This window comes from Turicimonas sp. TL08 (assembly GCF_054660695.1).
Map to the genome: position 1 here is coordinate 1 of NZ_BAAGDP010000008.1, position 57,671 is coordinate 57,671.

At 46.2% G+C, this 57,671-nt stretch carries 50 protein-coding genes and 1 tRNA gene (1 of these 51 running past the window's edge); 20 read left to right on the forward strand and 31 right to left on the reverse strand.

The window, feature by feature from the left end:
* The coding region (locus ACYQ4O_RS05375; RefSeq protein ID WP_460174986.1) for an RNA-guided endonuclease InsQ/TnpB family protein at positions 1–480 on the reverse strand (480 nt) is incomplete at its 3' end.
* 81 nt (positions 481–561) lie between these two features.
* Here ACYQ4O_RS05375 and tnpA point away from each other — a divergent pair.
* Positions 562–936 carry an IS200/IS605 family transposase gene (gene tnpA / locus ACYQ4O_RS05380; RefSeq protein WP_460174987.1) on the forward strand — a complete coding sequence of 125 codons (375 nt, stop codon included), beginning with the start codon at positions 562–564 and terminating at the stop codon, positions 934–936.
* 125 nt (positions 937–1,061) lie between these two features.
* On the opposite strand, the gene ACYQ4O_RS05385 is transcribed toward tnpA, so the two are convergent.
* Complete coding sequence (locus ACYQ4O_RS05385) at positions 1,062–2,828, reverse strand: flavocytochrome c (protein WP_460174988.1); 1,767 nt, start codon at positions 2,826–2,828, stop codon at positions 1,062–1,064.
* A 275-nt stretch (positions 2,829–3,103) separates the two neighbouring features.
* On the opposite strand from ACYQ4O_RS05385, the gene ACYQ4O_RS05390 reads away from it, so the two are divergent.
* Positions 3,104–4,744, forward strand: coding sequence for an HAL/PAL/TAL family ammonia-lyase (locus ACYQ4O_RS05390; RefSeq protein ID WP_460174989.1), 1,641 nt, complete (start codon positions 3,104–3,106; stop codon positions 4,742–4,744).
* Positions 4,745–4,950: 206 nt separating this feature from the next.
* On the opposite strand, the gene ACYQ4O_RS05395 is transcribed toward ACYQ4O_RS05390, so the two are convergent.
* From ACYQ4O_RS05395 to ACYQ4O_RS05420, 6 genes are all read right to left on the reverse strand, one after another.
* A tRNA-Met gene (locus ACYQ4O_RS05395) sits at positions 4,951–5,027 on the reverse strand.
* 91 nt (positions 5,028–5,118) lie between these two features.
* A complete protein-coding gene (gene thiD / locus ACYQ4O_RS05400; RefSeq protein ID WP_308514014.1) occupies positions 5,119–5,940 on the reverse strand; it encodes a bifunctional hydroxymethylpyrimidine kinase/phosphomethylpyrimidine kinase in 822 nt (273 codons plus the stop codon).
* Positions 5,930–7,249: a 3-deoxy-D-manno-octulosonic acid transferase gene (locus ACYQ4O_RS05405; protein WP_308514015.1), complete on the reverse strand. Its 1,320-nt coding sequence runs from the start codon at positions 7,247–7,249 to the stop codon at positions 5,930–5,932. Before ACYQ4O_RS05405 ends, thiD begins: the two co-directional genes overlap by 11 nt.
* The gene (waaC, locus tag ACYQ4O_RS05410; RefSeq protein WP_308514016.1) at positions 7,246–8,193 is read right to left on the reverse strand and encodes a lipopolysaccharide heptosyltransferase I; all 948 of its coding nucleotides are present in this window, start codon (positions 8,191–8,193) and stop codon (positions 7,246–7,248) included. The genes ACYQ4O_RS05405 and waaC overlap by 4 nt, the downstream gene beginning before the upstream one ends.
* Positions 8,194–8,258: 65 nt before the next feature.
* On the reverse strand, positions 8,259–9,722 hold the full coding sequence (pgi, locus tag ACYQ4O_RS05415; protein ID WP_460174990.1) for a glucose-6-phosphate isomerase: 1,464 nt from the start codon (positions 9,720–9,722) through the stop codon (positions 8,259–8,261).
* Positions 9,703–11,085, reverse strand: a complete 1,383-nt coding sequence (locus ACYQ4O_RS05420; protein ID WP_460174991.1) for a phosphomannomutase/phosphoglucomutase — start codon at positions 11,083–11,085, stop codon at positions 9,703–9,705. The genes pgi and ACYQ4O_RS05420 overlap by 20 nt, the downstream gene beginning before the upstream one ends.
* 217 nt (positions 11,086–11,302) lie before the next feature.
* Between ACYQ4O_RS05420 and rfaE1 the strand changes: the two genes are divergently transcribed.
* From rfaE1 to rfaE2, 4 genes are read left to right on the forward strand one after another with little or no spacing between them, the layout of a single operon-like run.
* Positions 11,303–12,247: a D-glycero-beta-D-manno-heptose-7-phosphate kinase gene (rfaE1, locus tag ACYQ4O_RS05425; protein WP_460174992.1), complete on the forward strand. Its 945-nt coding sequence runs from the start codon at positions 11,303–11,305 to the stop codon at positions 12,245–12,247.
* A 19-nt stretch (positions 12,248–12,266) separates the two neighbouring features.
* Positions 12,267–13,262, forward strand: a complete 996-nt coding sequence (gene rfaD / locus ACYQ4O_RS05430) for an ADP-glyceromanno-heptose 6-epimerase (protein WP_308514019.1) — start codon at positions 12,267–12,269, stop codon at positions 13,260–13,262.
* Between the two features lie 7 nt (positions 13,263–13,269).
* Complete coding sequence (gmhB, locus tag ACYQ4O_RS05435) at positions 13,270–13,851, forward strand: D-glycero-beta-D-manno-heptose 1,7-bisphosphate 7-phosphatase (protein WP_460174993.1); 582 nt, start codon at positions 13,270–13,272, stop codon at positions 13,849–13,851.
* A complete protein-coding gene (gene rfaE2 / locus ACYQ4O_RS05440; RefSeq protein WP_308514021.1) occupies positions 13,848–14,357 on the forward strand; it encodes a D-glycero-beta-D-manno-heptose 1-phosphate adenylyltransferase in 510 nt (169 codons plus the stop codon). The genes gmhB and rfaE2 overlap by 4 nt, the downstream gene beginning before the upstream one ends.
* 98 nt (positions 14,358–14,455) lie before the next feature.
* On the opposite strand, the gene galU is transcribed toward rfaE2, so the two are convergent.
* The 4 genes from galU to ACYQ4O_RS05460 form a co-directional block, all read right to left on the reverse strand.
* Entirely contained in the window at positions 14,456–15,292 is an 837-nt protein-coding gene (galU, locus tag ACYQ4O_RS05445; RefSeq protein WP_460174994.1) for a UTP--glucose-1-phosphate uridylyltransferase GalU, read from the reverse strand.
* 76 nt (positions 15,293–15,368) lie between these two features.
* A complete protein-coding gene (locus ACYQ4O_RS05450; RefSeq protein WP_460174995.1) occupies positions 15,369–16,175 on the reverse strand; it encodes a lysophospholipid acyltransferase family protein in 807 nt (268 codons plus the stop codon).
* 33 nt (positions 16,176–16,208) lie between these two features.
* Positions 16,209–16,661 (reverse strand): Holliday junction resolvase RuvX, encoded by a 453-nt coding sequence (gene ruvX, locus ACYQ4O_RS05455; RefSeq protein WP_460174996.1) that lies wholly within the window; start codon positions 16,659–16,661, stop codon positions 16,209–16,211.
* Positions 16,654–17,205: a YqgE/AlgH family protein gene (locus ACYQ4O_RS05460; RefSeq protein WP_084081523.1), complete on the reverse strand. Its 552-nt coding sequence runs from the start codon at positions 17,203–17,205 to the stop codon at positions 16,654–16,656. The genes ruvX and ACYQ4O_RS05460 overlap by 8 nt, the downstream gene beginning before the upstream one ends.
* Before the next feature lie 539 nt (positions 17,206–17,744).
* Between ACYQ4O_RS05460 and ACYQ4O_RS05465 the strand changes: the two genes are divergently transcribed.
* The 4 genes from ACYQ4O_RS05465 to ACYQ4O_RS05480 all read left to right on the forward strand — a co-directional run bounded on the left by ACYQ4O_RS05465 (position 17,745) and on the right by ACYQ4O_RS05480 (position 20,348).
* A complete protein-coding gene (locus ACYQ4O_RS05465) occupies positions 17,745–18,317 on the forward strand; it encodes a hypothetical protein (RefSeq protein ID WP_308514024.1) in 573 nt (190 codons plus the stop codon).
* Between the two features lie 420 nt (positions 18,318–18,737).
* Positions 18,738–19,178, forward strand: a complete 441-nt coding sequence (locus ACYQ4O_RS05470; protein ID WP_066594112.1) for a DUF2721 domain-containing protein — start codon at positions 18,738–18,740, stop codon at positions 19,176–19,178.
* Between the two features lie 10 nt (positions 19,179–19,188).
* On the forward strand, positions 19,189–19,626 hold the full coding sequence (locus tag ACYQ4O_RS05475; protein ID WP_066594117.1) for a DUF2721 domain-containing protein: 438 nt from the start codon (positions 19,189–19,191) through the stop codon (positions 19,624–19,626).
* A 104-nt stretch (positions 19,627–19,730) separates the two neighbouring features.
* Positions 19,731–20,348, forward strand: coding sequence for an HdeD family acid-resistance protein (locus ACYQ4O_RS05480; RefSeq protein ID WP_308514025.1), 618 nt, complete (start codon positions 19,731–19,733; stop codon positions 20,346–20,348).
* 83 nt (positions 20,349–20,431) lie between these two features.
* Here ACYQ4O_RS05480 and ACYQ4O_RS05485 read toward each other — a convergent pair whose 3' ends face one another.
* On the reverse strand, positions 20,432–21,526 hold the full coding sequence (locus ACYQ4O_RS05485) for a hypothetical protein (protein ID WP_460174997.1): 1,095 nt from the start codon (positions 21,524–21,526) through the stop codon (positions 20,432–20,434).
* 200 nt (positions 21,527–21,726) lie between these two features.
* On the opposite strand from ACYQ4O_RS05485, the gene ACYQ4O_RS05490 reads away from it, so the two are divergent.
* Positions 21,727–22,953, forward strand: coding sequence for an L-lactate MFS transporter (locus ACYQ4O_RS05490; RefSeq protein ID WP_308514027.1), 1,227 nt, complete (start codon positions 21,727–21,729; stop codon positions 22,951–22,953).
* Between the two features lie 108 nt (positions 22,954–23,061).
* Here ACYQ4O_RS05490 and ACYQ4O_RS05495 read toward each other — a convergent pair whose 3' ends face one another.
* The 4 genes from ACYQ4O_RS05495 to uvrA form a co-directional block, all read right to left on the reverse strand.
* Complete coding sequence (locus ACYQ4O_RS05495; RefSeq protein WP_308514028.1) at positions 23,062–23,685, reverse strand: LysE family translocator; 624 nt, start codon at positions 23,683–23,685, stop codon at positions 23,062–23,064.
* Positions 23,686–23,696: 11 nt separating this feature from the next.
* Positions 23,697–27,641 (reverse strand): phosphoribosylformylglycinamidine synthase, encoded by a 3,945-nt coding sequence (gene purL / locus ACYQ4O_RS05500; RefSeq protein ID WP_308514029.1) that lies wholly within the window; start codon positions 27,639–27,641, stop codon positions 23,697–23,699.
* Between the two features lie 158 nt (positions 27,642–27,799).
* Positions 27,800–29,053, reverse strand: a complete 1,254-nt coding sequence (locus tag ACYQ4O_RS05505; RefSeq protein WP_201415727.1) for a glycerate kinase type-2 family protein — start codon at positions 29,051–29,053, stop codon at positions 27,800–27,802.
* A gap of 28 nt (positions 29,054–29,081) precedes the next feature.
* Complete coding sequence (gene uvrA, locus ACYQ4O_RS05510) at positions 29,082–31,925, reverse strand: excinuclease ABC subunit UvrA (RefSeq protein ID WP_460174998.1); 2,844 nt, start codon at positions 31,923–31,925, stop codon at positions 29,082–29,084.
* 183 nt (positions 31,926–32,108) lie between these two features.
* On the opposite strand from uvrA, the gene ACYQ4O_RS05515 reads away from it, so the two are divergent.
* On the forward strand, positions 32,109–32,678 hold the full coding sequence (locus tag ACYQ4O_RS05515; protein ID WP_308514031.1) for a single-stranded DNA-binding protein: 570 nt from the start codon (positions 32,109–32,111) through the stop codon (positions 32,676–32,678).
* Positions 32,679–32,697: 19 nt separating this feature from the next.
* Here ACYQ4O_RS05515 and ACYQ4O_RS05520 read toward each other — a convergent pair whose 3' ends face one another.
* Positions 32,698–33,690 (reverse strand): DMT family transporter, encoded by a 993-nt coding sequence (locus ACYQ4O_RS05520; protein WP_308514032.1) that lies wholly within the window; start codon positions 33,688–33,690, stop codon positions 32,698–32,700.
* 236 nt (positions 33,691–33,926) lie between these two features.
* Between ACYQ4O_RS05520 and ACYQ4O_RS05525 the strand changes: the two genes are divergently transcribed.
* The 4 genes from ACYQ4O_RS05525 to ACYQ4O_RS05540 are packed head-to-tail and all read left to right on the forward strand — an operon-like array spanning position 33,927 to position 38,201.
* On the forward strand, positions 33,927–35,417 hold the full coding sequence (locus ACYQ4O_RS05525) for an FAD-dependent oxidoreductase (RefSeq protein ID WP_460174999.1): 1,491 nt from the start codon (positions 33,927–33,929) through the stop codon (positions 35,415–35,417).
* A 53-nt stretch (positions 35,418–35,470) separates the two neighbouring features.
* Complete coding sequence (locus tag ACYQ4O_RS05530) at positions 35,471–35,809, forward strand: cytochrome c3 family protein (RefSeq protein ID WP_308514034.1); 339 nt, start codon at positions 35,471–35,473, stop codon at positions 35,807–35,809.
* 9 nt (positions 35,810–35,818) lie between these two features.
* A complete protein-coding gene (locus ACYQ4O_RS05535) occupies positions 35,819–37,621 on the forward strand; it encodes a sensor histidine kinase (RefSeq protein ID WP_460175000.1) in 1,803 nt (600 codons plus the stop codon).
* Entirely contained in the window at positions 37,584–38,201 is a 618-nt protein-coding gene (locus ACYQ4O_RS05540) for a response regulator transcription factor (protein WP_308514036.1), read from the forward strand. The genes ACYQ4O_RS05535 and ACYQ4O_RS05540 overlap by 38 nt, the downstream gene beginning before the upstream one ends.
* 5 nt (positions 38,202–38,206) lie before the next feature.
* Here the strand turns inward: ACYQ4O_RS05540 and ACYQ4O_RS05545 are convergent, their stop codons facing one another.
* From ACYQ4O_RS05545 to ACYQ4O_RS05565, 5 genes are all read right to left on the reverse strand, one after another.
* Complete coding sequence (locus ACYQ4O_RS05545) at positions 38,207–39,412, reverse strand: ABC transporter permease (RefSeq protein WP_460175001.1); 1,206 nt, start codon at positions 39,410–39,412, stop codon at positions 38,207–38,209.
* On the reverse strand, positions 39,409–40,116 hold the full coding sequence (locus tag ACYQ4O_RS05550) for an ABC transporter ATP-binding protein (protein ID WP_308514041.1): 708 nt from the start codon (positions 40,114–40,116) through the stop codon (positions 39,409–39,411). The genes ACYQ4O_RS05545 and ACYQ4O_RS05550 overlap by 4 nt, the downstream gene beginning before the upstream one ends.
* Complete coding sequence (locus ACYQ4O_RS05555; protein ID WP_308514038.1) at positions 40,116–41,402, reverse strand: efflux RND transporter periplasmic adaptor subunit; 1,287 nt, start codon at positions 41,400–41,402, stop codon at positions 40,116–40,118. Before ACYQ4O_RS05555 ends, ACYQ4O_RS05550 begins: the two co-directional genes overlap by 1 nt.
* A complete protein-coding gene (locus tag ACYQ4O_RS05560; RefSeq protein ID WP_460175002.1) occupies positions 41,389–42,801 on the reverse strand; it encodes an efflux transporter outer membrane subunit in 1,413 nt (470 codons plus the stop codon). Before ACYQ4O_RS05560 ends, ACYQ4O_RS05555 begins: the two co-directional genes overlap by 14 nt.
* 193 nt (positions 42,802–42,994) lie before the next feature.
* Complete coding sequence (locus ACYQ4O_RS05565) at positions 42,995–43,837, reverse strand: inositol monophosphatase family protein (protein WP_460175003.1); 843 nt, start codon at positions 43,835–43,837, stop codon at positions 42,995–42,997.
* Positions 43,838–43,959: 122 nt separating this feature from the next.
* Here ACYQ4O_RS05565 and fusA point away from each other — a divergent pair, with 122 nt between their 5' ends.
* The 3 genes from fusA (at position 43,960) to aspS (ending at position 48,324) form a co-directional block, all read left to right on the forward strand.
* Complete coding sequence (fusA, locus tag ACYQ4O_RS05570; protein WP_460175004.1) at positions 43,960–46,011, forward strand: elongation factor G; 2,052 nt, start codon at positions 43,960–43,962, stop codon at positions 46,009–46,011.
* A 145-nt stretch (positions 46,012–46,156) separates the two neighbouring features.
* Complete coding sequence (locus ACYQ4O_RS05575; RefSeq protein WP_282163485.1) at positions 46,157–46,399, forward strand: FmdB family zinc ribbon protein; 243 nt, start codon at positions 46,157–46,159, stop codon at positions 46,397–46,399.
* 131 nt (positions 46,400–46,530) lie between these two features.
* Positions 46,531–48,324 carry an aspartate--tRNA ligase gene (gene aspS / locus ACYQ4O_RS05580; protein WP_066594155.1) on the forward strand — a complete coding sequence of 598 codons (1,794 nt, stop codon included), beginning with the start codon at positions 46,531–46,533 and terminating at the stop codon, positions 48,322–48,324.
* Positions 48,325–48,392: 68 nt separating this feature from the next.
* Here aspS and ACYQ4O_RS05585 read toward each other — a convergent pair whose 3' ends face one another.
* Genes ACYQ4O_RS05585 through ACYQ4O_RS05595 form a run of 3 tightly spaced genes read right to left on the reverse strand, consistent with a single transcriptional unit; the run spans position 48,393 to position 50,384 of the window.
* Complete coding sequence (locus ACYQ4O_RS05585; RefSeq protein ID WP_308514811.1) at positions 48,393–49,595, reverse strand: sugar transporter; 1,203 nt, start codon at positions 49,593–49,595, stop codon at positions 48,393–48,395.
* 42 nt (positions 49,596–49,637) lie between these two features.
* A complete protein-coding gene (locus ACYQ4O_RS05590) occupies positions 49,638–50,153 on the reverse strand; it encodes a regulator of G-protein signaling domain-containing protein (protein WP_308514813.1) in 516 nt (171 codons plus the stop codon).
* 9 nt (positions 50,154–50,162) lie between these two features.
* Positions 50,163–50,384: a hypothetical protein gene (locus ACYQ4O_RS05595; RefSeq protein ID WP_308514815.1), complete on the reverse strand. Its 222-nt coding sequence runs from the start codon at positions 50,382–50,384 to the stop codon at positions 50,163–50,165.
* Between the two features lie 158 nt (positions 50,385–50,542).
* On the opposite strand from ACYQ4O_RS05595, the gene ACYQ4O_RS05600 reads away from it, so the two are divergent.
* The gene (locus ACYQ4O_RS05600; RefSeq protein ID WP_460175005.1) at positions 50,543–53,230 is read left to right on the forward strand and encodes a bifunctional acetate--CoA ligase family protein/GNAT family N-acetyltransferase; all 2,688 of its coding nucleotides are present in this window, start codon (positions 50,543–50,545) and stop codon (positions 53,228–53,230) included.
* Between the two features lie 63 nt (positions 53,231–53,293).
* On the opposite strand, the gene ACYQ4O_RS05605 is transcribed toward ACYQ4O_RS05600, so the two are convergent.
* The 5 genes from ACYQ4O_RS05605 to ACYQ4O_RS05625 form a co-directional block, all read right to left on the reverse strand.
* Positions 53,294–53,626, reverse strand: a complete 333-nt coding sequence (locus ACYQ4O_RS05605) for a cytochrome c3 family protein (RefSeq protein WP_084081526.1) — start codon at positions 53,624–53,626, stop codon at positions 53,294–53,296.
* A 9-nt stretch (positions 53,627–53,635) separates the two neighbouring features.
* Positions 53,636–55,048, reverse strand: a complete 1,413-nt coding sequence (locus ACYQ4O_RS05610) for an FAD-dependent oxidoreductase (RefSeq protein ID WP_066594165.1) — start codon at positions 55,046–55,048, stop codon at positions 53,636–53,638.
* Positions 55,049–55,154: 106 nt separating this feature from the next.
* Positions 55,155–56,573 (reverse strand): FAD-dependent oxidoreductase, encoded by a 1,419-nt coding sequence (locus ACYQ4O_RS05615; RefSeq protein WP_460175006.1) that lies wholly within the window; start codon positions 56,571–56,573, stop codon positions 55,155–55,157.
* The gene (locus tag ACYQ4O_RS05620) at positions 56,563–57,177 is read right to left on the reverse strand and encodes a response regulator transcription factor (protein ID WP_308514823.1); all 615 of its coding nucleotides are present in this window, start codon (positions 57,175–57,177) and stop codon (positions 56,563–56,565) included. Before ACYQ4O_RS05620 ends, ACYQ4O_RS05615 begins: the two co-directional genes overlap by 11 nt.
* Positions 57,149–57,671, reverse strand: partial view of a sensor histidine kinase gene (locus ACYQ4O_RS05625; RefSeq protein ID WP_460175007.1) — the final stretch only. The gene runs 1,280 nt beyond the window's last position; only the last 523 of its 1,803 coding nucleotides appear in the window; the start codon falls outside the window, past its right edge; it ends in the stop codon at positions 57,149–57,151. Before ACYQ4O_RS05625 ends, ACYQ4O_RS05620 begins: the two co-directional genes overlap by 29 nt.

Consider the following 57,671-nt stretch of genomic DNA (forward strand, 5'->3'; position numbering starts at 1 on the left):
AACAAACCACTTTAGACCTTCTCGAGATACCGTAATGTTCTTTGGTTTGCCAATGATGCTTCTGCTCTTTCTGTAGCCGACTGTCCCTATTTTCGGCAAATAGATCCTTTGTTTATCCTCATCTATTTTGAATCCCTGCGGGAATCGGAATGAATCACGCTGAAATTTCTTTTTGAACCTTGGAAAATTCGATCTCTTGGCAAAAAAATTCTTGTATTCCTTCTCTAAATCTTTCAATGCTTGTTGGAGGACTTGAGAATGACAGTCTTTCAGAAAAGAGAGCTTTTTCTTCCACAGAACGAGACGGTTGGCCCACTCTACATAGTTGAACCGATGTGCTTTATCTTTGCCGTAAAGTGACTTTTCTGTGGCTAAAGTTCTGTTATAGACATAGCGACAGGAACCGGCAAATTGGCTCATCAAACGAGCTTGGGCACCACTAGGGCACAATTCAAATCTAAAAGCTCGTCTTATCTGCATCTTTGTTTCCTGACTTCCTTGGCAAATTAAAATTTGGTCATGGACTTAGATACTAATATCAGATACGACAGGTAATGTCTTTTGAATTTGCATATTCATTTGGTCTTTGCCACTAAGTACACACGATACGTATTTACCAAACAGATATTGGACGCACTGAAAATAATTTTTCCCTCAGTTTGTAATGATTTTGAAGCTGACTTAGTAGAGTTTGATGGCGAAAAATATCACGTTCATTTGTTAATTACTTACCCACCTAAAGTCTCTATATCTCGTTCAGTCAATTCTCTGAAAGGAGTATCAAGCCGTCTTATTCGAAAAAAGAAATATCCTTCCATTCGTAGCCTGTTATGGGGGGATGCTCTCTGGGCTCCTTCTTATTTTGCTGCAAGTTGTGGGGGTGCACCTATTTCTATTATCAAACAGTACATTGAACAACAGAATACGCCTGACTGAAAAAATTATTATATTCGACCCTTATATCACCGTCCTAAAGGACGGTGTTTTACGGGTCGGTCTGATAAAAAAGAGAGAGCGTTAAGCCCTCCCTTTCAGTAAAGATCCTTATTGGAACTTATTTATTACTTGGCTGCCTGGGCTGCTGCTTGACCTGCAATTCGTCCGAAAACGATGATATCGGTATAAGCATTACCGCCTAAACGGTTAGTACCGTGAGTAACACCCGTAACTTCGCCGGCTGCCCAAAGACCAGGTATAACTTTACCGTCAGCTGTCAAAGCCTGGGCCTTTTCATTGATTCGGATTCCGCCCATGGTGTGGTGAGTAGAAGGAACTGCCTTGATAACATAGTACTTACCTTGGCTCATATCCATCAGACCGCTTCTGTGATTGAAGTCCTTATCATTGCCTTTACCTGTCATGGTGTTGACTCTGTCAATTGTCTTAACAAGCTGGTCGTACGGCATCTTTGTAAAGTCAGCGATGCACTTCAAATCTTCACAAGTCTTCATGATGCCTTGTTTTGTAAAGGCTTCATATTCGTTAGTGTGAGTCTTAACAGTATTGGAAATCTTGCCGATGTTGTCGTTCCAGAGAACCCAGCAATAGCCTCCCGGCTGTTTCAGGATAGCATGAGAAAGAACGTCACGGCGGTCAAGTTCTTCAACGAAGCGCTTAGCGTCCTGATTCAGCATCAAAGCACCGTCAAAGCGTGCATCAGCGATCAATTCAATCACACCGGAAATCGGGTCGCAAATAGGATAGGTTTGGATATATCCCATATTGACCAACTGTGCACCGGCTTTTTCGGCCATATAAAGAGCTTCGCCTGTAGATCCCGGAGCATCCGTAGTCTTGAAGCGTTCATCAATCTTCGGATTGTACTTCTTAACCATTTGGGCATTAGCACCGAAGCCGCCGGTAGCTAAGACAACACCACCCTTAGCATTAAATGTGTATTCCTGACCGTTCATCTCAGCCTTAACGCCGACAACTCTGCCTTCTGCGTTTTTGATGAGGTCAACCATCTTCATATTAGTAATTACAGGAATACCGAGTTCTTCTGCCTTGTGCATGAACTTAGAAATGAATTCCGTTCCTGTATGGCCTTCAGGAATCAATGCGCGTTTGCGGCTGTGGCCGCCGAAGAAGAAAAGATTATCAGGCTCGAAATTAACGCCGATGTAGTCCTTACACCACTTAGCGGCATCAAGAGCGTTATGTGTCATGACGTTGATAACCTTCATATCACCCTTCTGATCGCCGCCTTTGAAGGTATCTTGAGCATGAAGCTCAGGAGAGTCGTCATTGATGCCGAGTTTTGGCTGGACCCAGTTCTTAGCCACATTCATTTCAGCACCGGAAATAAGAGAGTTTCCACCGACAGCCGGCATTTTTTCCAAAAGAACTACATTGGCACCTGCGTTCTTAGCGGTAATAGCGGCAGAGAAACCAGCACCGCCTGCACCGACTACCACAACGTCGTAGTTATTAACTTTAGGCAATGCCTTTTCTACTTTCTTGATAGCTTTCTTATCACCTTTAGACAACTTAATACCAGCATTCTTAGCGGCATCTTCAACAGCCTGTTTCAAACCTTTAGAAGAGAAAGTAGCTCCGGAAATGTCATCTAAATCAGTGGAGTTAGAAGCGATGATGTCAGAGCGCAGATCTTTGTAAACCTTCTGAGCAAGAACCGGGTTTTCCTTTTCTTTTAAAACCTTAATGTCTTGGATTTTGCCGTTATCAAAGGTGACGGCAACGGTAACGTCCCCATGTTTACCTACGCCTGTTCCTTCAGTTGTGACCGGGGCGGCAAAAGCTTGGAAAGAAACTGTACCGAATACTAAAGCAGTAGCTGCTGCAAGAATGGTGGATTTGTAGTTCATACGAAGCTCTCAATTTGTGAGTGAATTGTGACAAAACGAATTATATTCAAAAACCGACTATTCGGTATATTTTATTTTTAGCGTAGTAAGTAAAAACACTTATTTTGTATCATAACTAATTTATTATCTTTTTGTTTTTAAATAATTTATTTTACGAACCAGTACTTTTACTAATGGGGATATGTTGCTTAAAAACAAACCGATTAGTTGGTTTTTATTTTATGATTTTCACATCAAATTTTTCCTAAATCCTCATTCACTCAAGGAACAGTACAATGCAACTACGTAAATTGGCTTTTTCTCTTGGTTTGGTTTTTATGTCTTCCGCCTCTCTTGCTGCCGTTACTTTGACAGGTTCTTCTCTTACGCAGGACCAAGCCTGGTCTGTCGCAAATGGAGAAGAGGTCAAAATTGATGCCAAAGCAATGAAACATCTGACTGACTCCTTTAATCTCGTTAATGAAGCGGCCAGACAAGGCGCTGAAATTTACGGCTTAACAGTTGGCGTCGGCCTCAATAAAGACCATCATCTTTTTGACGCTAAAGGCGAACTGACAGAAGAAGCTAAACAAGCCAGCACGGAATTCAACAGAAACATCCTCCGTTCTCACTCCGTCGGTTTCGGCCCTGCCTTAGATCCGAAGCTAGTCAGACTTTCGATGGTTATTCGATTGAATACATTGCTGACAGGCAGAGCCGGTGTTCAGCCGTATGTTGCAGAGCTTTATGCAGCTTTTCTGAACAAAGGCATTACACCGGTAGTTCCGGCGCGCGGTTCCATTGGAGATGCTGACATCACGCTTGCCTCTCACATCGGCGCAACAATGATGGGAGAATGGAAAGTTATTGTCGACGGAAAAGAACTTCCAGCCGCCGACGCATTAAAGAATGCTCAGATCCAACCTTTGGTACCGCAGGGCAAAGACGGTTTAGGCATTCTCTCCAACAATTCCATTGGTATGGCTTTGACTATGAATGCCGTTAAGACATTACGCCAAGTCGTTAAAGTTACACCAACCGTTTTCGGCCTGACATTGGAAGGAATGAACGGCAATGTTGCTCCTTTCCTTGTCCAATCTGTAAACTCCCACCCGTTGCCCGGACTTCAAGAAGCTGCTCAAGATTTCAGAGCCGCTTTAAAAGGTTCTTACCTCTGGGACAAAAACGCCAAGCGCAATTTGCAGGATCCTCTCAGCTTCCGCACTACCGTCTATACCTACTCTGAAGTGCTCAAATCCTTGAAAGAACTCGATGAGCTGATTGATGTTCAGATCAATTCTTCAGATGACAATCCGGGAGTTATTTTGAACGCCTCTCCGGAGGATTCCGAAGCCTCACAAGTCGCACAATATTTTGTGAAAGGAAATGGTCTCAAAGGCGCAATTATTCCTTCTGCAAATTTTGAACCGCTTTCAATTGCAATTGCGGCTCAAAAAAGCGCAATCGCTCTCGGACATCTTGCTCATAACTGCATGCAGAGAACTATTCGTCTTGATGAAGATCGTTTCTCGGGACTCCCGCGCTACTTAACGGCGAAAACCAATCAGAACGGCCATAATTTCGGTGCCACCGAAGACACCATGGTTTCGATCTACGCAGAAAATGTTGATTTAGCCAATCCAGTATCTCTCGATGGAGCTCCGGTTGAAGGCAATATTGAAGACTCGGCCTCTAACCTTCCCAGAGTTGCAGAAAGACTTAACCGATCAGCCGAAAACATGTTGGCACTGTACTCAATGGAACTTCTTCATGCTGCACAAGCTGTTGACTTACGCAAAGAACAGCAAGAAGTTAAGTTGGCTTCGGCCACACAAAAGTTATATGACGCGTATAGAAGCAAAGTTCCTTTCGTAGAAAAGGACAGAATCTTCTCCGGCAATCTGGCTGACGGAATTGAACTTCTCACCAATTATTAATACTTTCGCGAGTCGATAAATTCTCCTTGGTTCCGAGACCGCTTATAAAAGCGGTCTTTTTCATTTCCAAAATTGGTGCCATCAAAAAGAAATTCCGATTCCGGATATCAAGGAAATATTTTGCGTGCTAATTAAATCAGGATTGATATAAACGGCTGGAAAACGAAAAACCCGCAATCCAATATTTTGAACTGCGGGTGGTATCTTGGTGGCGAATCAGGGACTTGAACCCCGGACACAAGGATTATGATTCCTCTGCTCTAACCAACTGAGCTAATTCGCCAGAGACGTGAATATTACAGGAACACTTTTATTTATGCAAGCCTTTTTTGAACTTTCTAATTTCGCAAGTGTAAATTTATGTAACCTTCTACCTATTTCCAGTATTTATAAAAGTGTTTAATCGGACCGTGACCGTGGCCAACTATTAGGTCATCAGAACCTTCAATGGCTTTATCCATAAATTTCTTCGCTTTTTTCATCGCGGTTTTTACCGTCTTCGTCTGAGGAAGAAGAGCCGCAATGGCCGATGACAAAGCACAACCGGTACCATGAGTATTCTTTGTGGCAATCCGTTTAGAAGAAAACTTAGTGAACTTTTTACCGTCAAATAGGAAGTCTTCAGCTGTCTTGGTATTTTCTCGGTGCCCTCCTTTCAAGAAAACATAGCCGTGAGAGCCCTTCAGTTTCCACAATAAGCGGCAGGCTTCTTCCATCTTTTCATCGGAATCTATTTCTCCTTTCCAACCCAACAAAATCTGAGCTTCAGGAAGATTCGGAGTGATGACTGTAGAAATCGGAAGGAGATATTCGCGCAAAGCCGCAATGGCTTCTTGCTGAAGTAAAGGATCTCCGCTCTTAGCAACCATCACCGGATCTAGAACAATGTAACGCGGATTCCATTTTTCTAAGCCTTCGGCTACGGTTTTAATAAGCTCAGAATCGAAAAGCATTCCAATTTTGACGGAATCGATTGCAACATCTTCAAAGAGAGTATCAATCTGTTTTGCAACCATGTCCACCGGAATAGGAAATACCGCCGTTACACCAACTGTGTTTTGTGCTGTCAGAGCCGTGACAACTCCGCAGGCATAAGCATTCTGCGCACTGATAGTTTTAATATCAGCCAAAATTCCTGCACCTCCCGAGGGATCAACTCCTGCAATCGATACTACATTCGGGCACTTATGCTTCATCTTCTTCACCTCCGCCTAAAATTTCGTCAATAACAGCCATCGTTTTCTTAGTAGCGCCTCTTTTCTTTTCTGAGAATAACAGGGCCTGTTTAGACAAAGCCTCTCGTTTTGCCTTGTCTTCTAATAACTCTTCAACAGCCCTCATGGCGTCTTCTTCATCTTTGACCTGAAGAAGTGCACCCTCGTTTTTTCCTTCTTCAATGGCCGTTTGGAAATTAAATATGCTCGGACCCACAATAAGAGGCACCCCAATGCCGCACGGTTCGATAACGCTTTGAGACCCATATGGTCCGAAACTGCCTCCCATTACGGCAACATCGGCCAGTGCATAGTAGAAGTTCATCTCACCCATGCTGTCGCCAAGGATTACTTGCGGACCATTTGCACCGAAAACCGTCCTCCAATCACGGACGTTACTTCGCTTTGCAACCGTCAGTCCATGATCTTCGATTAATTTTCTGACCTGTTCGAATCTCTGAGGATGACGAGGAACAATCAGCCACAACGGTTTAGGCCCTTTTCCTTCTTTTTCCAGCTTCTCAATAAGCTTCACAAACCTTTCCTCTTCCCCTTCCCTGGTACTGGCAAATAAAACCAGCGGCCTTTGCAAAAGCTTACGCAGTTCGATTGCAGTACGAAGCTGAGGAAGGTTAGGCGTGAAATCAAACTTTAAATTGCCGAGAACCACGACAGGATCGCAACCGGCTTCTCTAAGACGCTCAGCATCGGCTTCGGACTGAGCCAACGTAATATCTAAGCGCTGCATGGCGGGCTTTATTAAGGCACGAACCTTCTTTCCCTTTTTCAGCGACCTTTCCGAAAGCCGTGCGTTGGCCAAAATTAAAGGAATGCCTTTTTTCTTCGCATAAAAAGTCAAATTAGGCCAGACTTCGGTCTCTATCATGATGATGAGGGAGGGCCTAACTTGCTGAAGGAATCTTTTCACCGCAAACGGGGTGTCATACGGCAAATAACTTTGAGTGATTCTGTCTCCATAGCGACGGGCAATCTTCTCTCCGACTTCTCGGCCGGTAGGCGTCATGTGCGTATAGATAATATCGACTTGCGGCCATTTCTTTAAAATCGCCTCGACAAGAGTTTCCGTAGCTCTTGTTTCTCCGACCGATACTGCGTGGATCATAATTCTCACACGCGAACTCTTTGGTTTGGGATAAGAAGCCAATCCAAATCTTTCTGACCAATGCAGCTTATATTCGGGCTGTTTTCTGGCCCTCTTAAGAAGATATAACATCGCCAACGGACAGGCAGCGTACAAAAGGCTGCTGTAAATAGGCCTTATCGGATTCATGAGAGAACCTCTTTAACAGCGTCATAGACTTCTTTAACTTCAGGACAGGCGTCCACGCCGCCCAATGCACATTTTTTACCCTCGCCCATCAAAGGCACTAACTCGATCGGGTAGTCTCTGAAAATGCCAACTGTAGGAAGCCCCATTGCGGATCCCAGATGAGTCATTCCGGTATCTACCCCGACCACAAGCTCGCAGGTTGCCGTAAATTTCATTAGCTCTCCGATTTTCATGCGTGCAAGAACGAATGCTTCCTGACCGATTGCATTTTTTATTTTTTCTACGCGTTCTTTTTCTTCGGGACTTGCCCAAGCAAAGAAGACTTTCCATCCCTCATCGGTCAGAAGTCTTCCGAGTTCAATCCAGTAGTTTTCGGGCCAGAGCTTCGTTTTGCGGCTCGTATTCACAAAGAAAATCGCCTGCTTGTTTTCAACCTTCTCCGATGAGAATAAGAAATCGAAAACCGGTGCCGTATCCGGCATGACATAATCAAGGGCTTGAGCAGTTAGCTGCCGGCATCTTTCAACGGCCGAGAGCTTCTTGGAAACCGGGTAAGTCTTGTCGTACATCCAGGAAGCTGCCGCCTCCTTAATCGAGGCTCTATCGTACCCGGCCATCGGCGACTTCGCGAGTTTTCCGACTACCGCACTTTTGATTAAGCCTTGCAGATCAATGACAAGATCATATTTTTTTTCCTGAAGTCTCTTTTTTAAGGCTTGGATTTCTTCTCGAGTTTGTTTGGAGAAAATAGACTTTCTCCATTTCCTCACGTTGCAAATAATGGTCTCATCGACAAGGGGCGTATGACGGACAATATCTGCAAACGGCTCTTCTACAAGCCAATCAATCCTCACTCCGCGGATATTTTTTCGGATATCCGCCAATACGGGAAGAGCATGGACTACGTCTCCCATTGAGGAGGTCTTTACGATCAATATATTCAAGGGACGCCTTTTGTGAAAAAAAATGCACTCCCGCCTTTTTCAACGAGAATGCATCAATATTACGCTTACTGCTCTTCGTTCATGATGTCGCGGGCAAGCCGTTTACCCAACTCGACTCCGGGCTGATCGAACGGGTTGATGCCGAACAAGTTGCCGAGCATCGTAGTCTTGTGTTCGTACATAGCCATTAAAGCTCCTAAGGAGTATGGGCTGATGTCTCTAACTCGAATGACGTTGACCGTGTTCATGGCCAAAGAATCATCGTCTTCGGTCACTAAAACATTGGCCTGAGCCTTGGCATTAGCCAAAAGGAAGTCATGATGAACGGTAAGACTGTGAGCAGGTCTGTCCGCCCAAAGAATGTCGATAGCCGTTCTGGCAACGCCCTGTCTCAGACATTGGAAGAATGTATGCTGGGCATCATTGCCTAAACCGCCCCAAACAATACGGCCTGTAGGGAAAAAGGTCAGTTCGCCGTTCGTTAGACGGCTCTTGCCCAAGCTCTCCATCTGCAGCTGCTGAAGCCATTGAATCATGTGGCGCAGACGATGCTCATAAGGAAGGAAGCATAAAGTCCCGGCATTTAACGCAATAGAGTTCCAGATACTGAGTAAAGCCAAAGTCAAAGGGAGGTTCTTTTCAGGTTCACTTTCAATGGAATGCATATCCATTTGATGCGCCCCGCGAAGGAATTCATCAAAGTGTGTCGGACCTAAAGCAATCATCAGAGGCAGGCCTGTTGCGCTCCAAACAGAGAAGCGTCCGCCGACCCAATCCCAGATAGGGAAACGTCTTGCGCAAGGCACCCCGATTTTTTCTCCGGCTTTTTCATTGGAAGAGACAACCACAAAGTGCTTGCAAAGTTCTTCCCCTTCAATGCCCTGCTGAATAAACCAGTTGCGGATGGTTTCTGCGTTCAGCAAAGTTTCAGCCGTGCCGAAACTCTTACTGGAAACAATAACCAACGTAGTGCTGGCGGACAGCTTAGAGAGAAGATTGACCAACACCCAGCCGTCAACGTTACTCACCCAGTGAACGGCAATTGAGGAAGTGTTCATGTCCTGGCAGGCATCGTAGACAAAGTGAGGACCTGCGAAAGAACCGCCGATACCGACATTAATGACATCGGTAATTCTTTGCCCTGTAGTGCCTCTCCATAAACCTTGACGGATTTCATAAGCAAATTTACGCATCTCATCAAGATTCTTGCGGACAGCTTCAGCCTGCGGCAGAGAAGACTCCGGATCTCTTAAAAGCGTATGCAGTGCGGCACGTTTTTCTGAAGAATTAACTTGCTTACCCTGCATCATATTGCGATGACGCTCAACCAGATGAACGTCTTCCGCAATACGGTATAAATGCTTTAATTCGTCTTCATTTAAGCGCTGCCGGGAAATATCGACCTTTACTCCGCAGGCTTCCAACGTATGGTTGCCGCCGAGAAGCTTCGGAGGATTTTTCTCGTATTCGTCACTGTAAGCTGAAATTTCGGCCAATCCGGCCTGGGTCTTAGAAAGGAATTCTGGCATTCGGTTCTACTCTCAAAATCTCGTCTTTAAATCTCTGCTGGATTCTCTTAAGGGCGTCTTCGCTGTCTGCTTCAAAGCGCAAAACAACGACGGGAGTGGTATTGGAAGGACGGGCTAATGCGAATCCATCATCCCATTCAACTCTGATGCCGTCGATGGTGATGATATCTTTGGCATCCTCAAACTTAGCATTTTGCTTAATTTTTTCGACCAATTCGAAATTTTCTCCTTCAGCTGTCGGAATCTGTAATTCCGGTGTGCTTACAGCATTAGGAAGATTCTTCAGCGGCTCATTTGCATCGGCAAAGCGAGTCAGAATTTCAATCATGCGGGTACCGGCATAGACCCCGTCATCAAATCCGGGCCAGCGATCATGGAAGAAAATATGTCCGCTCATTTCACCGGCGAAATCCGCATTGACCTCTTTCATCTTTGCTTTAATCAAGGAGTGTCCGGTGCGGGACATCACGGCTTTACCGCCTCTGGACTCAACGAACGGCTTGATGTTTCTGGTGCACTTGACGTCGTAAACAATAGTGGCGCCCGGACGCTTGGAAAGAATATCGCCTGCAAAAAGCATTGCCTGGCGATCCGGATAAATAATTTCACCGTCTTTAGTTACCACGCCCAGACGATCGCCGTCGCCGTCAAAAGCCAAACCGACTTCGGAGTCGCCTTCTTTGAGAGCCTTGATCAAATCTTGCAAATTAGCCGGTTTGGAAGGATCCGGATGGTGGTTAGGGAAATTGCCGTCAACATTGGTGTAGAGCTCTTCAACTTCCGCACCTAGTGTTTTGAATAAAGCTGCCGCAGTCGGGCCGGCAATGCCGTTGCCTGCGTCAATGGCTATTTTAATAGGACGGGAAAACTTCACATCATCGGTGATGGACTTCATGTAGGCCGGGAGCACGTCGACTTTTTCGTAGCTTCCTTTTTCTTCTGCTGTATAGAGTTTGTCTGCCACAATAGCCTTGTAGAGATCCTGAATAGTTTCTCCGTACAAAGTTTCGCCGGCTAGCATCATCTTCAGTCCGTTATAGACAGGAGGATTGTGGCTGCCGGTAACAGCAACGCCGCTTCCTGTTTTTAAATAGACCGTACTGAAATAAAGGACGGGTGTAGGAACTGCGCCGATATCATAGACACCAATGCCCGCTTCTCGAATGCCGCGCATCAAAGCACATTGAAGTCTAGGCCCGCTCAAGCGTCCGTCTCTTCCTACGCAAATGTGGCTGACCCCCTTTTCTCTTGCTTTTGTTCCGAGGGCTTGGCCAACTAAAAAACAAACATCTTCAGTTAAAGTTTTATCAACAATGCCTCGAATATCGTAGGCCTTAAATATGGATTGTGAGATCGCTGTCATCAATCCGTCCTCCTAATAGTTACTTCGCGTCATTTTAATGATTTAGAGACAATTTAGAAACATTTAGCTCGAGAAGAGCCCATAGAAGGAGGAGGTTTGCAGAAAATATGTTAAAAATCACAAAATTCTGTGACATTTTTCTCGGGCAAAAAAACATCTTATTTTTGTGTTGGAGCGTGTAAGCGTAAAATCAATCCAACTTAGAAGGTCCGAACATATGGAATTAGAAAATATTAATAAGAAGACAATCGAAGCGGCATCCATCCTTGTGGTTGGAGATGCAATGCTGGACCGTTATTGGTTCGGAGATGCATCCCGCATCTCTCCTGAAGCCCCCGTTCCCGTAGTTAAAGTAACAAGAAGAGAAGATCGTCTCGGCGGAGCGGCTAACGTAGCTAGAAACTCGGCCAGCCTCGGTTCACTTACTTCCTTATTAGCCGTCATTGGAGATGATGAAGCGGGCAACGTATTGATGGAGCTTTTGGAAAAAAGCAACGTCCGTCCGTGTCTCTATAAGGATCCCAACAGCACAACCACAGTCAAGCTCAGAATCCTCGCCCGAAATCAACAGATGCTCCGTACGGATTTCGAGTCACAGGTTCAGGGATTAGCTCTCGACATGCACGAGTCCCGTTTCGCCTCTCTGCTTCCGGATCATGACGCCGTCATCTTGTCTGACTACGGCAAAGGCGGCCTGGACAGAATCGCGAAAATCATTGAGCAAGGAAGAACTTTCGGAAAACCAATTCTCATTGATCCGAAAGGTGATGATTACTCGCGCTACAAATATGCAACCTGCATCACTCCGAACAGAAGTGAGCTTGCCCAAGTCGTCGGCCAATGGCGTGATGAAGAAGACTTGCACAACCGAGCTCAAAACTTGAGAGAGGAGCTCAAGCTCGAAAATCTTCTGCTGACTAGAAGTGAGGAAGGAATGACGCTGTTTGACGAAGACGGCAGCTGGAGCGTTCCGGCCCAGGCTAGGGAAGTTTTTGATGTGTCGGGTGCAGGAGATACCGTTATTTCAGTACTCGGCGTGATGCTTGCCGCCGGGTACGACTGGCGCACGGCAGTCACCGTTTCTAACAGGGCCGGCAGTATTGTTGTTGGAAAATTAGGAACTGCTACCGTCACCTTCGAAGAATTATTTGGCAAACAATAATTAACTAAAGGAATTAATCATGAGTTTTATTGTTACAGGGGCAGCCGGTTTTATCGGCGCCAACATTGTCCGAGGACTCAACCAGCGTGGCATTACCGATATTCTTGCCGTGGACAACCTGACTAAGTCCGACAAATTCACTAACTTAGCCGATACCGTAATCGCCGACTACTTGGACAAGAGAGTCTTTATTGACTTGGTCAAAAAAGGCGAAATCGCCGCTCCTGAAGCCATTTTCCACCAAGGCGCCTGCTCCGATACCATGGAGTTAGACGGCCATTACATGATGGAAAATAATTACCGCTACACCTTGGAATTGTTTAACTGGTGTCAGGCTAAGAAAATCCCGTTCTTCTATGCTTCTTCGGCTGCAACTTACGGTGCATCGTCCGTGTTCGTAGAAGATGTAGCCTATGAAAAACCGTTAAACGTTTACGGCTACTCCAAGTACCTCTTCGACCAAGTTCTTCGCAGAGAAATGCAGAAAGGCCTAACAGCCCCGGTTGCAGGTCTTCGTTACTTCAATGTGTACGGCCGTATGGAACAGCACAAAGGCCGTATGGCTTCCGTTGCTTTCCATCAATACCATCAATTCAGAAAGGACGGTAAAGTCAAACTGTTCGAAGGCTGTCTCGGCTATGCCAACGGCGACCAGAAACGCGACTTCGTCTATATTGACGACGTAATAGACGTCAATATGTTCTGCTTAGACAAATCCATCACCGGCATTTACAACTGCGGAACGGGACATGCTCAACCTTTCAATGACGTTGCATTGACCGTCGTCAACACTTTGAGAGAACAAGAAGGCAAAGAGGCCTTAACCTTGGAAGATGCCGTCGCCCATGACTTCATCGAATACATTCCGTTCCCTCAAGCTCTTGTCGGGAAATATCAGGCCTTTACTCAAGCCGATTTAACTCATTTGAGAGCCGCAGGCTACGATAAGCCCTTTAAGACCGTTCAAGAAGGCACAAAAGCCTACATGCTTGAGCTTCTTAAGAAGTATCCATAAACGGCCGATGGTTTATAAATTTCTATTTTCCAGAAAAGCGCCAACCCCGATCAAAGCCGCATTTCTTGATCGGGACGGCGTAATCAACATCGATTACGCCTATGTCAGCAAGAAAGAGCATTTTGATTTTGTTGAAGGCGCATTAGAGGGCATTCGGGTGTTAGTCGAAAAAGGATATGCACCCGTGCTCATCACCAATCAAAGCGGTATCGGACGAGAGAAATATACCGTTTTTGAATTCAAAAAATTATGCTGCTGGCTTGAAGGAGTATTGGCTAATCAAAACACACCCTTACTGGCCGTTTATTTTTGTCCTCACCATCCGGAAAAGGCTTTTGCTCCTTATCTGCAAGAGTGCAGCTGCCGAAAGCCGGAACCCGGTATGCTTCTGGCTGCTCAGGAAGATCTCAACATCGACATGACGCAGAGCATCTTTATCGGTGACAAAAACAGCGACATGACCGCTGCGATGCGCGCCGGCATACCGACCCGCATCTTGGTGCAAAGCGACGGATATAAACCCTTTGACAAGCAGGATTGCTGCACCCAAACCGCTAAAAATCTTTTAGAGGCTGCTGAACGATTATGACCACTCATCTTCCTCCCCCAAGCTTTGAACAAAAAATTACAACGATGGAAAACTTGGCTGAAGCGGTAGGCAAGCTTCCTAAACCCGTCGTTCTTACCAACGGCGTTTTCGATATTCTGCACCGAGGCCATGTCACTTATCTTGCCCAAGCCAAATCATTAGGAAAAAGTCTTGTGGTTGCTGTCAACAGCGATAAATCCGTCAAAATGCTTGGCAAAGGAGACGACAGACCCATCAATACGGAGGCAGATCGAGCTGCTGTTCTTGCCGCCTTGGAGAGTGTTGATTTAGTGGTGATATTTCCGGATAAAGTTCCGTTGGAAGCTGTTCGTCGGGCAAAACCAGACATTTATGTAAAAGGCGGCGACTATAAGATTGAAGATCTTCCCGAAGCTGAAATTGTCCATTCTTACGGTGGAGAGGTTGTAACGGTCGCCTTTGAACATGACAGAAGTACCACAAAGTTATTAAAGAAAGTTCGTCAGACTTCCGCGGAAGCAAAATAGACGAGCTTATATATCTCAAGATCCATTGGCCGAGACCAAAGAAAAAGCGGCTTGCCGAGCATAATCGAGCGTGCCGCTTTCTTTTTTCTCAAGATTTCTTACGCGATCTTATAGCCGTCTTTTCTTGCGAAATGAACTGTGGCATTCAAAAATCCTTGCTTGGAGCCGCAGTCAAATCTTTCACCTTCGTAAGAGCAAACATAGGTATTCTTCTTTTCCAATTCTCTGGCAATTGCGTCAGTTAATTGTATTTCACCGCCTGCTCCCTTAGGAATTTTCTTGAGGCTATCAAAGATTTCCGGCTCAAGAATATATCTGCCGATAACAGCCAAGGTGGACGGGGCTTTATCAGGATCCGGCTTTTCGATGATGGACTCAACCTTAGTCAAGTCGCCCTTTTCCGCAACCTTCACGATACCGTAATCCTTGGTTTTTTCGCGAGGAACGACCTGAACGGCTAAAACGCTGCCGCCGCCCTTATCTTCACGAGTCTTCATTAACTGCTCAATAACCGGCTTCTTAGAATCAATCAAGTCATCGGCAAGAATGACAGCAAACGGTTCGTTGCCGATTACCGGTTCACCGCAAAGCACGGCATGGCCGAGGCCCAGAGGTTCAGGCTGACGGATAAAGATGAAATTGATTCCTGAAGGAACAATATCTCTTAGGGTCTTCAGAAGAGCCGTCTTGCCTTTAACTTCCAAATCTCTTTCTAATTCAGGAGCACTGTCGAAGTGATCTTCAATAGCACGTTTATGACGGCCGGTAATAAAGATCATATCGGTGATGCCTGCCTTAGCAGCTTCTTCAACGGCATATTGAATAAGAGGCTTATCCACTACGGGAAGCATTTCTTTCGGCATAGCCTTAGTTGCAGGAAGAAATCTAGTACCGAGACCAGCAACGGGGAAAATCGCTTTTCTTACAGGTTTCATTGTCTTTAATTTTGGGTTAACAAAGGTTTGTCTGATTTTAAACTCTTTAGACCTTTGGTCATAGGCTAGAAGTTTTCTAGGAATGGCCTATTGCTTTGGAAAGAGCATTCGCTTCGTTGGGGTCATGTTCTAAGAAACAGTCTCCCCAAATACGTCTAAGCTCTTCGCGCATTCTTTCCTCGCAAATTTTGCCAACCTGATGACGGTCAAGGCCTTTAGTGTCAATTGGCTCTAAAAAATGGGCTGTTGCAACAACATCTTTTGTCGTCACAACGTTCCAAAGAGATCCCATAAGGGTCACATCTCCGCAGAAGGCGACTTTAGTTGTCGGAACACCCTCACTTGTATAGACCAGAACCATTGGCTGTACAACTGCACCCGCTTTGACAGCAGGAGCCAAGAAATTGGATTTCAGGGGAAGCAATGAATTTCCGAATGTAGTAGTTCCCTCAGCAAAAAGAGCTACGACCTCTTTTCTTTGCAAAGCTTCTTGAATGTCCGTATTAATCTGAAGAATCGCTCTCTTAGAAGAACGATTAATAAAGAGTGTGCCGATAGCCTGAGCAATCCTTCCGAAAATCGGCCAGTTGGCAATTTCTGCTTTGGCCACAAAACGACTTGCAACGGCAGAATCCAACGAGAAGATATCTACCCAGGAAATATGGTTAGAAACGATAATTTCTCCCGGGGCTTCCTCGGTTAGGCCGTATTCCAGCATACTTTTCGGAAGACTGCCTGTATAAGCCGTTTTTACACCTGCCATCGCCAAAATGCGGCGGTTGTATTCTTTAATCATCCGGCCTTGTTCTTTCTTGTCAACCCTCTGGAATTTTGTATAAGCAACAAACAAAACCCACAGAGAATAGGTAAGAAGCGAAACCATACGGAAAACACCAACCAAAATTCTCATGATTTTTTAATTTACGTTATCGATAAAATTTTCTCTAAACCACTGTTCCAGAATGACCTGAGCGGCAAGATCGTCAATGTAGTCATCTGTGCCCTCCTCTACCTCAACTGAGGAAAAGCGTTCATCCACTCTTGCCACATATACATTGAACCGTCCGTTGATTTGATTAGCAAAGTTTTCACAGACAGGGGTCATTGAGTTAGGAGCGCCGTCCTTATGACGAGGAACACCGACAACCACCAACGCCGGCTTCCAATCTTCCATGATCTGCGTAATTTGCTTCCACTTTTCTTGGTTTTTCTTCCAATGAATAATGGTTAGAGGGCGGCTATCCTTGACAACCGTGTTACCGATTGCGACCCCTATTCTGGCTAGTCCATAGTCAAAAGCCAAAATAATGCTGTCTTCTGATAGCTTTTCGATGACTTTCTGAGGAAGAGAGGAATTCTCTTTAAGCATGGCCGACGATACCTTCCATTGATTTGAATTGATTCACATCAATTCCCAATTCTGCCAACGCGGCGTCGTATTTCATCTGATAAGGCATTTCAAAGAGTATCTCTTTATTGAAAGGTGCAACTAACCAATCTTCTCGGCCCAATTCATCTTCCAACTGACCTACGGCCCATCCTGCGTAACCGACGGCGCACAAAAAATTAGATGGCCCGGTGCCTTTGAGGATATCGTCAAAAATATCAACTGACACGGTTGTTACTACTCCGGGTCCTGATCTCATCGATCTCATCCACAATTTTTCGTCAGGATGAAGAAAAATCCCCTGATGAGGAGCTACAGGACCGCCCCAAAATACCGGCATTTCCTCAACTTTACGAGGAAAAGAGTACTGAGTAAAAAGACTTTGTAAAGTCATTCCGATTGGTCGGTTAACCACTATACCGGTTGCTCCGTCTTTGCCGTGTTCGATCATATAGATCAAAGTTTCCTGGAATCTAGGATCCTGCATAGACGGTGCTGCAATTAAAAATTGCCCAGTCAAATCCACTTTATCAACTCCCTCTAAGAACAAGCCAAATACATTGTATCGGATGAGTTCTTTCTTGGATATAAGGCAGCCACCTTAAAAAAGAATCATAAGGCCAACACTCGACTCTAAATTATCAGTTTACATGCTATCTTTCTCCGACTCTGCCTCTCAAAATGAGAAGTAATCAAAACCTTTTCTACTTTCTCTAGTCCTGAGAAATTATTCATTTTTTCGCTTAAACTTTTTGACGATAGACGTCTATGACAAGGTTCATTCTATGACTCGCGGTATTGGGCAAAAAAGAGCTTTCGGCCATTTAAAGTTCTCGGCTGCCAATATTGAACAATAGTTCATTACAGCTAATGAGAAATCCAGAGTTTAGTTAAATTACAAAGTCACAATGCTTCTGTCATGAGGCCAAGTAAAAAATATGTCAGCATGTAGCTATTTAAAGAAGTAAATCAATCAGAACTGACTGGAAACAGACGTAGGAGAAATTCGAGCGCAGGAGTCAGTGAATAGTTACGAAAACGGAGTCAGTTATTCAAGGAGACGGAATGTTTGATTCGAGATATGTGAATGTCCAAGAAGAGAACTGCTCAATAAACGTATATATCTCTGAGCCGGAAAGAGAAGTGAAGAAGTTATTAGCAATTCCTTATTTCTATGTCCCACTCAACGAAGAATTTATTGATTATATCGAGGATGCTGTGAAGGAAATTAAGGCCACAAGTTACACTCTTAATTTGTGCTTTCCTACGGATAAGAATTATTCCGACACCGACAAGGAGTTATTTAAAGCAAGAATCCACCAATACTTTGTATTCAAAGCAAACAAAGCGAAAAAGAGACTGCATGAAAATTTCCGTCAGACTGCAGGATTGTTTGTATATGGATTCGTCTTTATGCTTGCCTGTATGCTTATTCGCGGATTTTTCAGCGGATATCCTGATGACTCAATCTTTAATTCCATCAGAGAAGGTCTGCTTGTGCTGGGTTGGGTCGCCTTATGGTGTCCTTTTGAAAAACTTCTCTTTGAATGGATACCTCTAAAAAAGGAGCTCAACATCTGCAAAAGACTTGCGTCTATGAAGACTGAGTGTATTTCAAAGAACCTTCAGCCCAATTAAGTTCTAACCCAAATACCGCTCCCAATAGAGGGGACTTTGGCTGTTGCTGATGGAGAGCAAAATCCAAAAACACGAATGAATTAAGGCTAACGTCTTACTTACTCACGCCGCAGTTGAGTTAATAGAACCGCACTGACAAGACATCAAATCAGATTCTTGATTGAATTTCCTAGGTAGCTTGCTGCATTCTCAGCAAGTCTAACCTAGTCCCAGGAGATTCAATTTTTCTGGTTTAGATAAAGCATCAGAGTACGGAGAAATCGTCGATTAGACTCACAAAAACGGCTGTTAATAATTAATTTGAGATAGGTGACATCTGCAATGTAAGCCTGCTTCCTTTTTCTCTGAACTCAAAACTTCCTAAATCTTAGGTCCTGCGAATTAAAATAAAAGTTTTCCAGAACAAAACTTCTTCTCCCGATGGTCGAATTTTCAACAACTTTAGCTGATGCTTTAGCTCCCATTACCCTGATTTCCGGCGTGGGACTTCTGCTTGTTTCTATGTCTGCACGTTACGGACATGCCACCACCCGCATTCGTCAATTGATGGCTGAACGTTCAGATTCTCCTGATGAAGTAGATGAGGAATTAGAAAATTCCATTCGTCTGATTTACCGCCGTGCAAAACTTTTAAAAAACGGCGTACTGACTGTTGCGCTTTCTGCAGCTTTCAGTAGCCTGCAGGTTCTTTTCATTACGATTGAGCATCTGTTTAATCTAGACCTTTCCGTCTGGAAATCGGCCATGCTGTTAGCTTCCGTGATTTTCATCGTACTGTCGAGTTGTATTTACGTAAGTGAAGTACAGATTTCCGTACGAGCTCTCGGCGTATCCGTTCATCATCACGACAGACCGCAATAAGGAGTGAATCATGGTAACTTACGCAGCAACCTTATCGAATGCCTTGACTCCTATTACTCTAATTTCGGGTGTAGGCCTTTTGCTGTTAGCGATGTCAGCGAGATACAACCACACAACAGACAGAGTAAGACAGCTTTTAAAGGAAAGAAAGAAAATTCTTCCTAGGAAAGACAGCGACTTAGAAAGAGCAATTAACCTAATCTACGAACGCAGCCATCTTTTGAAGAATGCCATTCTTGCGGTAACAATTTCTGCAGCTTTCAGCGGAATTCTGGTTCTAGTCTCCATTCTGGAAAATATTTTGAACCTCAAACTTGAGGTCTGGAAGTCCACTATTCTTTTGACCGCGGTCATTTTCATTGTCACTTCGACCATCTTTTTTGTCATGGAAGTGCACCTCTCTCTGAAGGCGCTTGGCTTAAGTATCGAGAAGCGCATCCGATCATAATTTGGGCGATCAGGTAGGCTTCGTTTACTCAGAGTGGTTTGTTTTTCCTCTTACTTGCCTCCAATGAATTCATCATTGAGGTATCCGAATAAGAGGAAAAAATCATGTCAGACAACAAACAAAATCCTATGCCCGGCGATCCCGTCAATGCTCGTATCGTCCGTGAATTGCTCCTGCCGCTTCGCAACAGCTCCGGCTCTATGATTGGTTGGGGCATCTTCTCCATCGTCCTTGGTACCATCGGTTTATTTGCACCGATTGCGTTCTCCGTAGGCGTCACGATTTTCGTCGGTGCCATGCTTCTCGTCAGCGGTGCAACCGGTCTTGCACTTTTTTGGAAAGCTCAGGGATGGGGAGCCAGAACGGCTGCAATCATTCTTGCATTATTGACCGCCGTTACCGGTTTAATCTTGATGTTCTACCCGATTTTCGGTGCAGAAACATTGACATTATTCTTGGCTTCTTACTTTGTCGCCGTCGGCCTTGTGAAGTGCTGGATTGCATTGAGCAACACCGATACAAAAGGCTGGGGCTTGATGCTCTTCTCTGCTGTCGTTTCCTTCCTGTTAGGCATCTGCCTCTGGTGGGGCTGGCCGCAAAGCGCTCCTTGGATCTTCGGTATCTTTGTCGCTATCGAATTGATCTTCGACGGTTGGGCAGCTTTGATGATGGGCTTTGAAGTCAGAGCTTATACAAAGAACCAAGAAAATCAAAACAATTAAAAAATTAGTAGAACGGCGCTGTTACAGCAGCGTCTTCCGGGAGGACGGGATAACTTTTGGTTATCCCGTTGTTTTCTGTATTCTTATTTCTTGGATTCCTCCTCAATATCGCCTGAGAGTTTGTCGAGCATTTCGTCGGAGAATTTTTCCAATTCTTCAATCTGTTTTTGGCTGTCTTTCAGGAGAAGTTCTGCGAAAGGACGCTGAGTCTTCATCAATCCGGTCACAACCTTAATGCCTTGATCTTGGTCGGTGACGGTAAAGCTGTCGGTAACTTCATCGAGATTAACCGGAAGAATGACTGGTGTAAGCTCTCTTCTGAGCGGCATTTCTTGCGTTGTAACAATCGGCATAGGCGTCTCGGCAAGCTTCTTAAGCATGAAAGATAGGCTGGAGAACGGAATAGAAATCTGAAGCATAACGACCTGTCTGCTCAGCACGTTGTAATCTTTTCCATCGATCTTTTCGCGCTGAGGAATATCCGTTGGAATTAAGCCGGTCTCTCCAATTGACTGCGTCAACACCAAACCGATATCATTAGTCCAGTCCGGTGCCTTGCCTACTTCATAGAAGACTTTCTGAGCCGTCAGCTGTGCTACGGCGAAGAATCCGTAGGGCGGATTCTCTTCGCTCAGATGCATCAAAATACGCTGTGCATTTCTAATATTTTTAATGAGAATTGGAAATTCCAAAACGCGGAAAGTCCCGTTTGGAAGTCCGAAAGTACAAGGAAGATCATTAGGGCTGTTTAACCAGGAGATACGGTATTTACTTTCGAAATACTCTTTAGCTTTTTGTTCCCAGTCTTTTGGAAAACCGTCCTCATAAAGGCTTGCGAGAACCTGCGGGAAAGGTTGTTCATCAGAAGCTTCAACGGCGCTTCCCTCAATGCCCATCCAAACCTGAGAAACGGAATACATTTTGGTATCCTTTCTCCAGTTCACCGTAACCTTGGCTTTTTGCTCGGCATCCTTCCATTGGGCGAACCAACCGTCTTCATTGATGACTAAGGTGCCCTCATCAAGAGGCCCAAAAATCAAATAGGAAGGAAGATCTTTCTTTTCTTTAACTTCGCTTGCTTTGAAAGCAGCCCAATTAAACTGCTCTCCTGCACAAGGTTTGCTATTGATAATGGCTATCTCGAAAAGATCATCATAATTTCTTTCTTGAACCGACATTTTGTTTCCTAAACTGAATTTACAAGGCAGTCGTCAAAAGCAGCGCCTTCGCAAACATAACAGCCTGAAAATTTCATGTCAGAGGCGATTGAGTTCGACAGCGTGCCAAACAACAAGGCCATGATAACCACATAATGTCTAAAAGACTCATTAACACAATAAACTGAGCCTTTAATAGAAAAATTTTTACAACACAAACTATGAAGAACCTATCTGAAAAACGTTGGACTTTATTGGCCATCGCCTGTTTGATTAATCTTTGCACCGGTTCTGTTTATGCTTGGAGTGTCTTTGCAGGTCCGAAAGCTCAACAACTTTCAGAGTTGACCGGCTCTCTCATAACCGCTGGAGATCTGGCAATAGCCTTTAGCATTTGCAACGGTCTTGCTCCAATCCCGATGATATTGGGCGGTTATTTTGTGGATCGTCTGGGACCAAAAGCCGTGATTGTTGTAGGAGGTCTTTTCATTGGAGCCGGGATGTTTTTTTCGGGGGCCTCCGAGACTTTTCTCTCCTTCCTTATTTCTTACGGTTTAATTTTTGGTTTAGGTCTTGGCTTCACCTATGGCGCAGCCGTTAACAACACCATTAAATTCTTTCCGGACCATCGCGGGCTTGCAGGCGGTTTAACTACCGGCTTCTACGGTCTGTGTTCCGTGATTGTGCCGCCTATCGGCCAGTACCTTATCGCAACAAACGGGATTTCGTTTGCATTTGAATCTCTCGGAATTGTCTTCGGAGCAGTAATTGTCTTTGGCGGACTACTGAGCGTTAAATGTCCGCCTGACTTCGTTCCGCAAGGTTGGACAAAACCAACCAACAACTTCGTATCCTTAGACGTAGATACTCTCTCCATGCTCAAAAGGCCTAGGTTTTGGCTGATGTTTGCATTCCTTCTTTGTTGCGGCGTCAGCGGAATGATGATTCTTTCTCATGCAGCAGTTATCGCCCGTACTCAAATCGGCTATTCTGCAGCTGCAGCCGCCGGTGCCGTCGCTTTCATCGCTTTGGTCAATACATTTGCTCGACTTGTCACAGGCGTACTTTCCGATAAATTCGGTCAGCTTCCAACCTTAATTGGGGCTGCCATCGGGGCAGCTGCCGGTCTGTCATTGTTAGTCTTTGCAGATGCAGACCATCTATTATTCTTCTACGCTGCCTTCGCCTGCATTGGCTTTGCGTTCGGTTCTCTCATGGGAATATATCCAGGATTTACCGCCGCGGTTTTCGGAACAAAACACAACAGCACCAACTACGGCTTAATGTTCTGCGGCTTTTCACTTGCCGGCATTATTGGCCCTTGGCTGATAAAAGTGCTTGCCATTGACGGTTCTTACTCCTATGCCTACCTATGCGGTTGTGCCCTAACTTGTTTAGGAGTCTTGATAGGATTGATTCTTTTGAAAATGAATAAAGAAAAAGTTTGATTGCTGTGATAAGCAAACAGCGTTAAGTGATATTTGGAAGGAGGGGAACTCCTCCTTCTTTTTTATCTGCGGTTTTCCAGAGACAGCTCGTTTTTTACCTGAGCGGAATCAAACGGAAAATACCAGACTGACGGCCAATCCCATGAAAATCACTGCACCTGTACGATTAATAACCTGTTGTACACGCGCAGACGAAATCTTTTCTCTGACGAATTCTGCAAAACACGCAATTGCACCGAACACAATTACCGTGGCAGCGATAAAAGTTAATCCCATCATCAAAATCTGAACCTCGGTGTTCTCTCCGGGAAACAAAAATTGGGGAAAGAAGGCCAAGAAAAAGATGATGACCTTGGGATTAGTCAGGTTCATGATGAAACCGCGGGCCCACCATTTACTGAAAGACATCGCATCTTTAACTTCGCCTTTTTCTTCGGCCATTGGTGTCGACGGAGCTTTCCAAGCCATAACTGCCAAATAAACCAAATAAAGAGCACCTGCCGCCTTTAAACAGAAGAAAGCGGTCTCAGAAGCACGAATAAGTGCCGAGACTCCGACAGCAACTAACAAAGTATGAACCAGGAGTCCGGTACATAATCCCGAAACAATCTTCAGTCCTGCGGATCTGCCGTAAATGACAGACTGCATCAAGACAAAAATATTGTCCGGCCCCGGAGCAAGACTTAATATGAAACTTGCTCCGGCAAAACTCAGCCAAGTTTGGAAATCCATTTAGGCCTAGCCTAGCCTAACCAAACCCTTGCGTTTTGGAAGATGCGTGCCCATGGAGAGACATCACGCAGAAGCGGAGATCTCCAGGACAGCTGAACAGATCGCCAGCTTCTTTCCGGATGAGGCATGATGATTGTCGCGCGTCCGTCCGTAGTTGTGAAAGAAGTTCTTCCAAGTCTTGAACCGTTTGGATTCAGCGGATAAATCTCGGTCGGATTTTGTGTTTCGTCCACATAGCAGGCAACCGGAATTGCGAGATCTTCATCAGCAGGGTTCGCCCAGAATGCTCGCCCTTCTCCGTGCGCATTAACTACAGGGAGAACAGCTCCGGCCATTCCGGTAAAGAGAATAGACGGGGACGGCAAAATCTTGACGTTGACTAAACGAGCTTCAAACTGTTCAGAAAGGTTTCTCTCGAAAGACGGCCAGTGTTGTGCACCCGGAATCAAAGATTTCAATTGAGAAATCATCTGGCAGCCGTTGCAGACGCCCAAGGTAAAGGTATTGCCGTTTTCAAAGAACTTCACAAACTGCTCTTTAAGACGTTCGTTGAACAGAATTGTCTTAGCCCAACCGCCGCCGGCGCCTAAAACGTCACCGTAGGAGAATCCGCCACAAGCTGCCAAACCATTAAATGACAGCAAATCAGTTCTGCCTTCCAAGAGGTCTGTCATGTGAACGTCAACGGCGTCAAAGCCGGCTTGCATAAAGGCGCTGGCCATTTCATTCTGACTGTTGACGCCCTGCTCTCTCAAAATTGCAACCCTCGGTCTTTCTCCGGAATTGATAAACGGAGCGGCAATGTTTTCTTCAGGGTCGAAGCCTGTGGCCAAAACAAGTCCGCATTTCTTAGAGTCAATCAATGCGTATTCGCTGTCTGCACAAGCAGGATTGTCTCTTTGGCGAGCGATTTGCCAAGAGACTTCACTCCACAGTTTTTCTAAGGAGCTGCGTCCTTCTGAGAATACGCAGTCGCCTCTCAAATAGATGGAGAATTCTTCTTCACGAAGAATATTGCCGAGATAAACCAGGCAGTGGCCAAGTCCTGCATTGTCAAAGGCGCTCTTAACTTCATGAGCACGGCCTCTGGAAACTTGAATGACGGCACCGAGTTCTTCATTGAAGAGGGCTTCATTTAAGTTCCTGCCGTTAGCAATCAACCCGTCAGCTACAAGTTCTACACCCATACGGCTGGCGAACATCATTTCACAGAGAGTGGCAGCTAAGCCACCGTCGCTTCTGTCGTGGTAGGCCAAAATAACGCCTTTAGATGCAAGCTCTCTAATCACTTTCAAGAACTTGCTCAAGTCGGCCGCGTTATCGACATCAGGAGTCTCAGAGTCAAACTGTTGAGTAACCTGGGAGTAAATGGAGCCGCCCATACGGTCTTTACCTTGACCAAGATCAATTAAAAGCAATGAACTGTCAAGAACCTTATCGGCAAACTGCGGAGTCATGGTATTACGGATGTCTTTAACCGGGGCGGCCGCAGATACAATCAATGAAACCGGAGAAGTGACGCTCTTGTCCTGTCCTTCGGCATCTTTCCAAGACGTCTTCATAGAAAGGGAGTCTTTGCCCACAGGGATGCTGACTCCTAACTCTTGGGAGAATGTGCTGGCAGCTTCTACACCGGCAAACAAGGAAGCATCCTGGCCCGGTTGTCCGCAAGCGCCCATCCAGTTGGCCGATAAAATAATTCTTTCTAAATCAATATCTGCACTAACTAAGTTTGTTAATGCTTCGCCAATTGCCATACGGCTGGCCGCAGCAGCATTGGAAATGGCTAACGGAGTCTTTTCTCCCATTGCCATTGCTTCACCCTTGTAAGTGTGGAAGCCGAGAGCCGTAACGGCTGCATCTGCTACCGGAACCTGCCATGGGCCGACCATCTGGTCTCTGCAAGTCAATCCGCCGACGGCTCTATCACCGATAGTAATTAAGAATTTCTTGCTGGCAACTGTCGGATGACGAAGAATATCGTGGATGACCTCTTTAAGATCAACATCCAAGTTGCTCTTCATCTTCAAAGGCGCTTCGGACTCGACGTTTCTGTGCATTCTCGGAGTCTTGCCGAGGAGAACACTCATTGGCATGTCAACGGCTTCTTCTCCCTCTTTGATAGAGTCGACCACTAAGTTATCGTCGGCACTGATCTGTCCGAGAATCGCATACGGACATCTTTCGCGTTTGCAGTAATCTTCGAATTGTTCCAGTTTGTCCGGATCGATGGCCAAAGCATATCTTTCCTGAGATTCGTTGCACCAAATCTCCAACGGGCTCATTCCTGATTCTTCAACAGGAACTTTCTTCAGATCGAGATGTGCACCTTTGCCTGAAAGGTCTGCCAATTCCGGCATGGCGTTAGAAAGACCGCCTGCGCCGATATCGTGAATAGCCAAAATCGGATTTTCTTCACCGGCTTCCCAGCATCTATCGATAACTTCTTGGGCTCTTCTTTCCATTTCCGGATTGCCGCGCTGAACGCTGGCAAAATCCAACGCTTCGGAGTTAGAACCGGACGCCATCGAGGAAGCAGCGCCTCCGCCAATACCAATCCGCATTCCGGGTCCGCCGAGAACAACTAAATAAGTTCCTGTTGGTAAATCTAATTTATGTGTCTGGCCTTCCTTGATATTGCCGATACCGCCAGCCAACATAATCGGCTTATGGTACCCGTAGCGTCTTCCGCCGACGTTTGCCTGGAATGCACGGAAATAACCGAGAACATTCGGACGTCCGAATTCATTATTGAAAGCGGCGCCTCCTAAAGGACCGTCCGTCATAATTTCCAAGGAAGAAGCAATACGGCTTGGAGAACCGTAGAGTTCTTCCGTTTCCGGTCCATCAACGGCAACGTCTTTATCGGTTTCCCACTTCTGTCCGTAGCCCGGAAGATTCAATGCGGAAACGGTAAAACCGGTCAAACCTGCTTTCGGACGTGCACCACGGCCGGTAGCTCCTTCGTCACGAATCTCGCCGCCGGAACCGGTAGAGGCTCCCGGGAACGGAGAAATAGCAGTCGGATGGTTATGAGTTTCGACCTTAAAGACGGTGTGCGTGGGCTCGGTCTCATAAGAATATTCTCGGCCGCCTAAGGCAGATTCGTTTCCTCTCGGGTACAAACGATCCACTTCACTGCCTTCAAATACGGCTGCATTATCGGAGTAAGCAACAATAGTACCTTCCGGATGAGCATTATGAGTTTCGCGAATCATGCCGAACAAAGTTTTATCTTTGTCCTGGCCGTCAATTGTCCATTTAGCATTAAAAATCTTATGACGGCAGTGTTCAGAGTTTGCTTGTGCAAACATCATCAATTCGACATCTGTCGGATTACGCTCCAACTTTGTAAAAGCGTCGACTAAGTAGTCTATTTCGTCTTCATTCAGAGCCAAACCGAACTCGCCGTTTGCTTTGACGAGAGCTTCTCTGCCTTCTTTCAGAATGTCGACCGTACGCATCGGTTCGCCCTGCGCTTCACCGAAAACGACTTCAGCAGAGACATCCGGATCAACAACGCTTTCCGTCATCTTGTCATGAATGACGGAAGCAATTTGCTCTTTTTCCTTGTCCGTTAAAAGACGAGGTTCTTTAAAAGTCAGCTCGTATAAAGTGCCTCTTTCTACTCTCAGAACCTGATTCAAGCCGCAATTGTGAATAATGTCGGTTGCTTTCGAGGCCCAAGGAGAAACGGTTCCTAAACGTGGAACAACCAAGAATTTATTGGGGGTATGAGTAACCAAGCACTCTTCACCGTAATTGAGGATGTCTTTCAGACGTGTCATGTCAAGGACAGAAAGTTCGTCTGCAGTATGGACAAAGTGAATGTACCGGCTATTGAGTGTTGCCACTCCCGGAACAAATTGACGAATTTTCTTTAAGAGCCTTTCAGTACGGAAGTCTGATAAAGCTCGAGAAGCGTCTAAACGGAACATAGTTGATGAAGCAGTCATTTCTTCCGCCGTCTCAGCCTGTAAGTCTGCGGCGGCCTCCTTTGGATCAAAAATAGTATGTTTTGAAGGTAGTAACTAACCAAGTTTCGACATTATAAGTTGTCAAACCAGCTTACAAAGACAACTCAACCTTCCTTGCGGAAGGTTGATGATAATTCTTAAGGGATCAGGATCGCACGGTAATCATTGATATTTGTTCGAGTCGGGCCGGTATCCAGAGAATCTCCCAGCAATCGGAAGAATTCGTGTGCATTATGTTCTTTCAAAAATACTTCCGGATCCAGGTTCATCTCTTTAGCTCTCTTCATAGTGTCGGGCCTGAGCATTGCGCCCGCAGATTCACCGTTGCCGTCCACACCGTCCGTATCAGCAGCTATCGCGTAAATAGAATCTACTTGAAGCTCTTGGGCTAATGCTAAAAGGAACTCAGAGCAGGGTCCGCCTTTACCGATTCTTCCCTTGTCCAAGGTAACGGTGCATTCACCGCCTGAAAGAAGGACAACCGGTTTTCTGCGGGGCTTAGAGTATTCGAGACGGACCTTACGAGAAACCTGAAGAGCCACGGATCTGGCTTCGCCCGTAATATCGTCGCCGATAATAACCGGACGCATCCCGTTTTCTTTAAAGAAGGCAGCGGCAGCTTGAAGACCTTTGAAGGAATTAGCAACGATCTTGTTCTTCACACTGCGCATTCTCACATCACCGATCTTCGGTGTTTCTTCAATTGCACCTCGAGCGCCGTTGCGCAAATGTTCGAGAATCGCCTTAGGTGTGTCTACTCTGGCTTGGCTCAGATACCACAACGCATCCGCATAAGTAGAGAAGTCTTCAGAACAGGGGCCGGAAGCGATATCGGAAGGATTATCGCCAACCACGTCTGAGATAATGAGAGAGAGAACTTCCGCGCCGCGAGCCCGGGCAGCAAGAGCCAGTCTTCCGCCTTTAACCTGAGAGACGTGCTTGCGAACCGCATTAATATGGTCAATTGATGTTCCGGCGCGAAGAAGATCTTCAGTCACTTTACGGATATCTTCGATTGTGACGCCTTCCACCGGAAGAGAGAGGAGAGAAGAGCCGCCACCCGAAATCAAGGCGAGAAGCAAATCGCCTTCTTTCAATTTATCAACCTGCTGCATCATCTCTTGAGTCGCTTTCAGGTTGGACTGATCAGGAATGGGGTGAGCTGCCTCCAATACCTTAATCTTCTTGGTCTTTTCTCCATGGCCGTAGCGCGTAATAACAACACCGCTTAAATCTTTTTCAGGCCATGTTTCCTCAACGGCAGCCGCCATACTGGCAGCTGCTTTTCCTGCGCCGACAACTACCACGTCCCCTTCAAAACCAACGGGAACGTGCGGTGGTACGACCTTATGTGGGTCTGCCGCATCAATCGCAGCATAAAATGAATCCATTAACAGCTGCTCAAATTTATCTTTGCTCTTATTCAAGGGAACCTCTTCTTTTTGTCAAGTTTCCTAGATATTTACCTGTTCGGCTAGAGGGGTTTTCGCTTATTGTTTCCGGGGCGCCGACGGCGACCACTTGACCGCCTTCCGCTCCACCGCCCGGGCCTATGTCAATAACCCAGTCAGCTTCTCTAACCACTTCCAAGTTATGCTCAATAATTAGTAAAGTATTACCTGCTTTCTTTAATTTTTCAAGTACCGCTAATAACATGTCCACATCTTTGAAGTGCAAACCTGTTGTCGGTTCATCCAAAATATAAAGAGTTTTGCCGGTTGATCTCTTGGCCAGTTCTAATGCTAGCTTAATTCGTTGGGCTTCTCCACCCGACAGTGTCGTAGCGCTCTGGCCTAGTTTGATATAACCGAGGCCGACCTCCTGAAGGGTTTGAAGTTTTTTATAAATAACAGGAACGGCAGCAAAAAACTCAGCCGCCTGATCAACTGTTAAATCTAATACTTGGGCAATATTAAGCCCTTTGTACAAAACCTCTAATGTTTCGCGGTTATATCGCGTTCCGTGGCAGTGATCGCAAGGCACGTACATATCCGGAAGGAAGTTCATTTCGACTTTAACCAGTCCTTCTCCTTCACATGCTTCGCATCGGCCTCCCTTCACGTTAAAAGAAAAGCGTGCCGAACCATACCCTCTTTCTCTGGCTATCGGTGTTTCCGCAAACAAATCTCTGATCGGACTAAAAATACCACAGTATGTCGCCGGATTAGATCTAGGTGTCTTTCCAATAGGATCTTGATCGACGTGAATGACTTTGTCGAAATTTTCCAGTCCTTCGATTTTGTCAAAAGGCTGCGGTGTCTTTTTAGCACGGTTTAAGACATTTGCTGCATACGCATAAAGCGTCTCATTGACTAACGTAGATTTACCAGACCCGGACACACCGGTCACCACCGTCATCAAGCCGACCGGAATGCTGACATCAACGTTTTTAAGATTGTTGCCCGAAGCTCCGTAAATTTTGATGAAATCTTTTCCCGGCTTGGTCTTCCTCAAGGTACGAATCTTTAATTCGCCCGTCAAATATTTCCCTGTAAGCGAATTTGGATTCTTTTCCACCTCTTTCGGAGTTCCTCGTGCGATTACTTCACCGCCTAGTCTTCCGGCTCCGGGGCCCATGTCAACGATGTAATCTGCTTCACGAATGGTATCCTCATCATGCTCAACCACAATAACGGAATTACCCAAATCTCTGAGTCCTTTCAGAGTAGCAATTAGTCTGTCGTTATCGCATTGATGAAGGCCAATCGAAGGCTCATCTAAAACATACATCACACCGGAAAGCTGGGAACCGACTTGGCTGGCTAAACGAATACGCTGAGACTCTCCGCCGGAAAGTGTTGCGGCAGGACGACTCAAGGTTAAATATTCGAGCCCGACGTTATTTAAAAACCCAAGCCTGCTTATTATTTCTTGTATCAGCTTTCCGCCGATTTCTGCTCTTGCCCCTGACAAAGAGAGTTTTTTAAAGTATTCAAGAGCTTCTTTTAAAGATAAGCTTGTTATTTGAGAAATTGTTCTCTGCTGTTGACCGTCTCCGATTCGAACATTCGAAGAAGCTACATTAAGCCGAGAACCGGAGCAAGCAGAACATGGTCTAAGAGTTCGGTATTTTCCTAGCTCCTTTTTTAATGCTTCATTTGAGGCCCCGTCAAACCTTCTCTTCGTTATTGGAATAACACCTTCAAAGAGCTGGTTTCTTTGGATTTCTCTTCCCTCTCCGTCTTTGAATACGACCGGAATTTCTTCTTTACCGGAACCGTACAAAATAATATCTTGTTGCTGTTTAGAGAGGCGGTTCCATGGCTCTGTCAGAGGAATATTAAATTTAACGGCCACTGCTTCCAGCAACTGATAGTTATATGGGTTAAGCATCCCCCAGCCGTCGATTGCTCCGTCTTTCAGCGACAAATCCGGAAGAGAAATAAATTTTTCCGCATCAAATTCTTCCGCTTCGCCGAGTCCTCCGCAAACTTCACAAGCTCCGGCCGGACTATTGAAAGAGAACATGTTGGGTTCTAACCGATCCATCGTAAAGCCGCAATCCGGGCAAGCGAACTTGTTTGAAAAACGTTCGGTCTGCCCCGATTCCAAGTCCTCGATAAGAACCATGCCGTCACCGATAAGCAGGGACGTTTCAATGGACTCGGCCAACCTCTGACGAATATCGGGGCGCATTTTAAGCCGGTCTACAACGACATTGAGCTGATGATTTTCATCATCGTCGAGTGCAGGCAAATCCGGAACCGTGCAGACATTCCCGTCTATCTGAAAACGAGTAAAGCCTCTGCTTTGGAGGTCTTCCGTTTTATGACGGATAACTTTTGAGGAGGAACGACAAACCGGGGCGACTATCATGAGTTTGGAGCCGTCCTCCTTAAACTCAATAATTCTGTCTACGATTTCGATGACGCTTGAAGCATGCAGCGCCGTTCCGTGAGTCGGGCAGTGCGGCACCCCCACTCTTGCAAACAGCAGTCTCAAGTAATCGTAGATTTCTGTAATAGTGCCGACCGTTGAACGCGGACTTCTATTTGTACTTTTTTGCTCGATAGAAATTGCCGGAGAAAGCCCTTCAATGTGATCTACATCGGGCTTTTCCATTTGTTCCAAGAATTGACGGGCATACGTAGACAAACTTTCCACATACCTTCTCTGTCCTTCGGCATATAACGTATCAAATGCCAAAGAACTCTTACCGGATCCGGAAAGTCCTGTAATGACTACCAGTTTGCCTCTTGGCAAGGACAGGTCCACATTTTTCAGATTGTGGGTTCGTGCCCCTTGTATAACAATCTCTTTCATGATTTTTTTCTGCGATTTGCAACTATACATTTTTTATGAAAATTTTTCATTTTCATCGCCCCTCTCGATAAGCTCAAAAAGACATTAATAGGCGTAAGAGGCGATTAAACTCGCTGTGCTCAGAGTTAATTTTTTCGACTCTGTTAAAATGTTCTGATCTGTAGAAATTTTCAAGGAAAGCCAATGGCGTCTCTTAATAAAGTACTTATCATCGGCAATTTAGGCCGTGATCCTGAGACCCGCTTCGCAACGGAAGGGGGCTTGCAAATTACGACGATTAACGTTGCCACTTCCCGCTCTTACCGCAGCCAGGCATCAGGCCAACTGGTAGAAGAGACGGAATGGCACCGCATCGTTTTCTTCGGAAAGCAGGCAGAAACCATTCAAAAATATCTTAGAAAGGGCTCTGCCGTTTACGTTGAAGGAAGATTGAGAACACGCAAATGGGAAAAAGACGGCGTCACTCACTATGCCACGGAAATCATGGGTGAGAATTTCCAATTCTTAGATCGCAGATCTGACTCCGGTGCTTCTTCTTATCCGGCGGACTCTTACAGCTCCGAACCCGCTTTTAATTCTCAGCCGTACGGCGCTCGCCAAGCACCGGCTCAAAGTTTTGAAAAACCGGTTTCGCCAGCTCCGGCTTATCCGCAGGCCAACTACAACCGCCCGGCTCAACAGGCACCGGCTGCTCCGCAACCTGCTCCGAATGCAGATCCTTTCGGAGGAGATGACGAGGACATTCCGTTCTAATTCAAAAGAAAAGGTCTCATTAGCCGTCTTTTTGGGCGGCTTTTCTTTTGCCTAGCTTTTTAGGTCCGGTCCCCATCGAAAGAATAACAACATTGGCAAGGACCATGGCAATACCCAAACATTCCGCCAAACCAAGTTTTAAGCCCATAAAGGCAACACCGAATATGAAAGCGGATAAAGGCTCTAAGCACACCACCAAACCAACGATAACCGGCGACAAATATTTCAAACTTTCCAGATAAAGCCAAAAGGCAGCGACGGTTCCGAAAACAACAATAAACAGAAAAGCAGCAAGTCCGGCAAGGTTAAACGTAAAAAGGACGTCCCACGGCATCGTAATGGAAAATCCAACGATGCCTCCAAACAACAAACCCCAACTGACTACAGGAATAACTCCCCACTTATCAATAAGGGCCTTCGGCTGGATGGAGTAAACCGTAGAAAGTCCAACACAGACCAAACCCCAGAATACCGCCTGCCAGTTCAAGTCGAAACTAAGGAAGTTGCCCTTGGAAACTAGTAAAAGCACTCCGAAAAAGGCCAATGTGCAGCAAAACAGTTCTTTTCGAGTAAAACTTTTTTTGCCACGCAAAACCAAGTAAAAACCTGCCGCCAAAGGCACTAAAGCTAAGAAAATTGCTCCGGTACCTGCGTTGGAATAGTAAATAGCCAAGAAAAACGTAAGGTGGCCGCCTAATATTTCCAGCCCGCTCAACGCGATTCCAAATAATGCTGCTCGGGAGGAAAAAGGTGCCATTAGCACTTTTCTTGCGACTGCAAAGTTAATAGCCACCAGCAAGAATCCGGCAGTCAAAAGCCGTAGTCCAACCAGTTCCAAGGGCTGGATAGAAGAATTTTCGAAGAGATATTGAACGGACACGCCCATTCCTCCCCAAAATACGGAAGCTAAGGAGGCCAATGCGATACCGAAAAAAGCACCTCGTGACTTTTGAGGTGCAAGAGTGTTATTTATATCTTGTGCTGCAACTGCAGCCGTCGTTGTCTTTTCCATACTCGAGATTCTCGTACAAAAAATCCCATCTTTGGGAGGTTTCTCCTTCGTTGAGCTGGATTACCAGGAGTCTTGTACACACATGAGCATTAGAAGAAACACCGAGAATAAGGTCAAATTTCAGACTTTTTATGAACTATTTGAAGACTTCTTGATCTATCTCAAACTACGTACGTATGAAAATGCGGAAACTTCTCCTTGTCAACAAAAGATAACCTCAAACCAAGGAGAAAAAGATGACACAAGTCAAAAGACGCTCTTTCCTTAAATGCGGTCTTGCCGGCACAGCTGCCACTGCTGCCTCTTTACTGCCAATGGCTTCCCATGCACAAGCAGCTGAGACGAAACCGAATACAGACTACGATGTAATCGTAGTTGGCTGCGGTTGTGCAGGAATGGCAGCTGCTATTGAAGCCGCTGACAAAGGCGCCAAAGTCGCTATTTTCGAAAAGATGTCTCGTCCTGCCGGAAACACAATCTTTGCCGGCGGTCACTTCAATGCAACTAATACGTACGTCCAAAAACAGCAAAATATGAAGGACACCTTGGACGACTTCTACAAAGATATGATGATCGTTTCTCAGCAGCGCGGCGACCAAGCTTTAACACGTCAGTACTGCGAAATGTCCGGAAGTGCTATCCAATGGCTGACTGACACTTGCGGCATCAAATGGAAACCAATCGTCGAAGAAGTCTTCCCGGGCAGAAACAGAGGCCACGTTGTTGACGGCAAATTGAAACCGGGCGGAGCACAGCTTTCCAAGCAGATGCTTGACACCGTTAAAGCCAAGAAAATCCCGGTATTTTTCGACAGCAAAGTCATTTCTCTTCTGAACGATCCTGCCTTGCGCGTAACAGGCGTAAGAGTTGTCGATGAAGACGGAGAAGTAACCGATTACGCAGCCAAAGGCGGCGTTATTCTCTGTACCGGAGGTTTCCACGCCAACAAAGAAATGGTCTGCAGATATATGGGCGGCGATGTTGCATGGATGCCGATCCGCGGTTCAAACGTTTTACAAGGCGAGAACATCACTCTGACTCAGCATCTGTTCCCGAAGTATGTCAACATGAACCAGTTCCACGCCGGCCCGATCCATGGACCAACAAGAGCAAATCCTTCCACAATGGTTAACTATGGAATCTTGGTCAAAAATGACGGCACTCGCTTCTTGGACGAAGTTGAAACCTATGTTTCCGTTGCTCAGAAGATGCCGAAGATCATTCCTGAAAACTGGGCCTTCATTATTATCGACAGCCAAGTCGTTGACATTCCAACCGTTAAGACCCGTATTGACAGATACAAACGTGCCAAAGCTCCTATCTATGAAGGTGCTACAGTGGCCGAAATGGCAGAAAAAGCCGGCCTTCCGGTCGACACTGTCGTCAATGTCGTTAAAGAATACAACGATGCAGTTAAAGCCGGTAAAGCTGCTACTTTGACACCCCCGAATACTTTGGAAAAACCACGTTTGATCGAAAAAGGTCCGTTCATGGCATTCCCATTCCAAGGCGGTATGACAGCAACATTCGGTGGTCCGAAGATTACAGCTAAATCTGAAGTCCTCAACACTGAAGACAAACCGATTCCCGGCTTGTATGCAGCAGGCAATGCTATCGGCGGTATTTTCTACTCCGACTATATTGTTGGTTCTCAGCTTACAGCTGCCGTAATCTGGGGACGCATCGCCGGCGAAGAAGCCGCAAAACGCGCAAACGGTAAGGCTTAGTCCTTTTACAAGCTCCTCCAAAACGGAGGAGCTATCTAACCCATTAGCAAACTATGAAGAAACTGTTATTTCTATTATTTCTCGCTTTTGGTCTTACGGGCGCCTATGCTGCAGAGGATGCTCTTCTAACTGCCCACACTTCCAAGGGAATCCAGTGCGCGGCATGCCACCAGGAAGTTCCTCCGGCTAAAAGAGTAAAAACGGCAAAATGCCAAAGCTGTCATGGAAGTTATGAACAGCTTGCCGAACGCACAAAGAATATGCAACCGAATAACGTCCATGCAAACCATCTAGGTGATCTCGAGTGTAAGGCTTGTCACGGAGTTCACAAACAGCAAAAATTGGAATGTGACGAATGTCATCAATTTAAATTCAGCATGCCAGCCTCTTAGAAATTGACTTTGAAGAAAACTGTTCTCGCCGTATTCTTGATCCTGGTTCCGCTTGTTTGTCATGCGGAGCCTCTTCGTATGGGCATTTCCTCACGAGTACCTAATACCAACGAAGAATTTCTGCAAACCACTATTCAAACTTTGAAGAACAAGTTTGGTCCTGATAATGTCAAAGTCACCTATTACTCGTTAAAAGGGCTTGAAGAAGCTGTTAAAGCAGGCCAAGTTGACTTCATGCAGTCAAGCGCAGGTATGTACAGACGCCTGCTTCCCGAAGGCGTCCGTGATCTTGTAGCCCTCTCCTCCCCAAGATATCCGGATCCCAACCAGAGCGAGGGAACCGCTTTTGTGACAAGAGCGGACAGAACGGATCTTCAAACGGTCAAGGACTTAAAAGGAAAAATTCTGGCAGCGAACTCTCCGACGGGGTTTTCGGGATATCACATCGGAATGCACGAGATTTCCAAACAAGGCTACGATCCTGAAAAATTCTTCTCAAAGCAGATATTTGTCGGGGAAGAACATCGAATGAAACACGTTCTCGAAGCGTTGAAAAACGGAACAGCCGACGTAGGTTTTCTCAGACTCTGCTATTTCGAAGATATGCTTGAAAAAGCAGGCTACAAGAAAGAAGACTTCAAAATTATCGGAGACCGTAAGTCAAACCGTTTGGCTTGTTCCCATTCCACTTCGCTCTATCCCTCGTGGACGATTTCTATCACTCCCAAAATCTCCCCCGCAGAAGCACGCGAGCTGCTTCAAACGCTGCTAGCGATTCCTCCAAGCAGCAATGGTGTCCGTTGGAGCCCTGCCTCTGACTATCATTCTGTCGACACACTTTTAAAAGATCTTAAGCTCGGGCCCTGGGCATATCTGCGTGAGTGGACGTTAAAGCGATTCATTAACGAGTATTGGCCTTGGATTATGCTGCTTTTCGTCTGCATAGCGGGCTTAATTGCCCACGTTATCCGCTGTGAAAGACTCATAAAAATCAGAACAGCCCAATTGTCCAAAGCCCATAAAAAACATACAGAGGTTCTTCACCAAGCTGAGGAGGCCAACTCTCGTCTTGAAAGTTTGCAAAAGATGGGGGCAATAGGCCTGATGTCCGGGATGCTCGCTCATGAAATACGCCAACCAATAGCTTCGATTCAATTGTACGGAAGAGGAATTCAGCGGATTATCGACGGAGGAGTTGGTGCGATTAAGGCCAATGAAGAAGATATTCAAAATGCGGTCTATCTTATTGATCAACAGTGCAGCAAAATAAACGCTATTGTCGAAAAAGTTAGAAGTTACTCGAAATCTAAGAGTAGCCGAAACCAAGTTCTTAATTTAAAAACGGTGGTCCAAGAATCCATTCTGAACTTCAGAACCAGCCGAAAGAACCAAGTTGACATTCGGTTAAAAGGACCATCTTCCATCCTAGTTTCCGGAGATAAGCTTGAACTGGAACTTGTTTTGGTTAACCTTCTTAGAAACTCTCTTGAGGCCCAAAAGACAGACTCGATACTCCCAATAGATATATCAATTTCCACTGAAAAAGGTCTAGCTTTAATCACGATCTCCGACCAAGCAAAGACCATGAGCCAAGAAGAAATTTGGAAAATGGAAAAGCCGCTAAATTCTTCTAAAGCAAAAGGCTTAGGATTAGGACTTCCGATAGTAAAAAGTATTATTGAGGCCCATGGGGGTAAAATTACCTTCAAACCAAATATCCCAAAGGGACTGATTGTAGAAATCCAAATCCCATGCCTTGGAGAGGAAGAAAAGAATGAAGAAGCTGGTACAACCACTGATAAGAATTGTTGACGATGACGATGATCTTCGTAATGCGCTATCTTTTCTGCTTAAGGCTCAAGGTTGGAAAGTAGCAGCCTATTCTTCTGCAAAAGATTTTCTCGTGCAAGACGCCCCATCCGTTCCCGGCTGTTTAATTTTGGATATTCGGATGCCCGATATGACCGGCCTCGAACTTCAAAGAGAGATGAACGAAAGAGAGTATCGTCTTCCGATTATTTTTCTCTCCGCCCATGGCAGCATTGACACAGCAGTAAATACGCTGCATGCCGGTGCTGTGGATTTTTTAGAAAAGCCTGTTAGTGAAGAAAAACTTTTGAAGTCAATCGGCCGCGCTATCAAAATTGACAAATTAAAAAACGGGGCTTCTCTGGAACCAACGGAAATTAAAGAAAAACTCAGAACTCTTACACCAAGAGAAATTGAAATCGCCGACCTAATTGCCAAAGGTTTGCTGAACCGAGAAGTAGCTGAAATAACGGGGATCAGCATTCGTACCGTAGAAACTCACCGCGGCAGAATTTTTCATAAGCTTGGAATTAAGGACATCAGCGAACTTATTCAATTCGCTGATCTCCTTCCTGAAATCTAGACTGCTTATTCGTGTCTTACCGCTTCAATCGGGTCAAGCTTTGCTGCCCTTCTGGCTGGAAAATAACCGAAAAGAACCCCAATGAATGCGGCAAAACCAAATGCCAGTAAATTAATCGCCGGACTGAATACGAAGGGTACTTGCATATAGGAAGTCAATGCGATCGAAGCGACCAACGCAAGCACAACCCCTATTAGTCCGCCTAAGCAAGCCAACATAATGGATTCAATCAAGAATTGCAGAAGCACTTCTCTTTCCATGGCGCCGATAGCTAATCGCACACCTATCTCGCGAGTACGCTCCGTTACGCTGACGAGCATAATATTCATAATCCCGATGCCGCCTACCAAAAGACTGACGGCAGCCACGGCACCAAGCAGCATCGTCATTACCTGACTAGTCTTGGAAATGGTTTCAATGAGCTCAGAGGTGTCTAACACGTTAAAGTTGTCTGCATCGCCCGCGGACAAAGAACGTCTTTCTCTTAGAAGCAGTCTTACGCCCTCTTTCACGCGTTCGATGTCGCTCTGAGGCTCAATTGCCACTGTTATCAACGGGACACGGATATTTCCGCTCAAACGTCTTTGGAAAGTATTTAAGGGAATGATGACAATATCGTCTTTATCCTGTCCGAATCCGCTTTGTCCTTTAGCATCCAACAGCCCGACTACCTGGCAAGAGAACCCTTTAATGCGAACAAGCTTTCCAAGAACGGATTGGTTGTCAAAGAGTTCTTTTTGCAATGTCTGACCAATTACGCACACAGCGCTTCCGGCTCGCACCTCAGCGGGTTCAAAAAATCTGCCCTCTTTCAAAGTCAGATTGTTCACATCAAAGTACGAATTGGTAGACCCTACGACGGTGGTCAGCCAGTTTTTCCCATTGGCAACGACAACGGTTGAATTACTTCTGGAAGGAGCGACCGCACGAATACCGGCAATTTGCTGTGAAATAGCTTCTGCATCTGCTTCTTTAAAAGACGGAGCTCCGATGGATTGGCCCGGGCCCATTCTTTGTCCCGGACGGATCATCAAAGTGTCCGAGCCGAGAGATGCGATTTGATCGCGAACCTGCTGAGTTGCTCCATTACCGACCGTGACCATCGTAATAACGGCCGCCACGCCAATCACAATACCCAACACCGTCAGCATTGAGCGAAGAGGATTGCGGAAAATTTGTCTCAAAGCTAGTAATAAAGCGTTGCCAATCATGTGAACTCCTCCGCAGAATCGGAAGCCAAGCGTCCGTCACGAAAGTGAACTTTTCGTTTAGCGTACTCGGCCATGTCAGGCTCGTGAGTAACCAACGCAACGGTAATTTTCTCTTCTTCATTGAGTTGCTGAAGAAGTTCCATAATTTCTACACTTCGATGAGAATCCAAGCTTCCCGTCGGTTCGTCGGCCAAAAGTAGTTTTGGCCTTGTCACAATGGCTCGTGCGATTGCAACACGCTGCTGCTGACCTCCGGATAATTCAGCGGGCGTGTGATCTTTCCACGGCGTCAATCCTACTTTTTCGAGAGCTTCCATAGCTCGCTCATGACGCACTTTTGCCGGTTCTCCGCGGTAGAGAAGAGGAAGTTCTACATTTTCCACGGCACTTGTGCGGGCGAGCAAATTGAATCCTTGGAACACAAAGCCCAAGTATTTTCTTCTTAAAAGGGCACGCTGGTCACGCGAGAAATGCTCTACGTGATAACCGTTGAATAGATACTGACCGCAAGTCGGAGTATCTAAAGCCCCAATGAGGTTCATGCAAGTTGATTTTCCCGAACCGCTCGGTCCCATGATAGCTACGAACTCACCGTCGTATATTTTTAAATTTACGTCTTGGAGGGCATTGAACGCGGTTTCTCCCGAACCGTAGCGTTTCCCTATACCTCTAAGCTCGACTAAAGGCGTTTCGTTTCGAGGCATCATGCACCTCTGCGTTGATCAATAATTATTTCCTGCCCGGGTTTCAAATCTCCCTCTAAAACTTGCGTGACCTTTCCGTCACTCACGCCGATGGTAAGAGGAAGTTCAGTAGGTTCTCCATTTTTAATCACATAGACTGTAGCCGGCTTGCTGGTGACGGAGGAACTGGAAACCGTTCCGGCCGTTTTCTGTTTTCTGTTGTGCATAGGAGGCCCGAACATGCTCATTGTCGGGGCTTTGTTTTCTGTCTTTGTGACCGGTTTAAACCTAAGGGCGGTATTCGGCACCAGCAGTCCGTCTTTAATAGCAACCGTTTGAATATTTGCAGTTGCAGTCATACCCGGTCTCAGCATCAAATCCGGATTTTTGACGGACAGATAGGTCACGTAGGTGACAACGTTATCCGTCTTAGTTGATCCGAAGGCAACCTTGGTAATATCTGCCGGGAACTTTTTGTCCGGATAGGCACTGACCGTGAAATAGGCCCTCTGCCCCGGTTTAACAACTCCCACGTCTGCTTCATCGACGTTTACTTGCAGTTCCAAGTCTTTCATGTCGGTTGCGATTGTCAGAAGTTCTACTGCCTGCAAACTAGCCGCAACGGCATAACCGTTCTCAACCTTTCTTGTGAGAACTATTCCGTCGATAGGAGATTTAATCTGTGTTTTGGAGAGATCCGACTGTGCTGACTTTAAGGCCTCTTCACTGTCAATAATTTTTGCCTCAGCACTCTGAACGGAGGCTTCAGCTCTCGCCACTATCGCAACCTGGCTGTCAATTTCGGTCTTACTCGGGCTCTTTCCGCCGGAAAGTCTTCTGACCTCATTTAAACGGGCAAGTTTTGCCTGTGCCTCTTTCAGAGTCGCTTTAGCCTCGGCTAAAGCGGCTTTTGACAACTCCAGGTTTGCTTTGGCGCGTTCTACGGACGCTTTGAGCTTAGTGTCATCCAGTTCAATCAAAACATCGCCTGCCTTAACCTGATCATTAACGTCTACGGCTACATTTCTAACAATACCTGACAGTTCACTGCCGATACTGACGGTTCTTACCGGCTGAATAGTCCCGTTGGCCGAAACCTCAACCGAAAGATTCCCTTTTTCTGCTTTCGCAGTTACGTAAGAGACTTTCGAGGATTTGGAATCTTGGTACCATGTCCAGCCCCCGTAGGCTCCTCCCGCAAGGACAGCCAAAATAAGCCAAGTAGACAGTCTTTTAAAGACCGGTTTTTTAACTGAATCTCCGAGAAGAGATGTTATATCTGTCTTATCATTTTTATTTTCTGACATCGTTTTCTTCCTTCTGGTTCAAAGAACTTTTCCATCCGCCGCCGAGTGCGTTATACAGGTCGATAAAAGACAAGGAGAGGTTAGCCTCCGTCTGAGCCAATTGCTCCTCGACAGTCAACAGTGTCCTTTGTGTAGTAAGAACAACCGTAAAATCCTGCAGCCCGGCCTGGTAATTCTGTCTTGCATTCGTTGCTGCACGTTTAGCGGATTCCACCGCTACCTGCAGAGACTTGATCCGCTGCTGGACCGCCCAGATGTCATTTAATGCATCTTCTATTTCCTGAATACCCGTGAGCAAAGCTGCTTCATACCTAGCGTTAGCCGCTTGGACCTGAGCATCTCGCTGCTCAACTTGTGCCCGGAGTGCGCCGGCATTAAAAATCGGTAAATTGATAGAACCCAAGATCGAAGAATTATGAGTCCCGGGGTCTCCCAACATTCCAACCGTCACGCCTGCCAAACCCAAACTTCCGTTAATGGTTAAGCTTGGGAATAAAGCGGACCTTGCCGATGTATGGCGAGCCATTGCGGCCATAACATCTGCCTCCGCAGCTCTAACATCCGGGCGATGTCTCAAAGTATCCGCCGGAATACTTAGACTGAGATTATTAGGCGGCACCGGAATCTGCTTTACGGGAAGAATTCCGATGCTTTCCGGTTTTTGACTAGTCAGTTTTGCCAAAAGATTTCGGTTTCTTACGACATTGGCTTTATGAGAAGGAATACTGGCGCGAGTCTGCTCTAAAGAGGTACGAGCCTGATCAACGTCCGTAGAATCTACTAGACCTGAGCGGTATCTCCAATCGGCAATATCCAAAGCCTCTTTCTGAGTTTTTAGGTTCTGCTCGGCCACGGAGACTTGCCTTTGGGCTAGACGAAGATTGACATAGGCTGCGGCAACTTGAGCGGCAATTGCTGTTTGAACATCTCCTAAAGAAGCATCCGCAGACATTAGATCGGCTTTACTCGCCAAATAATCTGCGTAGTTTCCGCCTGCATCGATAGTCCAGCTTCCGTTTACTCCGATTGAAAAGCTGTTAGCGCCTGTACGTTTGAAGTGACTGCGTCCGCCCGATCCGGTCCCGTTAACTTTAGGAACTAAATTTGATCCGCTTACCGTCAAGCCAGCCATGGCATATCTCAGATTAGCTTGAGCCTCTTTGACGGAGGTATTGGCCGACATCGCACGGGAAATCAAATCCGAAAGCTCTGCTTCTTCCCAAGAACTCCACCAATCGGCCGTATCTTGAGAAAGATGCGGATTTAATGCAGGAGCATTCCATTGGGAAGGAATGACAGATTTTTGCTCAGGGCTCATTTCGAAATCAGGAGTAGTCACACATCCTGTCAACAAAGCGGCTAAGCATGCGGCTGAAAGTAGATAAATCCTGGGCATCATAGGTTTCTTCTAATCTAATTCCTGAAATGATTTTCTCAACTAAATCCGAATCAGTAAGAAACCAAGTTTTTCACATTGAAAATAGTTGTTTCCTATGCAACGCATTTTTACTATTGAAAATCAAAGAAAAAATGCTTCTTATCCCAGGTTGAGAAAAGAAGCAGAGAGCAATTTTGACGTCAACTCCAACTGGCTAGCCGTTCTTATTGTTTAGAACGTCTAAGACCTTGTCAATCAAACCCGGATTAGATGCCACGGCAGAGAGCTCTTTAAGAGGATTTCCTCCGCTTGTACTGCAAATTACACCCTTAGCTCCTTCGATAACAGGGACAACCGCTGCTACATCCCAATAATTCAATTCATTGTCCAGCATGATATCGGCACCGCCGGTAGCTACGGCGAAATAACCGAAGCAATCGCCCCAGGTCCGATAAAGTTTTACTTGGTCAATAAGGTCTTGAATCACTTTGGTTCCGTGCTGCTCGGGAGTGGTCCAGTGAGAACTAGTGAGCAATGTGGCCTGGCTAAGGTCCGTGGTGTTTCTCACTTCGCAGGGAATTTCTTGATTATCGGACAAATGCAGAACCGTTTTTTTCCCGTCTCCGATAAGCCAAGCTCCGACTTGCGGATGAGAAATAACGCCGATCAAAGGTTTAAAACCATCTCCGTTGTCTTTTTCCAGTGCAATCAAAGTTCCGAACTGAAAAGCATTTGTGATGAAGTTCTTAGTTCCGTCAATAGGGTCCAGAATCCAGCGGTAATGAGGATAATCACCAACCGGTTCTTTAATTCCGAATTCTTCCCCGTAAATTCCATGATGCGGATACTCCTGTTCGAGCCACTCTCTCATCACCTTCTCTGCTCCGCGGTCTGCGGCAGTAACCGGTGTGTGGTCGCTCTTCTCTAACACCGCGATGCCGCATAAAAATCTCGGCAGAATTTCTTTATTAGCAAGGCTAATAAGCTGTCTGAAAGATGGTTCGAATTTCTGGAATTCTTCGGGAGAACAATCTCCGCAGTAGGTCTTTTTTTGCATTGCACTCGACTCCTATTGAGAGAGATTTAAAAAATTTTAAAAATACCTCTCGACAAACGTTGAGTCATGGTACACAATCCAAAGATAATTTTTAGCATTTTCATAAATATTAGGGAGTAATTATGCCCATCTTCTCAACCGAAAATCTTCGAACAGTTGCATTACTTGGTCATGGCGGCTCAGGCAAAACCACGTTGGCAGAAGGCATTCTTGCCAAGAGCGGAATGATCATTACATGCGGCTCTGTCGAAAGAGGAACGACAGTATGCGATTCTGACCCACTTGAAAAAGCCGTTCAGCACTCCTTGAGAGCAGCCTGCACACACTTCGAAGCCGATAAAGAAGATGGGACGGAAGTCCGCGTTCATATGATTGATACCCCGGGATACCCTGATTTCGTCGGGCAGGCTCTCGGCTCTCTCGATGCTGTCAAAACGGCAGCCATTGTTGTTGACGCCACAGCCGGCATCCAGCTCATGACACGCAGAATGATGGACTGGGCAAAAGAACGCAATCTCAACAGAATCCTTATCGTCAACAAAATTGATGCAGAACACGTCGATCTTCCGAAACTCATCGAAGAATTGAAGGAAGCCTTCGGTAATGAAGTTATGCCGATTAACCTCCCGGCAAACAACGGAGCACGCGTTATCGACTGCTTTGCTAAAGATCACGGCGAAGCGGATTTCCTCAGCGTTGGAGAAGTACACCGTCAATTCATCGAACAGGTTGTTGAAGTAGATGATGAAGCCATGGAAAAATATTTGGAAGAAGGCAATGCAGATCCTTCTACTCTTCACGGTCCATTGACTCAAGCACTTCGTGAAGGCCACATCATTCCAATCTGCTTCGTTTCCGGCAAGACAGGCGCCGGTGTTGACGATCTGATTAACGTTATGGTTCGCCATCTCCCGAACCCTGCTGAAAGTAACGATCCGTTGTTTACAGATGGTGAAGGCAACGACATCAAATTAATTCCTGATCCGGAACTTCCGTTGGTTGCCCATGTATTCAAAGTCGTTAACGACCCGTACATCGGCAAAGTCGGCGTATTCAGAATTCATCAGGGCACAATGCGCCGTGATGATTTGCTCTTCGTAGGCGACAACAAGAAAGCTATCAAAGTTTCTCACCCGATGATTCTTCAGGGTAAGGAAACTACAGAAGTCCGTGAACTGGTTCCGGGCGACATCGGCGTTATTTCCAAGATCGATGAATTGGTTTTCGACAGCGTCATTCATGCCTCCCATGATCATGACAACATCCGCATGAAACCGCTAAACTTCCCGAAACCGATGTATGGCTTGGCCATTGCCCCGGCACGCCGCGGCGACGAAGGCAGATTGTCTGACATTCTCAACAAGATGCTTTCCGAAGACCCAACATTGGAACTCGAGCACGATACTACTTTGAATGAAACCGTTCTTCGCGGCATTAGCGCACAGCACTTGAAGAGCGTTCTCGAAAGAATGGCCGCTCAGTTCAAACTCGAAGTCAACACACGCACACCTCGCATTCCATACCGTGAAACTATTGCACAAGGTGCGGAAGGCCACGCTCGTCATAAGAAACAAACCGGCGGTGCAGGTCAGTTCGGTGAAGTTTATCTGCGCATCGAACCGAAAGAAAGAGGAACAGGCTTTGAGTTCGTTGATGAAGTCAAAGGCGGCGCTATTCCTTATAACTTCATTCCAGCCGTTGAAAAGGGTGTTCGTGAAGCTTTAACTTCCGGCTATGTCGCCGGCTACCCGGTTCACGATGTCCGCGTTGTCGTCTATGACGGTAAGAGCCACCCGGTTGACTCCAAGGAAGTTGCTTTCGTTTCTGCAGGCCGCAAAGCTATGCTTGATGCCATTGCAAAAGCTAAACCGACTCTTCTTGAACCAATCGTCGATATTGAAATCGTTGCTCCCGACAGCGCCATCGGCGACATCACCGGTGACTTGGCAAGCAGACGCGGTCAGGTTACAGGCACAGCCAATATGGCAGGCGGCATGATGATTATTTCCGGCGTTGTTCCTTTGGCTGAGCTCGACGGCTATGCAGCACGTCTGAATGCCATCACTCAAGGCGCAGGCAGCTACTCCATGGGACTTTCCGGATACGCTCCGGTTCCTGTCCAGAAACAGATGGAATTGGCTGCTAACTTCCAGCGTAAGGATGAAGACGATTAATCTTTGATTAATTGACACTCATTTCGAAGAAGAGCCGCAGACGATGCGGCTTTTCTTTTTGCTCAAAACATTCTGAGGTTTTCAATAGGAGTACTTTCAAAAAACTATAATGTTTCACCTTTGAGACTTAATCATTTTTTTTGAAATGCCAATTTACGCTTACAAGTGTTCTAACTGCGGATATACAAAAGACGCACTGCAAAAAATGTCTGACGCTCCGCTGACTCATTGTCCGCATTGCGGGAAAGAAACATTGGTCAAGCAGCTCTCTGCTCCCGGATTCGAACTGAAGGGCAAAGGTTGGTATGCGACTGATTTCAAGGGAGGCTCTTCAGCCGCTCTTCCCGCTTCACACGCAAACGAAAACAAATCCTCTGAAAGCAAGTAGTTAGTCCAAAGAAGTGCTCTCGCAAAATAACCTGAGCCGAATTTGGAACTTAACTATCAGTTAATTTAGAATATATCGGATTGACACTATAAAGACTCCTTAGTAGGGGTCTAATTTTTGCGGAGTACTTCATGCGCACAGAATATGCAGGCCTTATTGATGACAAGTTCATCGGTAAAACCGTAACCCTGTACGGTTGGGCCCATCGTCGCCGCGACCACGGCGGTGTTATCTTTATCGACCTTCGCGACAGAGAAGGTCTTGTTCAGGTGGTTTGTGATCCGGACCGTCCCGACGTGTTTGAAACGGCTGACAAAGTCCGTAATGAATATGTTATTGAAGTGAAAGGTCTTGTCAGACCGCGTCCTGAAGGCACTCGTAATGACAATCTGATTTCCGGCGGCGTTGAAGTGCTTGCTCAAGAAATGAAGATTTTGAATCCTTCAGCCACACCTCCGTTCCTTTTAGACGACGAAAACCTCTCCGAAACAACTCGTTTAACATACCGTGTTTTGGACTTGAGACGTCTTCCGATGCAGCGCAACATGAAGCTGCGCTACAAAGCAGCCATGGCTTTCCGCCGTCATTTGGACGAACTCGGATTCATCGACATCGAAACTCCGATGCTGACAAAGAGCACCCCGGAAGGTGCCCGCGACTACTTGGTCCCGTCTCGTGTTCACGACGGCCACTTCTATGCTTTGCCGCAGTCTCCTCAGCTCTTCAAGCAGATGCTGATGTGCGCAGGCTTTGACAGATACTATCAAATCGTCAAATGCTTCCGCGACGAAGACTTACGTGCCGACAGACAGCCTGAATTCACACAGGTTGATATCGAAACCAGCTTCCTTAACGAGCAGGAAATCCGCGACATTATGGAAAATTTGGTTCGTCACGTATTCAAAGAAACCATTAATGTTGACTTAGTTGATCCGTTCCCAATCATGGTTTATGCAGACGCCATGAACAAGTACGGTTCCGACAAACCTGACTTGAGAGTCAAGCTTCAGCTCACAGAGCTCACAGACTTGATGACAAATGTCGACTTCAAGGTATTCAAGTCCGCTACAGAATTGTCTGACGGCCGCGTCATGGCTTTGAGAGTTCCGCAAGGTGCTCAGATGCCGCGCAGCGAAATCGACTCCTACACAGACTTTGTCAAGATTTACGGAGCCAAAGGCTTGGCCTACATTAAGGTCAACGAAAAAGCCAAGGGCAGAGACGGTCTCCAGAGCCCGATCGTTAAGAACTTGAGCGATGAAGTTCTTACTGAGATTCTCAACAGAACCGGTGCTGAAGACGGCGACGTTATTTTCTTCGGTGCTGACCGTAAGAAGATCGTTTTTGACTCTCTCGGTGCACTGCGCCTCAAGATCGGTCACAGCGACTTCGGTAAATCTCACGGTTTGTTCGAAGAAGGCTGGAAACCTCTTTGGGTCATCGACTTCCCGATGTTCGAATTCGATGAAGAAGAAGATCGTTGGGTTGCTTGCCACCATCCGTTCACAAGCCCGAAAGACGGCCATGAAGACGAATTGGTTACCGATCCTGAACATTGCTTAGCCAAAGCATACGATATGGTTCTTAACGGCTGGGAAATTGGCGGCGGTTCTATCCGTATCCACAAAGCAGACGTCCAGAGCAAAGTCTTTAATGCATTGAAGATTGGTCCGGAAGAAGCCAGACAGAAGTTCGGCTTCCTGCTTGACGCTCTCCAGTTCGGTGCTCCTCCGCACGGCGGTATCGCTTTCGGTCTCGACCGTATCGTTACCATGATGACCGGTGCAGACTCCATCCGCGACGTCATCGCCTTCCCGAAGACACAGCGTGCACAGTGCTTGCTCACACAGGCTCCTTCTCCGGTTGATGAGAAGCAGCTCAGAGAACTTCACATTCGTCTTCGCAACGAACACAAGCATGACTAGTATCTGATTAGCTTCTGCACAAAACGCGGCCTCGGCCGCGTTTTTGTTTTAGCTGAAGCATGTGATAGCTACACCTTTTCTTGTCCACCGAGTATCGCGTTTCCCTTTGTGATCCACAAAATAAGACAACCGAGCAAACAAATACCAACCAATCCCGCTCCGGCATATCCAAGCGAAGAAAAACCGAATGCAACGGAAAGATGACTTCCCAAGAAGGCGCCTCCGCCGATACCAATATTAAAGATTCCGCTGAAAAGTGCTGTGGCAACGTCTGCGGCATCCTTCGCATAACGCAGCAGAATCGTTTGAAATGCCAGGATGACCGCAGTGGTACTTGCACCCCAGAAAACTGCCATGACCAAGAAAGCGTTCCAGTGAGGAGCAAGCATCGTAATGGAGGCTAAAGAGCATGTCACGATGAAAAGAGGAATGACAAGAGCCGCTGAGGTATGTTTATCGACAAACTTGGAGCCGATTACCGTTCCTAAAATTCCGGAAATACCATAAACAAACAACGCAACAACGGTGGTTGATTCACTGACGCCCCCGATATTCATCAGAATCGGGGCAATAAAGGAATAAGCCGTAAACTGTCCTAAAACGACGGTAACGGTCAGAAGATACAGCTGAACAATCGGAGGACGTCTAAAGAGAACAGGCAGGCTCTTCAGAGATCCGGCCCTATCACTCTGACAAATCGGAAGCACGAAATAGATAAGTACTAAAACGATAAGAGCAGCGATACCGACAATAAAGAAAGCGCCTTGCCAGCCAACTTCTTGTCCTAATCTCGTACCGATAGGCACACCAAGAACTGTAGCAACGATACTGCCGCCCATAACCGCCGCCAATCCCAAAGATTGTTTGCCGAACGGCGCTGTTCTCGCCGCTAGCGGCGTCATGATGGACCAGAAAATGGAATGTGTGAACGCAACGCAAATTCGCGCGCCCATCAATTTCACAAAAGTATCAGCCCACAAAACAATGAAGTGACTTGCCGCAAAAAGAACAAGCAGCGCCAATAACAGCTTTCGTCTTTCCAACTTTGCCGTCATCACCGTCAAAGGAAGCGACATCAAAGCTACTACCCACGCATAGACAGTAATAATTAAGCCGGTTTGAGATGTCGTCTCATGCAGGCTTTCTGCGATATTAGGAAGAAGACCAACCGGGAGGAATTCCGAAGTATTGAATACAAAAGCGGCAAAAGCTAACCCAATAGTTGGCAGCCACGCTTTAAAGCCGAATTTGTGCCGTTGAGGAACAGACATTTAATTGCTTAGTAAAAAGAAGAGGCGCAAAAATACCCAAACTTAGATATTTTTATCGTCATCCCCGTCTCTTTGCGTCCAAGGATCAATGCTGATGACATATCTGAGAACTTCATTTGTCTTATTGTCAAAGTCAACCCATAAAGCCCAGTCCATGCCGCCATCTTGAAAGCGGTACATATAGGTATGTTCGCCCGATAGTGCGTAAGTCCACTTTTCGCAAGGATGTCCGAACATGTTGTAGATATCCTGCTCGTTCATTACCTTGGGTTTGATTTCATTGAAATACTTCTGCTGAAGAAGATTCTCTTTGAAAATTAAATGCCCTTCTTTATTAAAAATCATGACATAGGACTGCTGGCCCATTGGCTGCAGGGAGTAAACCACCCGAAGAGACCCATCAGGAAGAACTATTCTTGAATCCGGAGCTCCGAGCTTATCCATTACGGAATCATAGGAAGTTCCTAAGCCCACTGAATCAGGATGCGCACACGCTGCAAGCAGCCCAAATATAAAAGCCAATGCTACGGTTTTCAAAGAGTTGAGGTATTTCGTCATAATCTTCACCTATTTGATCTCCGGATAAGCTGCTTTTGTGGAGTTAAGCAGGTCCAGATAAATCTTTTTAACATTTTCTTCGGAACAACCCATTAAGACTGCATCATCGATAGCATCCTGGAGAAGATGCTTGATCTCGTCATAATTCTCATTCAAAACTTTTACTTTTTCAGTACAAGACACTAAGGAGCCGTCGGGCTTTTTCCAATACTTCTCTTCGTCTTTTTTCATTTTTACCACTTATTCTGATATTGCTTTTGGAATCTTACTCATTTCAAACCAGATATTTGAAAGATGTTCCTCTATCTTGGCTGTTAGCATCATATTGTTCAAATCTTCTCCTCTGCTCGTTTAAACTTCCCAAGGTGGAAGTTTGAAAGGCAAACAAAATGGACTTTAGGCATTATTTGAACGTTCTATTCAATCCTAAAAGCATCGCTGTTGTGGGAGCCAGTGAGAAAGCCGGAAGCCTTGGGACAACGATGTGGGAGCATCTGACTGCAGGGCACGGAGCTGCCGACCTATTTGCAATCAACCCGAAATACAAAACTCTGGGAACTTATAAATGCTATCCCACGCTGAGTGCCGTTAAGCAGAGCCTGGACTTAGTCGTCATTGTTTGTCCTCCGGAGCATTACGTCAAAATCCTTACCGCTGCGTTAGAGAATAAAGTCAAAGCCGTACTTCTTTGCGGAGGCTTCCCGAAAACAGAACTCACGGAAGATTTTTATAACAAACTTGACGAGTGCAAAAAGGCCGGAATGTACATCGTCGGTCCTCAGTCCCTCGGTTACTTATACCCTCCTGCCGCACTAAACGTCTCCTTCCTTCCTCATATGCCGATGGCCGGCAATATCGGCCTTATCAGTCAGTCTCCAGGACTCGTGCACACGATCATTAATATTGCCTCCAGCTGTAAAGGAGGCTTCTCTTACGTTATCGATCCGGGACTGGAATATTCATTAACGACAGCAGACTACATTGACTTATTAGCTCAAGATAATCAGACACAGTGCATTGTTCTTTACGTTGAAAACTTTAAAGATCCGAGAAGAATGCTCTCGGCCATTCGTCTGGCAGCGAAGAAGAAACCGGTCATTCTGCTTAAAGGCGGGAAATCAGCACTCTCGGGCGACATCGTCATTAACAACAACGGTCGACCGCAAGATCATCACGATGTAATCGAAAAAGCCCTAAAACGTTCGGGCGCCCTCCTCTTGGACTCCATCTATGACTTGTCTTACGCAATCCAGGCATTCTCTTTAAGGAAAGCATTCTTTGACGGAGCCCTATACTGCATCGTCAACAGCAAAGGACTGGACACGTTGGTTGCAGATACCATGGGCGCCTACGGGATCGTGCCGGCAGTAATTTCTCCTGAAGCTGCGGAAGTTCTCAGCACGAAATTTAAAGTACTTTTTCCGTTTGCAAACCCAATTAATGTCGGTGTAGATGCCTCACCGAAAACCATTTCTCAGATTTTGGATTTTTCTTTAAAGCAAGAAAACTGCTCGGGCGTTCTCTTGGCTTTTGTTTCTAATCCTTTAATTTCTCCGGTAGATATTGCAAAAGCCATTGCGCCCATCATTAAACAAGCATCAAAGCCGGTTATCACAGCATGGCTTGGATCTCACGAAATTGAGCCGGCAATCAAGTATTTACTCAACAACGGCATTCTTGCTTTGGAAGGAATAAAGAATGCTTGCCTATCGGTTTCGTTGACAGAAAAATTCTTTAACTTTAGAAAAAATCAGAGCGCATTATCCGTGCCCCCACAGTCTCTGTCGGATAGAAACTTTGCCGGTGCCAGAAAGATTATCCAGCAAGCTAAAAAAGAAGATAGAAATATTCTCTATGACGAAGAAACTAAGCGTCTCCTAGCCAGTATCGGCTTTGAAACAACAGCTTCTTTGTATGCCGGCTCTCTAGGTGAAACTATTGAAGCCTCGAAAGCACTCGGCTTTCCTGTTGCCTTAAAGATCCGCAGTGACGGAATCCTTTCTAAGAGCGACATCGGCGGAGTAATCCTCGGAATCCGCAACGAAAAAGAACTAAGAAACGCCTATAAGGCACTTCAAACCAAAGCTGAGGAAAACCACATTCCCGAAGAAGATTTCGCCGTTACCATCCAGAGAACCCTCAGCGATGCCTACGCCAGAGAACTGAAAGTTGGAATGAGAAACACCAAACAGTTCGGTCCCGTTGTTTACATCGGGGTAGGCGGCTTGTACGGCGATTTAGGATTCAAAGAAGAATTCAACTTCGCTCCTATCTCAAAATCAGATGCCCTTCAACTCTTAGAAGCCCCTTCAATCAGTAAACTGCTTTCAGCCTACAAAGGCTTCCCTGAAGTCAGTAAAGAATTACTCTGCACTGCCCTTCTGCGTCTTTCTCAGGCTGCTGTTTCCATCCCGGCTCTGAAGTCCATTGAAATTGATCCTCTTCTTGTAGGCCCGGACTCCGCCATTGTTTTAGATGCCCATGCCGCTATTTGGGACAAACCGCTGAGACCTTCTGCTAAAGCGGAACATTTAGTATTTCCGACGGTGCTTTCCAAGCCGGCGAAGAAAATTTCCGGAGACTTCGGAGAATTGTTGCTCAGACAAGCTCAGCCGGCGGATATTGAAGGTTTTACAAACTACATCACGAATCTTTCAGAGAGCTCCATGCGCCTGCGCTTCCATGGACTAAGTACAACGCCGGAAGAAATTGCTGCCAGAGCTTTGACCAATGATCCTGACCGCTCCTACACAATTATTCTGACTGAGCCTTCCAAGACACGGCCTGCCGTTGTAGGTGAAGCTACCTTCTCGCTGCTTCCCAACGGTAAATCTGCAGAATTCGGCATTTCGATCGCAGACAATTACCAAAGAAAAGGACTGTCTAAGTTTTTGATGGCTGCTTTGGAAGAAGAAGCTCTTTCAAGAGGTTTGACTGAACTGGTGGGCTACGTTCTCAAAGATAACGGGGGCATGTCCAAGATGATGCAAAAGCGAGGATACAGTCAAACTGAAGATGAGGCTGATCCGCACATTAATCTTTTCTCACTGGAATTGCCTGAAGAGGCTTCCGATTAGAACTTATACGACGAAAACGAGACACCCGAAGGTGTCTCGTAACCAAGGAGAACTATTTAGAGATTAACGGTTGCCGTGGCAGGATGCACAGAAGTTAACTTGCTCGGCATGACCTTTGTGACACTCTGTACAAGCCAAATCTTCGAAATGCGGCTTATGAGGATTAAGGTTGTCGAATTTAGGCTTGATTTTTTCACCTGCAACCTTGAGCTGTTCCTCATTGTGGCATTTCAAACAATCAGTCCTTTCGACATCGTCACCACCCTTCATTGTCTTATGGCAAGACGTGCAGGGAATACTCTTCTTCATGTGGCTGTCAGCTATTCCGGCTGCATTGGCGTTCAGAGCCAAGACCAGAAAGGATGACAGGCATAGGATTAATAGTCTGAACTTCATAGGACCACCTTACTTCGCTGCAGTTGCCGCTGCCTGTTGGCCGGCGATTCTTCCGAATACAAAGTTATCGATAAGGGCATTTCCGCCTGCACGGTTTGTACCGTGGATGCCACCGGTAGTTTCGCCTGCTGCATAAAGACCCGGGATAACCTTGCCGTTAACGTCAACAACTTGTGCCTGAGGAGTAATTCTCAAACCACCGCAGCTGAAGTGAACGTCCTGAGTTTCAGTTCCGAAATAGTATGGAGGTTTGTTAATCAACTGAGTAAATGTTGTCTTACCGAAATCCGGATCTTCTTTCTTAGCAGCGAATTCGTTGTAACGATCGAGTGTCTGTTGGAGAACCTTCGGATCGACATTCATCTTCTTGGCCATTTCTTCGACGGTGTCAGCCTTAAATACGATGCCTTTCTTCAGTTTGGTTTCCAAAGAGGCGCCTTTGAGAGACTGGTCGTCGGTAATAACCCACATAGTGCGTCCCGGGAGAGCAAGAACTGCGTCCGCAATTGCGTCTCGGCGGCCGCCTTCGTTTACAAAGCGTTTGCCTTGAGGATCAACGAAGATGTCCCCTCCCACATAGTCAATAACGCGGCCGCCGACAAATGGAATAAGCTGGATGTAGTTCATACCGTCTGTGTCGGCTCCAACTTTAGTTGCCATGTTGATACCGTCACCCGTAGAACCGTCAAATCCTTTACCTGTCGGATTAGCTGTTGTCTTGAAGCTGGCGTCGAGACGACGGTCATAGCGCATACGCATCGGGACGTTAGCTGTAAAGCCACCGGTTGCGAGAACCACTGCCTTAGCGTTGTATGTAATTTTTTCGCCGTTCTTAGCCTGAGCGACTACGCCTGTAACCGGAGATTGGTCGTCTTTGCGAAGAAGCTCAACAGCCTTTGTGTTGGTTTTAATCTGTACACCGTGAGCTTTAGCGGCTTTGTTCAAAACGCGGATGTAGTCATGTCCGGCATTCTTATCTCCGGAGTTGTGAGATCTGGCAAACAAGCCGCCCCAAGCTTCGAATACGCGAGGATTCCATTGAACACCAAGACCTTCCATCCAGTTGATTGCTGCTTCGGAGTTATCGGCTAAAGTCTTAACCAAGGCCGGGTCAGCACGATAGTCACCGGCTTTCAATGTCTGGGCAGCCATCTTATCGGCGCTGTCTTCGATGCCCATGGCCTTTTGACGCTTGGTGTCAACAGCATTAACGGAACCGCCGGAAATGACGGTATGGCCGCCGACAACCGGATTCTTTTCCAACAAAACGATGTTCTTTGCACCTGCTTCAGCTGCTGCAACGGCTGCAGAAAAACCTGCACCGCCGGCACCGACGACAACGATATCAGTATCAACGACTTGATCGGCAAATGCGATTCCGACGTACCCTGTTACGAATAATGCAACCAATGTTTTCTTCATCTTTAAGCTCCTATTGGGTTAATTTGGGTTTCTTTGTTAAGTAGAAGCTTAAAGACCGGGTCTTTTTCTCGAAATGTCCGTTAGTGCATATGCACCAAGGTGCATACTAGATTTTGGTATTTGCAGCCGACGCTCCGGAAATTCTTCCAAAAACAAAACAGCTGATTAATGAGTCTCCTCCGAGCCTGTCTTTCCCGTGAATGCCGCCCGTGCACTCCCCTGCCGCATACAGTCTGGGCACCGGCTGGCCGTCGGTCCGAAGAACTTGTCCTTTGCTGTTAATAGCCAATCCGCCGCAGCAAAAATGCAAATCAAATCTTTCCTTTCCGAAGTAGAAAGGCGGAGTCAACAGAGGCTGTTTAACAATATTCTTCTCTTCTCCCGCATTGGCTTTGAGAATGCTCTCGTTATACTCGTCCAAAGTAGCCTGCAGCACGGAGGCAGGCACATTCATGGCTTTGGCCATTTCTCGGACGGAATCAGCTTCCTGCACGACCCCAGTCATCAGTTTTTGTTCAAAAGATGAATTTTTTCGGGTTGTCGAGTCGGTAATGACCCACATCGTCTTATCCGGAAGCTTTAAGAACGCATCGGCAATATATCTAACCTCACTTGCTTCATCAATAAATCTTTTACCCGAAGAATCAACAAAAATTTCGCCGCCCGAATAGTCCAGCAGGCGCCCTCCGTTCAACGGAATCAACTGCATATACTCCATGTCCCGAACTGCTGCTCCGAGAGCCTGAGCCATTTGGATGCCCTCGCCCGTGGATCCGTCATAGGTGAAATTAAAAGCACTAAGCGTGGTTCCGACGGTCTCGTCAAGACGCCGGTCATAAAGCATTCTCATATTTTGATTTGCAGAGAAACCGCCGGTAGCCAGAACTACCGCATCGGACATCAAAGGAAGTGGCCGACCATTTTTCTTGTAGGTCACCTTGCAGCCGCCTTTCTTTTGGCAATCAAGAGAGATTACTTCGGCATTCAAGCTGATTTGCACACCCAACTGCTTTGCTCTTTTTGCGAGACAGCGAATGTATTCCATCCCGCATCTTTTCCCGGCAATTTGATGAGCGCGGGGAAACTTTCCCGACCAGGCTTCATACACCATCGGAAGCCACTTCACTCCCATGTCTTCCAACCATTTTCCGGTTTCAGTTGCAGAAGAGACTAATGTTCTAACCAGTTCAGCATCATTAATCCCGCCTCCGGTTTCAATGATTTGCTTTTGCCATAACTCCTCTGAGTCATTGATACCCATTTTCTTCTGTCTTCCCGGATCAACAAAGTTTACGGAACCGCCGGCAAAAGCCGTATGACCTCCCAGAAAACAGGCCTTTTCGAGAACTGTTACTCTTGCAGCGCCATGTTCTTTTGCCGAGATCGCAGCTGCAAGCCCGGCAGCGCCTCCCCCGATCACGATAACGCTATTGGTTTTCTTTAGTCTTTTGGCTAGTACTGCGGGAGAGGACAGAATAGTCGGCAAAACCAAAGCCAAATGAGTAAATCTTCGCCTATTCAGCATCCAACACTCCTATGCTCTTCAACAAGAATGCCAGCTCCACCGGGCTTTTAACCTCTAATTTTTCCAACAAATGGCTTCTGTGCATCTTCACGGTTCTTTCCGCAATATCCAATTCGTAAGCAATTACCTTGTTGAGTTTTCCTTGAGCCACCCCGACACAGACTTGCTTTTCCCGCGGAGTGAGGCTTTCATAAAGTTCAAGAAGTTTTTTCTTCTCGCAATTAGACGTAAAGTTCTTCATTGATGCAGTTACGGCCTTCTTCACGGCTGCCTGCAGTTCCTCGGAAGTGACATTCTTCTCCAAGAAATCTGCAGCTCCTCTGCGGAAGGCATGAATCGCCATCGACATATCTCCGTGGCCGGACAAAAAGATAACCGGAAGCTCTACGTGTTCTTCGCTCAGCTTTAACTGGAGTTCCATTCCGGTCATTCCCGGCATCCGTATATCCAGCAAAATACAGCCCGGTACCGAAACATCATCGTTGTCTAAAAAACTCTGGGCGCTCTCATAAGTCTGCGTACACCATCCGGCCATTGTCAGAAGAAAGGCAGTGGATTCTCGTGCCTCTTCGTCATCATCTATTATTCTTACGATCGGCTCCATCATCACTCCTTTTTTCTATTACAAACGCAGCGCAAATTCCCTGCGGTTCTATTTGACTGAAACTCAAAGAGGCACCATGAGAATCGCATAGGCCTCGAACCAACGATAATCCAATCCCCAGCCCGTCATCTTTAACGCTGTCGCCCATCTGCCTAAGTCTAAGAAATTCTTTTGGAGAAAGTTTCGGTCCGTTGTCTCTAACGCTCACCCTCCAGCACTTCCCTTCATCTTCGATAGACAAAACAATCTGCGGATCTTTGACTTTTTTCACCTCAGAGCAAGCGTTTTTCAACAAATTGACCATAATCAGCTCCAGCTCAAGAGGCTGGCCGTACACTTCAGCCTTGACAGGAACCTTCAGCCGGATCGGAATATCAGCAAATGCCGAACCCTTCGCGCTAGTCAACGCTCTCTTAGCGATTTCAGCTAAATCTACTAGTTCAAACTGCCCTCTTTTATTTTTAGCGTAGGATCGAACTCGGCCGACAATATCG

Bases quoted from the DNA above. Each gene is read 5' to 3' on its own strand.
- ACYQ4O_RS05515 (WP_308514031.1), top strand. From the start codon at position 32,109: ATGGCGTCTCTTAATAAAGTACTTATCATCGGCAATTTAGGCCGTGAT.
- rfaD (WP_308514019.1), top strand. From the start codon at position 12,267: ATGAGTTTTATTGTTACAGGGGCAGCCGGTTTTATCGGCGCCAACATT.
- ACYQ4O_RS05465 (WP_308514024.1), top strand. From the start codon at position 17,745: ATGTTTGATTCGAGATATGTGAATGTCCAAGAAGAGAACTGCTCAATA.
- ACYQ4O_RS05615 (WP_460175006.1), bottom strand. From the start codon at position 56,573: ATGCTGAATAGGCGAAGATTTACTCATTTGGCTTTGGTTTTGCCGACT.
- ACYQ4O_RS05555 (WP_308514038.1), bottom strand. From the start codon at position 41,402: ATGTCAGAAAATAAAAATGATAAGACAGATATAACATCTCTTCTCGGA.
- ACYQ4O_RS05525 (WP_460174999.1), top strand. From the start codon at position 33,927: ATGACACAAGTCAAAAGACGCTCTTTCCTTAAATGCGGTCTTGCCGGC.
- ACYQ4O_RS05390 (WP_460174989.1), top strand. From the start codon at position 3,104: ATGCAACTACGTAAATTGGCTTTTTCTCTTGGTTTGGTTTTTATGTCT.
- ACYQ4O_RS05470 (WP_066594112.1), top strand. From the start codon at position 18,738: ATGGTCGAATTTTCAACAACTTTAGCTGATGCTTTAGCTCCCATTACC.
- uvrA (WP_460174998.1), bottom strand. From the start codon at position 31,925: ATGAAAGAGATTGTTATACAAGGGGCACGAACCCACAATCTGAAAAAT.
- fusA (WP_460175004.1), top strand. From the start codon at position 43,960: ATGCCCATCTTCTCAACCGAAAATCTTCGAACAGTTGCATTACTTGGT.
- ACYQ4O_RS05550 (WP_308514041.1), bottom strand. From the start codon at position 40,116: ATGCCTCGAAACGAAACGCCTTTAGTCGAGCTTAGAGGTATAGGGAAA.
- ACYQ4O_RS05520 (WP_308514032.1), bottom strand. From the start codon at position 33,690: ATGGAAAAGACAACGACGGCTGCAGTTGCAGCACAAGATATAAATAAC.
- ACYQ4O_RS05585 (WP_308514811.1), bottom strand. From the start codon at position 49,595: ATGTCTGTTCCTCAACGGCACAAATTCGGCTTTAAAGCGTGGCTGCCA.
- ACYQ4O_RS05480 (WP_308514025.1), top strand. From the start codon at position 19,731: ATGTCAGACAACAAACAAAATCCTATGCCCGGCGATCCCGTCAATGCT.
- ACYQ4O_RS05540 (WP_308514036.1), top strand. From the start codon at position 37,584: ATGAAGAAGCTGGTACAACCACTGATAAGAATTGTTGACGATGACGAT.
- ACYQ4O_RS05450 (WP_460174995.1), bottom strand. From the start codon at position 16,175: ATGGTTTCGCTTCTTACCTATTCTCTGTGGGTTTTGTTTGTTGCTTAT.
- ACYQ4O_RS05475 (WP_066594117.1), top strand. From the start codon at position 19,189: ATGGTAACTTACGCAGCAACCTTATCGAATGCCTTGACTCCTATTACT.
- ACYQ4O_RS05560 (WP_460175002.1), bottom strand. From the start codon at position 42,801: ATGATGCCCAGGATTTATCTACTTTCAGCCGCATGCTTAGCCGCTTTG.
- ACYQ4O_RS05530 (WP_308514034.1), top strand. From the start codon at position 35,471: ATGAAGAAACTGTTATTTCTATTATTTCTCGCTTTTGGTCTTACGGGC.
- rfaE1 (WP_460174992.1), top strand. From the start codon at position 11,303: ATGGAATTAGAAAATATTAATAAGAAGACAATCGAAGCGGCATCCATC.
- rfaE2 (WP_308514021.1), top strand. From the start codon at position 13,848: ATGACCACTCATCTTCCTCCCCCAAGCTTTGAACAAAAAATTACAACG.
- thiD (WP_308514014.1), bottom strand. From the start codon at position 5,940: ATGAAGCATAAGTGCCCGAATGTAGTATCGATTGCAGGAGTTGATCCC.
- ACYQ4O_RS05505 (WP_201415727.1), bottom strand. From the start codon at position 29,053: ATGGATTCATTTTATGCTGCGATTGATGCGGCAGACCCACATAAGGTC.
- ACYQ4O_RS05610 (WP_066594165.1), bottom strand. From the start codon at position 55,048: ATGAAGAAAACATTGGTTGCATTATTCGTAACAGGGTACGTCGGAATC.
- ACYQ4O_RS05595 (WP_308514815.1), bottom strand. From the start codon at position 50,384: ATGAAAAAAGACGAAGAGAAGTATTGGAAAAAGCCCGACGGCTCCTTA.
- ACYQ4O_RS05405 (WP_308514015.1), bottom strand. From the start codon at position 7,249: ATGAATCCGATAAGGCCTATTTACAGCAGCCTTTTGTACGCTGCCTGT.
- ACYQ4O_RS05600 (WP_460175005.1), top strand. From the start codon at position 50,543: ATGGACTTTAGGCATTATTTGAACGTTCTATTCAATCCTAAAAGCATC.
- gmhB (WP_460174993.1), top strand. From the start codon at position 13,270: ATGGTTTATAAATTTCTATTTTCCAGAAAAGCGCCAACCCCGATCAAA.
- ACYQ4O_RS05495 (WP_308514028.1), bottom strand. From the start codon at position 23,685: ATGGATTTCCAAACTTGGCTGAGTTTTGCCGGAGCAAGTTTCATATTA.
- pgi (WP_460174990.1), bottom strand. From the start codon at position 9,722: ATGCCAGAATTCCTTTCTAAGACCCAGGCCGGATTGGCCGAAATTTCA.
- ACYQ4O_RS05490 (WP_308514027.1), top strand. From the start codon at position 21,727: ATGAAGAACCTATCTGAAAAACGTTGGACTTTATTGGCCATCGCCTGT.
- ACYQ4O_RS05545 (WP_460175001.1), bottom strand. From the start codon at position 39,412: ATGATTGGCAACGCTTTATTACTAGCTTTGAGACAAATTTTCCGCAAT.
- ACYQ4O_RS05590 (WP_308514813.1), bottom strand. From the start codon at position 50,153: ATGACGAAATACCTCAACTCTTTGAAAACCGTAGCATTGGCTTTTATA.
- purL (WP_308514029.1), bottom strand. From the start codon at position 27,641: ATGACTGCTTCATCAACTATGTTCCGTTTAGACGCTTCTCGAGCTTTA.
- ruvX (WP_460174996.1), bottom strand. From the start codon at position 16,661: ATGCTTAAAGAGAATTCCTCTCTTCCTCAGAAAGTCATCGAAAAGCTA.
- ACYQ4O_RS05620 (WP_308514823.1), bottom strand. From the start codon at position 57,177: ATGGAGCCGATCGTAAGAATAATAGATGATGACGAAGAGGCACGAGAA.
- aspS (WP_066594155.1), top strand. From the start codon at position 46,531: ATGCGCACAGAATATGCAGGCCTTATTGATGACAAGTTCATCGGTAAA.
- ACYQ4O_RS05575 (WP_282163485.1), top strand. From the start codon at position 46,157: ATGCCAATTTACGCTTACAAGTGTTCTAACTGCGGATATACAAAAGAC.
- ACYQ4O_RS05485 (WP_460174997.1), bottom strand. From the start codon at position 21,526: ATGTCGGTTCAAGAAAGAAATTATGATGATCTTTTCGAGATAGCCATT.
- ACYQ4O_RS05420 (WP_460174991.1), bottom strand. From the start codon at position 11,085: ATGACAGCGATCTCACAATCCATATTTAAGGCCTACGATATTCGAGGC.
- ACYQ4O_RS05605 (WP_084081526.1), bottom strand. From the start codon at position 53,626: ATGAAGTTCAGACTATTAATCCTATGCCTGTCATCCTTTCTGGTCTTG.
- galU (WP_460174994.1), bottom strand. From the start codon at position 15,292: ATGAAACCTGTAAGAAAAGCGATTTTCCCCGTTGCTGGTCTCGGTACT.
- ACYQ4O_RS05565 (WP_460175003.1), bottom strand. From the start codon at position 43,837: ATGCAAAAAAAGACCTACTGCGGAGATTGTTCTCCCGAAGAATTCCAG.
- ACYQ4O_RS05385 (WP_460174988.1), bottom strand. From the start codon at position 2,828: ATGAACTACAAATCCACCATTCTTGCAGCAGCTACTGCTTTAGTATTC.